The 57,671-nt window shown below is 42.0% G+C and carries 49 protein-coding genes (1 of these 49 cut by a window edge); 29 read left to right on the forward strand and 20 right to left on the reverse strand.

Annotated features, from left to right (window positions below; all coding sequences use genetic code 11):
- Nucleotides 1-26: 26 nt before the first annotated feature.
- The 8 genes from QVO88_RS03580 to dusB all read right to left on the reverse strand — a co-directional run bounded on the left by QVO88_RS03580 (nucleotide 27) and on the right by dusB (nucleotide 8,037).
- Complete coding sequence (locus QVO88_RS03580) at nucleotides 27-1,022, reverse strand: diacylglycerol kinase family protein (RefSeq protein ID WP_022287154.1); 996 nt, start codon at nucleotides 1,020-1,022, stop codon at nucleotides 27-29.
- 325 nt (nucleotides 1,023-1,347) lie between these two features.
- Nucleotides 1,348-3,903 (reverse strand): DNA polymerase I, encoded by a 2,556-nt coding sequence (gene polA / locus QVO88_RS03585; protein WP_022287155.1) that lies wholly within the window; start codon nucleotides 3,901-3,903, stop codon nucleotides 1,348-1,350.
- Nucleotides 3,900-4,361, reverse strand: coding sequence for a transposase (locus QVO88_RS03590; RefSeq protein ID WP_288177755.1), 462 nt, complete (start codon nucleotides 4,359-4,361; stop codon nucleotides 3,900-3,902). Before QVO88_RS03590 ends, polA begins: the two co-directional genes overlap by 4 nt.
- The gene (locus QVO88_RS03595) at nucleotides 4,340-5,029 is read right to left on the reverse strand and encodes a tRNA1(Val) (adenine(37)-N6)-methyltransferase (RefSeq protein ID WP_022287157.1); all 690 of its coding nucleotides are present in this window, start codon (nucleotides 5,027-5,029) and stop codon (nucleotides 4,340-4,342) included. The genes QVO88_RS03590 and QVO88_RS03595 overlap by 22 nt, the downstream gene beginning before the upstream one ends.
- Complete coding sequence (gene rimI, locus QVO88_RS03600; RefSeq protein ID WP_022287158.1) at nucleotides 5,019-5,471, reverse strand: ribosomal protein S18-alanine N-acetyltransferase; 453 nt, start codon at nucleotides 5,469-5,471, stop codon at nucleotides 5,019-5,021. The genes QVO88_RS03595 and rimI overlap by 11 nt, the downstream gene beginning before the upstream one ends.
- 10 nt (nucleotides 5,472-5,481) lie before the next feature.
- Complete coding sequence (locus QVO88_RS03605; RefSeq protein WP_022287159.1) at nucleotides 5,482-6,105, reverse strand: class I SAM-dependent methyltransferase; 624 nt, start codon at nucleotides 6,103-6,105, stop codon at nucleotides 5,482-5,484.
- 123 nt (nucleotides 6,106-6,228) lie between these two features.
- On the reverse strand, nucleotides 6,229-7,053 hold the full coding sequence (gene rsmI, locus QVO88_RS03610) for a 16S rRNA (cytidine(1402)-2'-O)-methyltransferase (protein ID WP_022287160.1): 825 nt from the start codon (nucleotides 7,051-7,053) through the stop codon (nucleotides 6,229-6,231).
- A gap of 3 nt (nucleotides 7,054-7,056) precedes the next feature.
- Nucleotides 7,057-8,037 carry a tRNA dihydrouridine synthase DusB gene (dusB, locus tag QVO88_RS03615; protein WP_022287161.1) on the reverse strand — a complete coding sequence of 327 codons (981 nt, stop codon included), beginning with the start codon at nucleotides 8,035-8,037 and terminating at the stop codon, nucleotides 7,057-7,059.
- Nucleotides 8,038-8,239: 202 nt separating this feature from the next.
- On the opposite strand from dusB, the gene QVO88_RS03620 reads away from it, so the two are divergent.
- The 9 genes from QVO88_RS03620 (at nucleotide 8,240) to QVO88_RS03655 (ending at nucleotide 17,329) form a co-directional block, all read left to right on the forward strand.
- A complete protein-coding gene (locus QVO88_RS03620) occupies nucleotides 8,240-9,625 on the forward strand; it encodes a glycine--tRNA ligase (RefSeq protein ID WP_022287162.1) in 1,386 nt (461 codons plus the stop codon).
- Nucleotides 9,626-9,768: 143 nt separating this feature from the next.
- Nucleotides 9,769-10,557: a TatD family hydrolase gene (locus QVO88_RS03625; protein WP_333634963.1), complete on the forward strand. Its 789-nt coding sequence runs from the start codon at nucleotides 9,769-9,771 to the stop codon at nucleotides 10,555-10,557.
- Nucleotides 10,558-10,566: 9 nt separating this feature from the next.
- Nucleotides 10,567-11,526 (forward strand): glycosyltransferase family 2 protein, encoded by a 960-nt coding sequence (locus tag QVO88_RS03630; RefSeq protein ID WP_022287164.1) that lies wholly within the window; start codon nucleotides 10,567-10,569, stop codon nucleotides 11,524-11,526.
- A 6-nt stretch (nucleotides 11,527-11,532) separates the two neighbouring features.
- Nucleotides 11,533-12,090: an SseB family protein gene (locus QVO88_RS03635; protein ID WP_022287165.1), complete on the forward strand. Its 558-nt coding sequence runs from the start codon at nucleotides 11,533-11,535 to the stop codon at nucleotides 12,088-12,090.
- 262 nt (nucleotides 12,091-12,352) lie between these two features.
- Nucleotides 12,353-13,075 (forward strand): hypothetical protein, encoded by a 723-nt coding sequence (locus tag QVO88_RS03640; RefSeq protein WP_022287166.1) that lies wholly within the window; start codon nucleotides 12,353-12,355, stop codon nucleotides 13,073-13,075.
- 77 nt (nucleotides 13,076-13,152) lie between these two features.
- A complete protein-coding gene (locus QVO88_RS12280) occupies nucleotides 13,153-13,629 on the forward strand; it encodes a DMT family transporter (RefSeq protein WP_022287167.1) in 477 nt (158 codons plus the stop codon).
- A gap of 39 nt (nucleotides 13,630-13,668) precedes the next feature.
- Nucleotides 13,669-14,079: a DMT family transporter gene (locus QVO88_RS12285; protein WP_369678561.1), complete on the forward strand. Its 411-nt coding sequence runs from the start codon at nucleotides 13,669-13,671 to the stop codon at nucleotides 14,077-14,079.
- 247 nt (nucleotides 14,080-14,326) lie between these two features.
- Complete coding sequence (locus tag QVO88_RS03650) at nucleotides 14,327-16,768, forward strand: YfhO family protein (protein ID WP_022287169.1); 2,442 nt, start codon at nucleotides 14,327-14,329, stop codon at nucleotides 16,766-16,768.
- Between the two features lie 21 nt (nucleotides 16,769-16,789).
- Nucleotides 16,790-17,329 (forward strand): NUDIX domain-containing protein, encoded by a 540-nt coding sequence (locus tag QVO88_RS03655; protein WP_022287170.1) that lies wholly within the window; start codon nucleotides 16,790-16,792, stop codon nucleotides 17,327-17,329.
- Between the two features lie 159 nt (nucleotides 17,330-17,488).
- Here the strand turns inward: QVO88_RS03655 and nifJ are convergent, their stop codons facing one another.
- The 3 genes from nifJ to QVO88_RS03670 form a co-directional block, all read right to left on the reverse strand.
- A complete protein-coding gene (gene nifJ / locus QVO88_RS03660; RefSeq protein WP_022287171.1) occupies nucleotides 17,489-21,058 on the reverse strand; it encodes a pyruvate:ferredoxin (flavodoxin) oxidoreductase in 3,570 nt (1,189 codons plus the stop codon).
- Between the two features lie 340 nt (nucleotides 21,059-21,398).
- The gene (locus tag QVO88_RS03665; protein WP_022287172.1) at nucleotides 21,399-22,313 is read right to left on the reverse strand and encodes a ParB/RepB/Spo0J family partition protein; all 915 of its coding nucleotides are present in this window, start codon (nucleotides 22,311-22,313) and stop codon (nucleotides 21,399-21,401) included.
- Nucleotides 22,314-22,370: 57 nt separating this feature from the next.
- Nucleotides 22,371-23,162, reverse strand: a complete 792-nt coding sequence (locus QVO88_RS03670) for a ParA family protein (RefSeq protein ID WP_022287173.1) — start codon at nucleotides 23,160-23,162, stop codon at nucleotides 22,371-22,373.
- A 286-nt stretch (nucleotides 23,163-23,448) separates the two neighbouring features.
- On the opposite strand from QVO88_RS03670, the gene QVO88_RS03675 reads away from it, so the two are divergent.
- Nucleotides 23,449-24,315 (forward strand): ParB/RepB/Spo0J family partition protein, encoded by an 867-nt coding sequence (locus tag QVO88_RS03675; protein ID WP_022287174.1) that lies wholly within the window; start codon nucleotides 23,449-23,451, stop codon nucleotides 24,313-24,315.
- Nucleotides 24,316-24,372: 57 nt separating this feature from the next.
- On the opposite strand, the gene QVO88_RS03680 is transcribed toward QVO88_RS03675, so the two are convergent.
- Together QVO88_RS03680 and QVO88_RS03685 are read right to left on the reverse strand one after the other, a co-directional pair.
- Nucleotides 24,373-25,722, reverse strand: coding sequence for a CAP domain-containing protein (locus tag QVO88_RS03680; protein ID WP_022287175.1), 1,350 nt, complete (start codon nucleotides 25,720-25,722; stop codon nucleotides 24,373-24,375).
- Nucleotides 25,723-25,803: 81 nt separating this feature from the next.
- Nucleotides 25,804-26,733: an NAD(P)-dependent oxidoreductase gene (locus QVO88_RS03685; protein WP_038672779.1), complete on the reverse strand. Its 930-nt coding sequence runs from the start codon at nucleotides 26,731-26,733 to the stop codon at nucleotides 25,804-25,806.
- A gap of 225 nt (nucleotides 26,734-26,958) precedes the next feature.
- Between QVO88_RS03685 and QVO88_RS03690 the strand changes: the two genes are divergently transcribed.
- Genes QVO88_RS03690 through rsmG form a run of 6 tightly spaced genes read left to right on the forward strand, consistent with a single transcriptional unit; the run spans nucleotide 26,959 to nucleotide 34,095 of the window.
- Complete coding sequence (locus tag QVO88_RS03690) at nucleotides 26,959-28,335, forward strand: O-acyl transferase (RefSeq protein ID WP_022287177.1); 1,377 nt, start codon at nucleotides 26,959-26,961, stop codon at nucleotides 28,333-28,335.
- A gap of 16 nt (nucleotides 28,336-28,351) precedes the next feature.
- Nucleotides 28,352-29,125 (forward strand): hypothetical protein, encoded by a 774-nt coding sequence (locus QVO88_RS03695; RefSeq protein ID WP_022287178.1) that lies wholly within the window; start codon nucleotides 28,352-28,354, stop codon nucleotides 29,123-29,125.
- Nucleotides 29,118-30,071, forward strand: coding sequence for a TIGR01212 family radical SAM protein (locus tag QVO88_RS03700; protein WP_022287179.1), 954 nt, complete (start codon nucleotides 29,118-29,120; stop codon nucleotides 30,069-30,071). Before QVO88_RS03695 ends, QVO88_RS03700 begins: the two co-directional genes overlap by 8 nt.
- 12 nt (nucleotides 30,072-30,083) lie before the next feature.
- Entirely contained in the window at nucleotides 30,084-31,454 is a 1,371-nt protein-coding gene (mnmE, locus tag QVO88_RS03705) for a tRNA uridine-5-carboxymethylaminomethyl(34) synthesis GTPase MnmE (protein WP_022287180.1), read from the forward strand.
- Nucleotides 31,455-31,490: 36 nt separating this feature from the next.
- Nucleotides 31,491-33,374 (forward strand): tRNA uridine-5-carboxymethylaminomethyl(34) synthesis enzyme MnmG, encoded by a 1,884-nt coding sequence (mnmG, locus tag QVO88_RS03710; protein ID WP_022287181.1) that lies wholly within the window; start codon nucleotides 31,491-31,493, stop codon nucleotides 33,372-33,374.
- Between the two features lies 1 nt (nucleotide 33,375).
- The gene (gene rsmG / locus QVO88_RS03715; protein WP_022287182.1) at nucleotides 33,376-34,095 is read left to right on the forward strand and encodes a 16S rRNA (guanine(527)-N(7))-methyltransferase RsmG; all 720 of its coding nucleotides are present in this window, start codon (nucleotides 33,376-33,378) and stop codon (nucleotides 34,093-34,095) included.
- 68 nt (nucleotides 34,096-34,163) lie between these two features.
- On the opposite strand, the gene jag is transcribed toward rsmG, so the two are convergent.
- The 5 genes from jag to rpmH form a co-directional block, all read right to left on the reverse strand.
- Entirely contained in the window at nucleotides 34,164-35,060 is an 897-nt protein-coding gene (gene jag, locus QVO88_RS03720; RefSeq protein WP_022287183.1) for an RNA-binding cell elongation regulator Jag/EloR, read from the reverse strand.
- A 43-nt stretch (nucleotides 35,061-35,103) separates the two neighbouring features.
- Nucleotides 35,104-36,441, reverse strand: a complete 1,338-nt coding sequence (locus QVO88_RS03725) for a YidC/Oxa1 family membrane protein insertase (protein WP_022287184.1) — start codon at nucleotides 36,439-36,441, stop codon at nucleotides 35,104-35,106.
- A 65-nt stretch (nucleotides 36,442-36,506) separates the two neighbouring features.
- Nucleotides 36,507-36,755, reverse strand: a complete 249-nt coding sequence (gene yidD, locus QVO88_RS03730; RefSeq protein ID WP_022287185.1) for a membrane protein insertion efficiency factor YidD — start codon at nucleotides 36,753-36,755, stop codon at nucleotides 36,507-36,509.
- Between the two features lies 1 nt (nucleotide 36,756).
- Nucleotides 36,757-37,137, reverse strand: coding sequence for a ribonuclease P protein component (gene rnpA / locus QVO88_RS03735; RefSeq protein ID WP_288177757.1), 381 nt, complete (start codon nucleotides 37,135-37,137; stop codon nucleotides 36,757-36,759).
- Nucleotides 37,138-37,358: 221 nt separating this feature from the next.
- Nucleotides 37,359-37,493 carry a 50S ribosomal protein L34 gene (rpmH, locus tag QVO88_RS03740; RefSeq protein WP_022287187.1) on the reverse strand — a complete coding sequence of 45 codons (135 nt, stop codon included), beginning with the start codon at nucleotides 37,491-37,493 and terminating at the stop codon, nucleotides 37,359-37,361.
- Between the two features lie 538 nt (nucleotides 37,494-38,031).
- On the opposite strand from rpmH, the gene dnaA reads away from it, so the two are divergent.
- From dnaA to gyrA, 8 genes are all read left to right on the forward strand, one after another.
- Entirely contained in the window at nucleotides 38,032-39,393 is a 1,362-nt protein-coding gene (gene dnaA / locus QVO88_RS03745) for a chromosomal replication initiator protein DnaA (protein ID WP_022287188.1), read from the forward strand.
- Between the two features lie 445 nt (nucleotides 39,394-39,838).
- On the forward strand, nucleotides 39,839-40,945 hold the full coding sequence (gene dnaN / locus QVO88_RS03750; protein WP_022287189.1) for a DNA polymerase III subunit beta: 1,107 nt from the start codon (nucleotides 39,839-39,841) through the stop codon (nucleotides 40,943-40,945).
- A 4-nt stretch (nucleotides 40,946-40,949) separates the two neighbouring features.
- Nucleotides 40,950-41,174, forward strand: coding sequence for an RNA-binding S4 domain-containing protein (locus QVO88_RS03755; protein WP_022287190.1), 225 nt, complete (start codon nucleotides 40,950-40,952; stop codon nucleotides 41,172-41,174).
- Between the two features lies 1 nt (nucleotide 41,175).
- Nucleotides 41,176-42,306 (forward strand): DNA replication/repair protein RecF, encoded by a 1,131-nt coding sequence (gene recF / locus QVO88_RS03760; RefSeq protein ID WP_022287191.1) that lies wholly within the window; start codon nucleotides 41,176-41,178, stop codon nucleotides 42,304-42,306.
- On the forward strand, nucleotides 42,306-42,566 hold the full coding sequence (remB, locus tag QVO88_RS03765; RefSeq protein ID WP_022287192.1) for an extracellular matrix regulator RemB: 261 nt from the start codon (nucleotides 42,306-42,308) through the stop codon (nucleotides 42,564-42,566). The genes recF and remB overlap by 1 nt, the downstream gene beginning before the upstream one ends.
- Before the next feature lie 103 nt (nucleotides 42,567-42,669).
- A complete protein-coding gene (gene gyrB, locus QVO88_RS03770) occupies nucleotides 42,670-44,598 on the forward strand; it encodes a DNA topoisomerase (ATP-hydrolyzing) subunit B (protein WP_265290371.1) in 1,929 nt (642 codons plus the stop codon).
- 15 nt (nucleotides 44,599-44,613) lie between these two features.
- Complete coding sequence (locus tag QVO88_RS03775) at nucleotides 44,614-45,303, forward strand: YcxB family protein (RefSeq protein ID WP_022287194.1); 690 nt, start codon at nucleotides 44,614-44,616, stop codon at nucleotides 45,301-45,303.
- A gap of 46 nt (nucleotides 45,304-45,349) precedes the next feature.
- Nucleotides 45,350-47,896, forward strand: a complete 2,547-nt coding sequence (gene gyrA, locus QVO88_RS03780; RefSeq protein WP_215650041.1) for a DNA gyrase subunit A — start codon at nucleotides 45,350-45,352, stop codon at nucleotides 47,894-47,896.
- 169 nt (nucleotides 47,897-48,065) lie between these two features.
- On the opposite strand, the gene serS is transcribed toward gyrA, so the two are convergent.
- Nucleotides 48,066-49,349 carry a serine--tRNA ligase gene (serS, locus tag QVO88_RS03785; protein WP_022287196.1) on the reverse strand — a complete coding sequence of 428 codons (1,284 nt, stop codon included), beginning with the start codon at nucleotides 49,347-49,349 and terminating at the stop codon, nucleotides 48,066-48,068.
- Between the two features lie 315 nt (nucleotides 49,350-49,664).
- Here serS and secD point away from each other — a divergent pair, with 315 nt between their 5' ends.
- Both secD and secF read left to right on the forward strand, forming a co-directional pair.
- Nucleotides 49,665-51,047, forward strand: a complete 1,383-nt coding sequence (gene secD / locus QVO88_RS03790) for a preprotein translocase subunit SecD (protein WP_022287197.1) — start codon at nucleotides 49,665-49,667, stop codon at nucleotides 51,045-51,047.
- Nucleotides 51,040-52,020 (forward strand): protein translocase subunit SecF, encoded by a 981-nt coding sequence (gene secF, locus QVO88_RS03795; RefSeq protein ID WP_022287198.1) that lies wholly within the window; start codon nucleotides 51,040-51,042, stop codon nucleotides 52,018-52,020. The genes secD and secF overlap by 8 nt, the downstream gene beginning before the upstream one ends.
- A 57-nt stretch (nucleotides 52,021-52,077) precedes the next feature.
- Here the strand turns inward: secF and QVO88_RS03800 are convergent, their stop codons facing one another.
- Nucleotides 52,078-52,773 carry a RadC family protein gene (locus QVO88_RS03800; RefSeq protein WP_022287199.1) on the reverse strand — a complete coding sequence of 232 codons (696 nt, stop codon included), beginning with the start codon at nucleotides 52,771-52,773 and terminating at the stop codon, nucleotides 52,078-52,080.
- 259 nt (nucleotides 52,774-53,032) lie between these two features.
- On the opposite strand from QVO88_RS03800, the gene QVO88_RS03805 reads away from it, so the two are divergent.
- The 3 genes from QVO88_RS03805 to QVO88_RS03815 all read left to right on the forward strand — a co-directional run.
- Entirely contained in the window at nucleotides 53,033-54,367 is a 1,335-nt protein-coding gene (locus QVO88_RS03805) for an MATE family efflux transporter (protein WP_022287200.1), read from the forward strand.
- A 326-nt stretch (nucleotides 54,368-54,693) separates the two neighbouring features.
- Complete coding sequence (locus tag QVO88_RS03810; protein ID WP_022287201.1) at nucleotides 54,694-57,102, forward strand: glycosyl hydrolase family 65 protein; 2,409 nt, start codon at nucleotides 54,694-54,696, stop codon at nucleotides 57,100-57,102.
- Nucleotides 57,103-57,298: 196 nt separating this feature from the next.
- Nucleotides 57,299-57,671, forward strand: the 5' portion of a protein-coding gene (locus QVO88_RS03815; RefSeq protein ID WP_022287202.1) for a hypothetical protein. It continues 152 nt past the right edge of the window; only the first 373 of its 525 coding nucleotides appear in the window; its start codon is at nucleotides 57,299-57,301; the stop codon falls past the right edge of the window.

The raw sequence follows: 57,671 nt of genomic DNA on the forward strand, positions 1-57,671 counted from the left end.
ATCAAAGTCCGCCCCTACAAAACAGCTTAATCTTCTATCTCATACTGATCTTCAATGACAACAGGGTGACCGTCCTCGGTCATTATCATATCTCCTGCACTGCACTGAACAGCCGTTTGCTCTGCGGTTATGTCATTGGGTTTGAGTTTGAATCTTATTGCCTGCTTGCAGTTTTCTATCTCAACATATGTATGCTTTCCGCCTGACTCTCCGTCCAGCGTCCAAGGCACTTCGTTCACGCTTGTGAATGTGACCTTTGAGGTCTTGAAAGTCACAAAATGCTTATCGTTGAGCTTATTAAGCACTGCTTCATTTATGGTGTTGCTCAGCTCGATAGCGTTCTTAGGTGTCTTTACCAAGACCACTTCAAATAGTCCGTCATCAAAGCACACCCCGGAAGCGATAAGCTTTTTCATTCCGCCCACTGAGATAGTGTTTGAGATAAGACCGAGTATAAAGCTTCCTTCTATTACCTCGCCGTCATGCTCCACTCTCATTTGCTGACCTGTTATCTTTGAAAGCCTTTTTATCCCCTCAGCCACATATGCGGCATGACCAAACTTGTTTTTCAGCGTTTGTGAGGTTTCATAAGAAACGTCAGTGAAAGCGCCAAAGCCTGCTACATACACAAAATACTGACCGTTGAACTTACCAACGTCATAATCAAAATACACGCCGTCAACTATCTCCCTTGCGGCGTCAAGCATTTTTTTCGGTATGCTCAAAGACTGAGCACAATCATTTGTTGAACCGGCAGGAATATATCCAAGCGGTATTTTCTTATCAAATGTCATCATTGCCTTGACAGCCTCAGACAATGTTCCGTCACCGCCTGATATGACTATCATATCATAATCCTGACCGCACTTGCAAAGCTTGTTATAGCCGTCAAGCTTAGCCTGCGTAGGGTAGGTGACTACCTCATAGCCGCCCTTTGTAAAAATATCCACAATGTCGCAAAGGTTATCTTTTATCTGTCCCTTGCCAGCATGGGGGTTGAACACAAAAAGCAATTTTTTCATTTTCCCAGCCCCTTTTCGTTTTTCAAATTCCTATTATTCTACTTTTTATCTATCTTTCTTACACACTTTTTACATAGAAAATTATACCACAAATTTCACAAAAGTCAAGTATTATTGTGACAGCCGTCAAAAAGTCGTCAACAATCACAAACAAATTGTCAGCCAAACCACGAAGGTGACAAAGATAATAAGGGCAAAACATATAAAATAAGCAATATGGATAAACGGGTGATCACTGTTCGCCCCTACATATAGAAATCAAGATCATCGCCGCAGGCGATACCTTAATTCCTCATTCCTCACTCCTCATTCCTCACTAAAAAAATCAGTCTTTCGCCTCATACCAGCTTCTGCCGCTGTTTACGTCCACTGTCATTGGCACAGCAAGCTTTACAGCGTTCTCCATTTCATCTTTGAGTATCTTTTCGGCTCTATCCTTGTCTTTTTCAGCCGCTTCTATAATAAGCTCGTCATGCACCTGCAAAATAAGTCTTGCGTCAAGATCTTCTTCTCTAAGCTTTTTGTATACTCTTACCATTGCTATCTTTATGATATCAGCCGCAGCACCTTGGATAGGTGCGTTCATTGCCGCCCTCTTTCCAAAAGCCTGCAAGACCTTGTTTGAAGCAGAAAGCTCAGGGATATATCTTCTTCTGCCGAAAAGGGTGGTGACATAGCCGTTTTTTATGCCGTAATCAACTGTCTTATCCATAAATTCAGATACTTTCGGGAAGTTGTCAAGATAATTCTTGATGTATCTTTTTGCTTCCGCTACCGTTACGCCGATATCCTTTGACAGAGAAAATGCACCTATGCCATAGATTATACCAAAGTTTACAGCCTTTGCCGCACTTCTCATTTCAGGGGTGACAAAATCCTCGGGGATATCAAAGACCTGTGCCGCCGTTGAGGTATGGATATCTCTGCCCTCTGAGAAAGCTTCCTGCATATTTTTGTCACCGCACACGGAAGCAAGCACTCTAAGCTCGATCTGGCTGTAGTCAGCGTCAAGAAGAGTATAGCCGTCCTCGGCAACAAAGAATTTACGCATATTCCTGCCTATCTCTTTTCTCACGGGGATATTTTGCATATTAGGCTCGGTGGAAGATATCCTTCCTGTTCTTGTTTCGGTCTGCTTGAAAACAGAATGGACTCTGCCGTCAGGGTGGATAAGCTTCAAAAGTCCGTCAACATAGGTGGAATTGAGCTTTGTGAGGGTGCGGTACTCAACGATAAGAGGCACGATAGGGTGCTTGTCCATAAGGCTTTCAAGAACGTCCGCATTAGTGGAATAGCCCGACTTTGTTTTCTTCTTTGCAGGCAGACCTAAGTCCTCGAAAAGCACCTCCCCAAGCTGTTTTGTGGAGGCTATATTGAACTCCTTGCCTGCATACATATATATCTGCGAGGTAAGCTCGTCTATCTTTATTTTCAAGTCCTCACCGAAAGCCTTTATGCCCTCTGCGTCAGCCTTTACACCGTAAAACTCCATTGAAGCAAGCACTTCGCAAAGTGGCATTTCGATATCGTCGAATAGCTTTGTCATTTCTGTCATTTCAAGCTGTTTTTTCAGATTTTCACTAAGAGCAGGCAGGCTTGAAAGGTCTGCATATTCCCCCATATCAGAGCGGTAAAGGCACTTATATGAAAGACAAAGATTTTCCGCTGTATACTCGCTTGACTGTGAATTGAGAAGATATCCTGCAAGGTCGCAGCAGAAAGTGAGGTTTTCAAGGTGAGTGCCATTTGAGAACGCAAACTTATGGGCAGTTTTGCCCTCAAAGGTTATTTTTTTGCAGGCTGTTCCCATGAAAGCTGTGATAATTGCATTGTCCTCGGTGGTGTAGATAACATCGTTACAGAGGATAGAAAGCTTATTGTCGGCAAAGATAAAATACACTGTTTTGTCCTTGCCGAGAACAGATATAACGCTCTCATCAAGTGGCTTGACCTCAAACTTAGGCAGGTCGGAAAGCTTTAGCTTGCTTTCCTGCACTGCGCTGTCAGCGCTTTCCACAGCTTTTCCGCTAAGACCCAATCTGTCTATAAGGCGCATCATTTCAAGGTCGGCAAGGAGAGCCTTTGTTTTCTCGGTATCAACCTCGCCCAGCTTATAAAACTCTGTAGCTTTATCAACAGGGGCTTCAAGACATATTTCGGCAAGGAAACGGCTGTCTATAGCGTCCTGATGACCATTTTCAAGCTTTGTGCGCACAGACGGGGTAAGCTTGATATCTGCGAGGTGTTCATAAAGGGTCTTGACATCGCCCTCCTGCTTGATAAGGGAAAGTGCGGTCTTTTCGCCAATGCCCTTTACGCCTGAGATATTGTCTGAGGTATCTCCCATAAGAGCCTTTACCTCGATCATTTGGCGAGGGGTAACGCCGTATTCTTCCATTATCCTGTCAGGGGTATATATCTTTGTTTCCTTTGTGGTGGCAAGGCGCACTGTCACACGGTCGGAAACGAGCTGAAAGCTGTCCCTGTCACCAGTGAGGATATAGCACTCGTTGCCTGAATCTGCGGCGGCTTTTGAGAGCGTACCGAGAATATCGTCTGCTTCATAGCCCTCGCACTGTACTATCTTTATACCAAGGTCGCCCAAAAGCTCTTTTATCACAGGCATTTGCTGAGCAAGCTCCTCAGGCATACCCTTTCGGTTGGCTTTGTATGCGGCATTCGCCTTGTGTCTGAAAGTAGGGGCTTTAAGGTCGAAAGCCACTGCCACGCAGTCAGGCTTTACCTCACCTATCTCCTTGAGGTAAATATTCATAAACCCCGTAAGGGCATTCGTGAACTGTCCCTTTGAATTTGACAGCAGCTTTATTCCGTAAAAAGCCCTGTTCATTATGCTGTTTCCGTCTATGGCTAGTAGTTTCATTCTAGTCCAAGCACCTCCGCTTTATTGTTCTCATTTCTTGGATTATACTCGTCAACGTCCCACTTGAAAGGGTTATTGTGTATGTATTTTGAAATTGCTATATATTCTTTTTGGTTTCTGATGATATGGTCATAATATGAACGCTGAAAAATATTAAAACCAATATCCTTATTTATAAATCTTTTCAACATTGACACATACTGTGGAACTATCTCGTTTGTAGGGGACGGCGCCCTCGACGTCCCGCTGACTCCCGCACCGATTTTCAGTATAAAATGGATATGATTTGGCATTATGACATATTGCAATATCTTTTTGTCATCATAGACACTGTTTGCTCTGTGGATATTATCTCTGATAATTTTACCAAAGCTTGAAAGATAGACCTTTCCGACAGCGTGTGCGCAACATAACGGGACGTCGGGGGCGCCGTCCCCTACATCTGTTGCCCACAACAACTCGTTTTTATCAAATACAACGGCTTTTCTATCTGCACAAAAGGCTTTCCGCCCTTTTTGCCCTCAACGAGAATAAGCCATGGGGGACACTCTGGGTTTTTGTGAACTGTCCGCAAACGCTTCGGCTCGATGCCGCTGGCTCTCATTGCCACCATTATATCGCATAGGCGCTCGGGGCGGTTGCATATGCAAAGCCTGCCACCGAATTTCAGATTTTTCTTTGCACATCTGCACACGTCATCAATAGTGCAGAGCATTTCATGGCGTGCAATAGAAACCGCTTCTCTGTCATTCTTCGCACCTGTGTTGTTTATCTTGTAAGGCGGATTGCAGGTGATAAGGTCAAGCTCTTTTTCGCTTCGCCAATCATTCAAGTCGCCCAAAACAGGCTGGATAGTGTCTATTTTCGACCTCTCAAGAGATACTTTAAGCTGTTCGTGAGCCTTTTCCTGTATCTCAACAGCATATATCTTCTGTGGCTTGTAAAATTTGTGCAGAAGAAGCGCTATTATGCCGCTTCCTGTGCAAAGGTCTGCGCAGATATCCTTGTGCCGTCCTGCTGAAAAATCCGCAAGCAGAAAAGCGTCAGTACCAAAGCGGTGTTCGTCAGATATACATATCTCAATGCCCTCGCCCAAGGACTCAAATGTAAAATCGTTATATGTCATTTATTTCTCCATTTTCAGTGGGTTGAAGTGCCATTAAAACAGCATTTTCCGTGGGGGCGGTGTAGAAATTTTTTCTCATGCCTACCCTCTCAAAGCCCTGCTTTTCGTAAAATTGTATAGCCCCAAGGTTTGATTCCCGCACTTCAAGATACCATTTTTCAGCCTTTGCGGCATTGTATGCGCTGTCAAAAAGGGCTTTTGCAATGCCCATTCTGCGGAACTTCTCCAAAACGCCTATATTGTTTATCTCAGCTTCTCCGCAAACGCACCACACGCTTATAAAGCCTGCGGCTTCGCCATTACAAAGGGCAAGAAACGATATATCGTCAGGGTTTGAAAGCTGTTTTTTGTAGGTTTCAAAACTCCAAGCTTCGGGCAGAATTTTCGCCGCAGTTTGTGAAAAAAGCTGTACGTTTTCCTCTGAAAGAGGCACAATGGTCACATCTGCCACCTTATTCGCCCTCTATTTTCGTGCCAATAAGGCAATACGCTTTGCAGTCGCTCAGAATTTTGACTTTTACATCATGGAAGCCACGCTCTCTAGCCATTGAACGCACCTGCTGAGGAGTGAACTTGTCAAAACCTGTGTCGCAGTACGGGAGCTTATCAAGGTAGCCCTTTGTATAGAATGTGCAGATAAAATTGCCGCCGTCTTTGAGAACTCGCCTTACCTCGTCAAGAACTTTTGCGGTGTCCTCCCAGAAATAAATGGTGTTCACAGTGTAAACAGTGTCAAAAAAATCGTCATTATAAGGAAGCTCCTCAGCTTTTCCCTGCTGTAAGATCACCTTGTTGGTATTCACTCCGTCACGGTTTTCTCGCTTGGCTTTTTCCACCATATCCGCAGAAATATCGACTCCATAGAACTTAGCGTTTATATTCTTGCTAAGCTTTTTGATAGTCACACCGTTTCCAAAGCCTATATCCAATATCCTTGCACCGTCAAGCTTGCAGACAAATTTTTTCACCGCTCTGTAGTGCTCTGCATTGAAAAAATTCATGAATTTTGCACAGGCTATACCGCCCAATCCCTCTGGGTCGGCACACTGTCCGCCGATGTATTCTTTTATGCTCATAAAATCACCTCAAAAAATCTAAATTAATATATAATATACAAATTGCGAAAGCCAACGGGCGAACAATGTTCGCCCCTACGAGAAATGATAATCGCCGCAGGCGATACCTTAATTCCTCATTCCTCATTTAAACAAGTGTCCGTAAAGCTCCCCCTTAGAAAATCCCGTCGCCTTTGCTATCTCACGGCAAGCGTCAGCTCCACGCATACCCTTTTCCACAAGGGATCTTACTTGTTCCAAAGCTTCCTCTATATTCTCCGCAGGGCAAAGCTCGTCCTCTTTTGCACCCTCGATAACAAGCACAAATTCGCCCTTTGGCTTGTTGGCTTCATAATACTCCACAGCCTGCGCAAGAGTGGTGCGGAAAACTTCTTCGTGTATCTTTGTAAGCTCCCTGCAAAGAGATATTCTTCTGTCACCGAAATATTCCAGCATATCCTTCAAAGTGTAGATGAGCTTGTGGGGCGCTTCATAGAAAATAAGAGTGTTCGTGCAGTTTTTTACCGAGGCAAGATGATTTAATCTTTGCTTCTTGGTGGTTGACAAAAAGCCCTCGAACTGAAATCTTGCAGTGTCAAGTCCGCTTATGGCAAGTGCTGATACCACCGCTGACGGACCTGGTACTACCTCCACTTTCACACCGTTTTCAGCGCACAGCTTTACAAGCAGCTCCCCAGGGTCTGAAATGCAGGGCATACCGGCGTCTGTGACGATAGCGGCGTTCTCGCCTGCCATTATCCTGTTCAAAATGCTCTCGCCCACCTGTTTTGCATTGTGTTCGTGATAACTCACAAGTGGCGTTTTTATGTCAAAATAATTGAGAAGCTTTGCGGTAACTCTTGTGTCCTCGGCACAGATAAAATCAGCCTTTTCTAGGGTCTCAACTGCACGGTATGTCATATCTCCAAGGTTGCCTATAGGCGTTCCTACTACGGATAAAATTCCCATTGTTTATTCTCCTAACTCGTTTGCAAGTATGTGGTCTATCATCTCATAAAGGTCAGAAATGGTATTAAGCCCACCGCACTGCGCTCTTAGCCTTGCAGAGCCTTTCAGCCCTTTAACATACCATGCGCAGTTTTTTCTGGCTTCTTTCATGCCCTGACGTTCGCCCTTGTATTTGCATATAAGCTCGCAGTGCTTTTTCATCACTGCCATTTTTTCTTCTATGCTCACCTCAGGAAGCTTTTCCCCTGTTTCAAGATAATGCTTCACGTCACGGAAAACCCATGGTCTGCCATAGCTTCCTCTGCCTATCATCACAAGGTCACAGCCAGTCTGCTCATACATTGCCTTTGCGCTTTCTCCGTCAACAACGTCACCGTTTCCGATAACAGGTATCTTCACAGCCCCTTTTACCTGCTTTATTATATCCCAATCGGCTTTGCCTGAATAAAACTGCGTTCTCGTCCTGCCGTGACAGGTGACGGCGCTTGCCCCTGCCTGCTCCATGAGCTTTGCAAACTCCACTGCATTTATGCTGTTTTCGTCCCAGCCTGCACGAAATTTCACTGTAACGGGGCAGTTTGCGTTTTTTACCACCTCTCTGCATATCTCTGCCGCTGTGTCAGGAAGCTTCATAAGTGCAGAGCCACTGCCGTTGCCGACTATCTTAGGCACAGGACAGCCCATGTTTATATCAATGATATCAGGGGAATAATCGTTGAGCTTATAAGCCGCTTTTCCCATATAATAAGGGTCTTCCCCGAAAAGCTGCAAAGCATAGGGGCGTTCCTCTTTCTCAATCTCGCAAAGACGTGCAGTCTTTTTGTCACCAAAGCACAGACCCTTCGATGATATCATTTCGCTCACAAGATATGACGCACCATACTCTTTGCACATAAGGCGATATGATTTATCTGCCACCGACGCCATGGGTGCTAATGCGGCGGTCTTTTCTATTTCAACGTTTCCGATAAAAAAACTGTTCATCAAGTCAAATTCTCCTAATATGTTCCAATACATGAATAGTCATAGCGATACTATTTTATTATAGCACAATGCGTGATTTTTTGCAACGATAAAAAGCCATATAACTACACAAAGTAATAAATCGCTGAAACGCCTTGACATTTGCGGAATTTTGCTATAAAATATAATGGTAGTATTATATTTTGTATAAGGAGAATGTTTCATGAATAATTCTGAAAAAACCATGGATAAGATCGTGGCTCTCTGTAAAAACAGAGGCTTTGTATACCCTGGAAGCGAGATCTACGGCGGTCTTGCAAACACTTGGGACTACGGTCCGCTTGGCGTTGAGCTGAAAACTAACATCAAGAACGCTTGGAGAAAGAAGTTCATTCAGGAGAACAAGTACAACGTTGGTCTTGACTCCGCTATCCTTATGAATCCGCAGACTTGGGTGGCTTCAGGTCACATTGGCGGTTTCTCTGACCCTCTTATGGACTGCAAGGACTGTAAGACACGTCACAGAGCGGACAACCTTATCGAAGATTTTGACGGCACTAACGTTGCAGGCTGGACAAACGAGCAGATGATGGACTACATCAAGGAAAAGCAGATCCCATGCCCAGATTGCGGAAGCCACAACTTCACTGATATCCGTCAGTTCAACCTTATGTTCAAGACATTTCAGGGTGTAACTGAGGACTCAAAGTCTGAGCTTTATCTGCGTCCTGAAACTGCACAGGGTATCTTTGTAAACTTTGCAAATATCCAGAGAACAACAAGAAAGAAAGTACCTTTCGGTGTTGCACAGGTAGGTAAGTCATTCAGAAACGAGATCACTCCGGGTAACTTTATTTTCCGTGTTCGTGAGTTTGAGCAGATGGAGCTTGAGTTCTTCTGCAAGCCGGGCACAGACCTTGAGTGGTTCAACTACTGGAGAGGCTTCTGCAAGGATTGGCTCCTTAGCCTTAACATCAAGGAAGAAAACCTTCGTCTGAGAGATCATTCACCTGAGGAGCTTTGCTTCTATTCAAAGGCTACAACTGACTTTGAGTATCTCTTCCCATTTGGCTGGGGCGAGCTTTGGGGCGTTGCCGACAGAACTGATTATGACCTTAATCAGCACATCAAAACAAGCGGCAAGAGCCTTGATTACTTTGACCCTGAAACAAACGAGAGATACGTTCCATACGTTATCGAGCCTTCCCTTGGCGTTGAGAGATTGTTCCTGACAGTTGTTTGCGAAGCATATGACGAAGAGAACATCGGCACAGAGGAGAAGCCTGACGTTAGAACTGTTATGCGTTTCCACCCTGCACTTGCTCCTTTCAAGGCTTGTGTTCTTCCGCTTTCCAAGAAGCTCAGCGAGCAGGCAGGCGAGCTTTATGCAGAGCTTTCAAAGCACTTCCTTGTTGACTATGACGAGGCAGGTTCTATCGGTAAGAGATATCGCCGTCAGGACGAGATCGGTACACCATTCTGCATCACATATGACTTTGATTCTGTTGAGGACGGCTGTGTAACAGTAAGAGACAGAGATACAATGGAGCAGGAGCGTGTCAAGATCGACGAGCTGGTAGCTTATATCGAAAAGAAGATAGCTTTCTAGTAAAATAAAGATCTTTGCGGGCGAACGGTTTGTTCGCCCGTTTTTTATGCCCGTTTTTACAATAAAAAGCTTTACAAAATTGGCGAGTTGTGATATAATATGTTTGTATATTTTTACGAAAGGACGTCCTTGCCATAAAAAATATATTTGACTCACATTGTCACTATGACGATCACGCTTTCGATGAGGACAGATACGAAGTCCTTGACAGGCTTCTTTGCGACCCTGACTCTCCTGTAGACAAGGTCTGCCATGCCGCAACGGACGAAAGATCGTCTTTGTTCGGAATCGAAACTGCGAAAAAATATGAGAATTTCTATACCTCTGTGGGCTTTCACCCTGAGTGTATGGATACTCTTCCTGAAAATTATATGCAGGTGCTTGACGAGCTTTATTTGAAAGCCTGCTCTACTCACAAGCTTGTTGCGATTGGTGAGATAGGGCTTGACTATCATTATGAGGGATATGACAAAGAAAGACAGATAAAGCTTTTTGACAAGCAGGTGGAATATGCTGTGAAGAAAAGTCTGCCTGTTATAGTTCACTGCCGTGAAGCCACTCAGGACTGCCTTGACGTGCTGAACAAATATGCGCCGTCAGGTGTAGTTCACTGCTTTTCAGGCTCGGCGGAGACCGCAGAGATAGTGCTTGGGCTTGGTATGTATATCGGGTTTACAGGTGCGCTTGCTTTTAAAAATGCTAAAAAAGCCAAACGTGCTCTTGAAGTTGTCCCAATGGACAGGCTTCTTCTTGAAACGGACTGTCCTTATATGGCGCCCCCTCCTTACAGAGGACAGAGGTGCGAAAGCCCTATGATAGAAGAAGTGGCAAAGGTCGTGGCTGAGATAAAAAAACTCGATCCGCAGGAAGTGCTTGACATTACAAATAGAAACGCTTGCCGCCTGTTCGGGATCGAATATGAGAAAGGATAAGAGAACAAAATGAAAGAAACTATGTATGTAGTGATACCATGCTACAACGAAGAACAAATGTTGCCTATCACAGCGAAAGCGCTTATAAAAAAGCTCGATGAGCTGAAGGCAGAAGGTCGTATCGCACAGAACAGCAAGGTCATGTTCGTTGACGACGGCTCAAAGGACAAAACGTGGGAGATAATACAGAAGCTCCACGAAGCAAGCCCTGTTTTCACAGGTCTTAAACTCTCAAGAAACAAAGGTCATCAGAACGCACTGCTGGCTGGTCTTATGACGGCGAGAAACTATGCTGATATCGTTGTTTCCATGGACGCTGACTTGCAGGACGATATAAACGCTATTGACGGCTTCCTTGATAAGAGGGCAGAGGGCTGTGATATTGTTTACGGCGTTCGTTCATCGAGAGAAAAGGATACCGCTTTCAAGCGAGGAACTGCTCAGGCATATTACAAGCTTTTGGAGCATATGGGCGTTGAGATAACATATAATCACGCTGATTACAGACTTATGAGCAAAAGGGCTATAGACGCTCTGGCAGAGTTTAAGGAAGTAAATCTGTTTCTGAGAGGTCTTGTGCCTATGGTTGGCTTCAAGAGCGACATCGTTAAGTATGTAAGAAACGAGCGTGTGGCGGGCGAATCTAAATATCCGCTGAAAAAAATGCTTTCTTTTGCAGTTGAGGGAATAACCTCTCTTTCTGTAAAGCCTATAAGATTTATCACCACTATCGGTATAATAGTATTTTTAGTATCACTTATAATGCTTATATATTTCCTTATAACATGGGCAGTGGGGCACACCGTTCAGGGCTGGGCTTCAACTATCACGTCTATATGGGCGATAGGCGGACTTCAGCTTTTGGCTATAGGCATTATCGGAGAATATATAGGCAAGATCTATTTGGAAACAAAGGCTAGACCTAAATTTATAATCGAAACAAATCTTGAAGAAACAGACAAGGAGTAATTAAAAATGGCAGAACTCAAGGCTAACAATCAGAAACCAAATTTCGACAACAACCCTAAGCTTATAGAAGCTATCGCAGAAATGAGAAAGAATTTCTGTGCCGAAACTCAAAACAAGGTAATAAACACAGCACTTGCCTGCACATTTCTCGTGCCTGCAATGGTAGAAAAGACAACAGAGCTTGTTGCCGACGCTGAAAACCATGTTAATTTTGAGGACAAGAGCAAGGCTAAGTTCATTCTTCTCAACAACAACAAAACAAACGGCACATTTTTCCCTGTTTTCACTTCCCCGGAGGAAGCTAAGAAGCTCCAGTATGACAAGCCATTCCAGAGCTTTGCAATGAGATTTCAGGATATAGCTGCTCTCACTGAGCAGACGCCAAAGGTACAGGGATTTGTTGTAAACCCATTTGGCGAGAACCTTCCTTTCACTCAGGAAATGCTTGAGTCTATCAAGCAGACTCTCATAAGAGTAGCAAAGGAGCGCAAGGCGGCTAAAGAAGCTGCTGAAAATGGCGAAGCTCCTGACATTGCTGTTACAAACAACGAAACAGCAGAGTAAGATACTTAAGCATATCGGAGGATGGACTGTGTTCGTCCTCTTTTTTTACCTGTCTATAAAAATCTAATTACAGAAGTCCGTGTCTTATTTTTACGAAAACTATGCTTAATATGGTTGACAAAAATCATGCCGTGTGTTATAATTGTAGTAATATGGTGGGAAATAAAGCGTGTTATTTGTGCAGTGTTCACTATCACGCACCACGCAAAAGACTAAAAGATTCTGCTTTTAGAAATTTTTTTCGTGATCTGAGGGAGTATATATGGCTAACGAAACTGAGCTTGAAAAAATTGACCGTGCTGCCGAATACTTTGAAAGATATTTTGAGTTTGAGGACGCTGTAACGGTCAGCAAGGAAAACAAGGAATATCTCAAAACCTATATCCATGACAACGATTATGTTGTCAAAAACTTCAATATAAAAAATAAGATCGTTAAGTCTTTAGGCATAAGCATCGGCATTGGATTGGCGGCTTTCCTGCTGCTGTGGCTGCTCCTTGGCACAAAGCTTATTATAGTGGGCATTATTGCAGGTGCACTTATTTTTATCGGTGCAGGCATTTTCGGTATCGCACTGAATAAATATAGACTTACGGCTGCTGAACAGAAGCAGGTTGAAGTGAACGAGGGCATAAACGAACAGATAATAATGCTTGATGACAGAATAAAGCAGGTAGAACGTCAGAGAGATGATTACTACAAGGCTCTTGAAAAGAGAGTGCCTTTCATGTCACTTGACTATATGAAGAACGTTCAGCAGATAAAACAGTTTCTTGTGGACGGCAAGGCTGACACCTGCGAGGAAGCTGTGGATATGTTCGAGGAGTCGATGCTTTTACAGCAGATGACGGATATCATGACAAAGAGCGAAACTATCGAGCCTGTCAAGGACGATAAGGAACGTTTCGGCGACCCTTTGAAGATAATAAAGGAAAACAAGAAGAAACGCAAAAAGGAAAAGAAAGCAAAAAAAGACAAAAAGTAACTTTCGACCGCAGCAGCATTTTACGCCGCTGCGGTCTTTCTGTGAAGATCCACAATTTGCTATAGATAGGATAATGTATGAACGAGAAAAAAGATATTCTGACAAAAACATGGGTAGTGGCTGTTCTTGCGTCCATATGCTGTATGCTGTGGGGAAGTGCATTTTCCTGTGTGAAAATAGGCTACAGCCTTATGAACATAACCACCAATGACAGCGGTTCGCAGCTTGTGTTTGGGGGCATAAGATTTTTTGTGGCAGGGCTAATGGCTCTTGCCATGGGAAGCGGAGCGGAGAGAAAAATTCTCCTGCCAACAAAGACTTCCATACCAAAGATCATGATAATAAGCCTTTTTCAGACAATTTTGCAGTATTTTTTCTACTACATAGGTCTAGCCCACACAACGGGAGTAAAGGCAGCGATAATAGTTGGGGCGAACGTTTTTATTGCGATACTTGTGTCATCGCTTTTATACAAGCTTGAAAAGCTCACCGCTGTGAAGATAGCAGGCTGTATACTGGGATTTTCGGGTATCATTGTTATAAATCTCGGGTGACTTTCGGGGGTAAGCTTCAATTTTCTCGGGGACGGATTTATTTTTCTTTGCACCTGTGCATACGCTTTTTCATCGGTGTATATGAAGCGCTATTCCGAAACAGAAGACCCTGTTATGCTTAGCGGCTGGCAGTTCGTTTTCGGTGGAGCAGTTCTCACTGTCATAGGCTTTTTAATGGGCGGCAGGCTTGGTCACATGAGCGCAAAGGCTTTTTTGATGCTTTTGTATCTTGCCTTTGTATCAGCAGCGGCATATTCTCTGTGGGCGGTGCTTTTGAAGCACAACCCTGTTTCAAAGGTGGCGATTTTCGGCTTTATGAACCCTGTGTGCGGAGTGCTGCTTTCAACTATCCTGCTTGATGAAAAAGGCATTTTTGGCGTTCAGGGGATAGCTGCACTTATCCTTGTATGCTCGGGTATCTTCATTGTTCAGAGAAAAGGGAACAAATAATATTGTAACTATGCTCATATGCTTTTGCATATTCACGTTGTTTGTATGTAGGGGCGAACAGTGTTCGCCCGTTGATTTGACATTTTTGCAACGGACTGGCTCATGTGCTTATTGCATATGAGCTTTTTTATTCAAAATCGTTCTAAAGACTGTTTAAAATGTTGATTTTTATATGTAGCTGTGTTATAATGAATTGTGTATGGTTTTTTACCAATATATTATCAGTAAAGAAAAAGAGGACAAGACAATGTTTAAGAAAAACGGACTTCTAAAAAGCCCTGACAGCAAGCCAAAAGAAAAGTATCTGCTGCTGTTTGCGGTGGCTTTTATCGGCATGATGATCTCGTTCATACCGTCTATGATAGTGAACAAGGGCATCTTTCTCTACTATGGCGACTTCAACTCACAGCAGATGATGTTCTATCAGCACTGTCATGACGCTGTTCGCAGCGGAAACATGGGCTGGGATTGGGGAACGGACTTAGGCTCGAGCTTTATAGGCTCATATGCTTTCTATCTCCTTGGCTCGCCATTTTTCTGGCTCACTACACTTTTCCCGTCAGGTGCAGTGCCTTATCTGATACCATGGCTCCTTGCGCTGAAAACGGCTATCGCCGCAATAACAGCCTACGCTTACATCAGATTTTTTGTTGACAACACAAGCGCCTGCTTTATAGGCGGTCTGCTTTACGCTTTCTCAGGCTTCCAGACCTACAACGTTTTCTTCAACCACTTCCACGACGCAACTGCTTTCTTCCCTCTCATGCTTTTAGGATTTGAACTGTTGGTTCAAAAGAACAAGAAGGGTCCGTTTGCGGTAGCGGTAGCTATATGTGCGACCATAAGCTATTTCTTCTTTGCCTGTGAGGTCGTATTCGTTATTATCTACTTCTTCCTGAGATGCCTTGACAAGGATTTTGAAATTGACATGAAGAAGTTCGGTCTGCTTATTCTTGAGGCTGTTATCGGTGTGATGATATCCGCTGTTATCTTCCTGCCGTCAGCGCTGAGCGTAATGGGTAACTACCGTGTAAACGAAAGACTTTATGGACTTGACCTTGTTATATACGGTGAAAATGTAAGAATACCAAGAATTATCCAATCGTTCTTTATGCTTTCCGATATGCCTGCAAGAATAAATATCCTTAACTCGGACAAGGCAAGATGGGCTTCAATGGCAGGCTATCTGCCTATGTTCTCAATGGCAGGCGTTATAGCGTTTATGAGAACGAGAAAGAAAGGAAAAGACAGTTGGCTTACAAAGGCTATTATCGTGTTCGGCATAATGGCTTGCGTGCCTATATTGAACTCCTCTTTCGTCCTTTTCAATGCGTCATATTATGCAAGATGGTATTATATGCCTATACTGCTTATGTGCCTTATGACAGCAAAGGTCATCGCAGAAAACAAAGACGATCTGAAAAAGGGATTTGTGCCTGTTTGTGTAGTATGTGCGATATTTATTGGCATAGGTCTGCTTCCGACAAACGAAAACGGCGTTGTATCCTATGGCAAAGTCCCTGAATATATTGAACTTTACTACATTCAGGCTATCGTTACCATAGTAATGATAATAATGCTTGGCACGCTTATATATGTGGTCGCAGAGAAGAAGCTCGACTACATGAAGATCGCTTCTGCAATGACGGCGGTTGCGGTGGTCATCTGCATGACTTCTTCTATCGTATATGGTGTAAGCCAGGGTACTGACAACACCGACTACATCAACAGAGCAATAAACGGTGGCGACAACATCAACATGGATAAGCTGGAATCTGGATCAGAGAACTACAATGCTGACAACAATTTCTACAGAATAGATACCTCAGAAAATGTTGACAACTGGTGTATGTTCTGGAAGCTTTCATCAATGAGATGCTTCCACAGCGTTGTTTCAACATCTATCATGGATTTCTACAGCTCTATCGGACAAACGAGAGATGTTGCATCAAGAATGGAAACTAAGGTCTATCCGCTAAGAAGCCTGTTTTCCGTAAAATACTATTTCAATGAACTTACTGAAAGTGAGAGAAAAGGTATCACAGAGGTATCGAAGCCTGAAACTCTTGCAAATCTCTACGGCTTTGAATATGTTGATACTCAGAACGGTTTCAACATTTACGAAAACAAATATTATGTACCAATGGGCTTCACATATGATTACTACTGCCTTGACAGCGACATTCAGAAGGCTTCAGAGGTAGACAAGACATCAATGCTCATGAAAGCCCTTGTGCTTACCCCTGAGCAGGCTGCAAAATACAATAATATCCTCAGCTACTACAGCTTTAAGGGTACCGACTACTCAACAGATCAGTATTATCAGAACTGCCTTGACAGACGTGCAAACAGTTGTTCATCATTCAGTTATGATTCTTATGGTTTCAACGCCAAGATCGACCTTGACAAGGATAACCTTGTGTTCTTCTCAGTTCCATATGATGACGGCTGGAGCGCAAAGGTGAATGGTCAGGACGTGGAGATAGAAAAGGTGGATTACGGCTTTATGGCTGTTCTTTGTCCTGCGGGTTCAAACGACATCCAGTTCACCTACGAAACAAAGGGTCTTTTCTGGGGCAAGGTAATAACAGCCGTTGGCTTCGGCTCGCTTATCGTTTACCTTGGCGCAGTGAGATTTACAGGCAGAAAGAAAAAAGAAGAAGCTCAGCCTGTTGAAAAGAACGCATAAACCTGAAAGGGAGGATATAAAATGTATCAGAACGAAAAAACTATCAGTGAAAAAGAGATATACAAGGGCAGGGTCGTTCACCTGACTTGTGATGAAGTGGAGCTTGAAAACGGCTACAAGACGCTTAGAGAGGTCATTCATCACCCCGGCGGAGTTTGCATCGTTGCTCTTGACGAGGACGAGAATGTTTATTTTGTGAAGCAGTTCCGCTATCCTTTTAAGACCGCACTTATGGAGATACCTGCAGGAAAGCTTGAATACGGTGAAGATCATTTGGAGTGCGGAAGGCGTGAGCTTAAAGAGGAGATAGGTGCAACGGCAGAAAAAATGACTTATCTTGGCTGTATTTATCCTACAGTGGCTTATGATACCGAGATAATCCATATGTATATGGCAGAGGGACTTGATTTCGGTGAGCAGCACCTTGACGAGGGCGAGTTCCTTGACGTAACAAAAATGCCTCTTGAAGAAGCTTACAAAATGGTCATGGAAAACAAACTCCCTGACGCAAAGACAACTGCGGCTATACTGAAAACTTATCTTATCAAAAAGGATATGTAGTCCATAATATTTTAACCATGCGATAAAAAAACGGTCGAACGCTGTTCGCCACTGCATATAAAAAGGGTACTGTCAACGTGGCAGTACCCTTTTTTTTGTGGTAAAAAAAGAGCGCCCACGCACCGAAGTGCATGAGCGTCTTTTTTATAGTAACTTAGATTACTTTTCCTCAGTATTGTAAAGCTTAGCGTATCTGAGCAGATAATCATATCTGTCCTTAGCGTTCTGAACAGCCTTACCAAAGAGCTTCTCAGCTCTCTCAGGATTCTGTCTAGCAAGTGCGTTGTAACGTACCTCGCCCATGATGAAGTCCTTATAGTCAGCTGTTGGAGCCTTAGAATCAAGGATAAATGGATTCTTGCCCTCTGCCTTAAGACGTGGGTCGAATCTGTACAGATGCCAGTAACCAGCCTGAACAGCCTTCTTCTCCTCTGTCTGAGCAATTGACATACCACCCTTGATACCATGGTTGATACATGGAGCATAACCGATGATGATTGAAGGACCGTGATAAGACTCAGCCTCGTGGATAGCCTTGATGCACTGATTGTAATCAGCACCCATTGCAACGTGAGCTACATATACATAGCCGTAAGACATTGCGATACCTGCGAGATCCTTCTTCTTAACTTCCTTACCAGCTGCTGCAAACTGAGCGATAGCACCTGTTGGAGTTGACTTAGATGACTGTCCGCCTGTATTTGAGTAAACCTCAGTATCGAATACGAAGATGTTTACGTCCTGACCCTGAGCAATAACGTGGTCAACGCCTGAGAATCCGATATCGTAAGCCCAGCCGTCGCCACCGAAGATCCACATTGACTTCTTTCTCAGATAGTCAGCGTCCTTAAGGATCTCCTCAGTAGCCTTATTCTTTGTCTTCTTGAGAGCTGCGATAAGGTTATCTGTAGCTGGTGAGTTCTTCTCGCCGTCGTCTACTGTTTCAAGATACTCTTCGCAAGCCTTCTTGAGAGCTGCTACCTTAGTTGTCTTAGACAGTTCAAGAACCTTAGCGATAGTTCTGTTTCTGATAGTTGACTGTGCAAGGTACATACCGTAACCATACTCAGCGTTATCCTCGAACAGTGAGTTAGCCCAAGCTGGACCCTTGCCGTCCTTGTTTACTGTGTATGGAGTTGAAGGAGCAGAACCACCCCAAATTGATGAGCAGCCTGTTGCGTTAGCAATGTACATTCTGTCACCAAAGAGCTGTGTGATGAGCTTAGCATAAGGTGTTTCACCGCAGCCTGCGCAAGCGCCTGAGAATTCAAGCAGTGGCTGCTTGAACTGTGAGCCCTTAACTGTTGTTGCCTTGAACTTCTCGAATACTTCTGGCTTTTCAGCAAGTGTAAGACCATAGTTGAATACTTCCTGCTCAGCGAGCTGAGTTTCAAGTGGCATCATGCTGAGAGCCTTGTTGCCCTTCTTACCAGGACAAACATTTACGCAAGAACCGCAGCCTGTGCAGTCCAGAGCAGACATTGTCATTACGAAGTTGTAACCAGGCATACCTGTCATAGCTACTGCCTTCTCCTGAGCAAGCTTAGGAGCCTTCTTCAGCTCAGCGTCTGTCATTACAACAGGTCTGATAACTGCGTGTGGACATACATATGAACAGAAGTTACACTGGATACAGTTGTCGCCATTCCATGCAGGAACGTCAACAGCGATACCTCTCTTCTCAAATGCAGCAGAGCCCTGTGGGAATGTGCCGTCTGCCATACCTGTGAATGTTGAAACAGGGAGCTTGTCGCCTTCCTGAGCATTGCAAGGGATCTGAATGTTGTTTACGAAGTCCTGAAGTGTCTTATCTGCGCACTTAGCGGCAGGCATACCCATTGGAGTATCCTTGCACTTCTTCCAAGATGCAGGAACCTTAACTTCGTGAACCTGCTGACATCCAGCGTCGATAGCGTCATGGTTCATCTTAACGATAGCGTCGCCCTTCTTAGAATAAGAAGCTGTAGCAGCGTCCTTCATGTACTTGATAGCGTCGTCGATAGGAATGATGTTAGCAAGCTTGAAGAATGCAGACTGAAGAACAGTGTTTATTCTGTTGCCCAGACCGATCTCCTTACCGATCTTAACGCCGTTGATCGTATAGAACTTGATGTTGTTCTCAGCGATATATCTCTTTACCTGACCTGGGAGGTGCTTATCCAGCTCTTCATGCTCCCACTGGCAGTTCAGAAGGAATGTTCCGCCTGGCTTGATATCCTGTACCATGTTGTACTTAGTGATATAAGACTCGTTATGGCAAGCAACAAAGTCAGCTTGATTGATAAGGTATGTTGACTTGATAGGTGTCTTACCGAATCTCAGGTGAGAAACTGTTACACCGCCTGACTTCTTAGAGTCATATGCAAAGTATGCCTGAGCATACAGATCTGTATGGTCACCAATGATCTTGATAGAGTTCTTGTTTGCACCAACAGTACCGTCAGCGCCAAGACCCCAGAACTTACAAGCAGTTGTGCCTGCTGGAGCAGAGTCAAGCTTGCCCTCAGTTTCGAGAGAGAGGTTTGTAACGTCATCTTCGATACCAATTGTAAATCTTGGCTTATATGTATCCTTCCAGCTTGCATTCCAGTAAACAGCCTTGATCTGTGCAGGAGTTGTATCCTTAGAACCAAGACCATATCTGCCTGAAGCGATAGCTACATCATGGAACTGTGTACCCTTAAGAGCAGCAACAACGTCAAGATAAAGAGGCTCGCCCTCAGAACCTGGCTCCTTAGTTCTGTCAAGAACTGAGATCTGCTCACAAGTTGAAGGGATAGCTTCAACGAGCTTGTCAGCACGGAAAGGTCTGTAAAGTCTAACCTTAACAAGACCGAGCTTTGTGCCTTCCTTCTCGTTGAGGTAATCAATTGTTTCTTCGATAGTGTCACAAACAGAACCCATAGCTACGATAACGTGTGTAGCGTCTGGTGCGCCGTAGTAGTTGAACAGCTTGTAGTTTGTGCCGATCTTTTCGTTTACCTTGTTCATGTAATCCTCTACGATGCCAGGGATAGCGTCATAGTATGGGTTACAAGCTTCTCTTGCCTGGAAGAAGATATCAGGGTTCTGAGCTGTACCTCTAAGTACAGGATGCTCAGGGTTAAGAGCTCTCTTTCTGAACTCCTCCACCTTCTCGAAGTCAACCATATCTCTTACGTCTTCCATATCCCATGTCTCGATCTTCTGGATCTCGTGAGATGTTCTGAATCCGTCAAAGAAGTGGATGAATGGTACTCTGCCCTCGATAGTTGAAAGGTGAGCAACAGTACCCAGGTCCATTACCTCCTGTACATTTGAAGAACAAAGCATAGCAAAACCTGTCTGACGGCAAGCATAGATGTCAGAATGGTCGCCGAAAATATTAAGTGCGTGTGAAGCTACACATCTTGCAGATACATGGATAACGCAAGGGAGAAGCTCACCTGCGATCTTATACAGGTTAGGGATCATAAGAAGAAGTCCCTGTGATGCTGTATATGTTGTTGTGAGCGCACCGGCTGCAAGTGAGCCGTGTACTGTACCTGAAGCACCTGCCTCAGACTGCATTTCTGCAAGCTTTACAGGAGTGCCAAACAGGTTTTCCTTACCCTTGGCAGCCCACTGGTCTGTTACTTCTGCCATAACAGATGATGGTGTGATTGGATAGATAGCAGCAACTTCTGTAAATGGGTATGACGCCCAAGCAGCAGCGTTGTTTCCGTCCATGGTTTTCATTTTTCTTGCCATTTTAGAATCATTCCTTTCTCGATATTTCAAGCAAAAGCTCAAAACTCAAATTTCCTTTTTAGCGTACTTTTTCAAGCACGTCTGTTTAAGGACAGCAGATATTTTCTTCAAAAGTAAGCTATAACAAACTTTCTCAGGATACATCTGTTTTAACTCTTATAGTATACCACTTATTTTTCAATTTGTAAAGACCTTTTACCACATTTTTTCTTGATTTATACGCTGTAAACCCCCTATTTTCGGTTAGTTATGACTTCCTCATATTTCAGACGTGCTGTATTACGGAGATAAAAAAAATGCCTGCCGAAACAGACATTTTTTATATATATAAATTATAAAACTAGCAGTTCATAAGAAGTTCGGCGAGGGCATTGAGTATCTTATCCACGTCAACATCAGAGCTGAATTTTACATCAAGCTTTGAGCCGCCTTTTTTATCCTCGCTTAAACTTACACGAAGCTTATCGGTAGCTTGATTTACTCTTATCTCAAACTCAGTATACATAGGATTTGTGATAGTACGCTTTATTTTCTTTTCAGCTTTTTTATTTGTTTCCAAAGCGGCGATAGCTTTTTCAAGCTCTCTTACCGTCCAGCCCTTTTCTATACACTCTGTGGCAAGCTTCTCCTGAGTATCCTTATCCGCAACGCCTGCAAGCACCTTTGCGTGACCCTCGGTGAGCTTTTTGTCACGGAGCATTTTCTGCACATTTTCGCTAAGGGAAAGAAGTCTGATAGAGTTTGCCACAGCGGAACGTGAACGTCCAACAGCTTCTGCTACCTGCTGCTGAGTAAGACCATAGGTTTCCATAAGAGTCTGATAAGCTGCGGCCTCTTCAAGAGGTGTAAGGTCTTTACGCTGGATATTTTCAATAAGGGATATCTCAGCGGCTTCAAGATCGGTAAGCTCCTTTATATAAACAGGTATCTCATCAAGTCCAGCCAGACGTGCCGCACGCCACCTGCGCTCGCCTGCAACTATCTTATATCCCCCATTGTCAAGAGGTCTTACAAGTATAGGCTGCAAAACACCATGCTGTCTGATATTTTCCGCAAGCTCATTAAGAGCGTCCTCATCGAACTCAGAACGCGGCTGATTTTTGTCAGGCTCAATAAGAGATATTCTTACTGTGAAAATGCCATTATCGCCATCATCATTTTTTACCGATTCACTATCAGATCGTGTGACCTCATCTATAGAATTATCAAAGAACAGGCTATCCAAGCCTCTGTCCATTTTGCTTTTTTTAGCCATTGTATTTTCCTTTCACATTATAACATACAATGTTCCATGTGGAACATTATTTTTTCTTTATTTTTCTTTATTCTTTGCCGCTTTTTTCTTTTCTCTTTTAGCTATTTCTTTTGCAAGATTTTCATATGCCTTTGAGCCTTTTGCCTTCTTATCATAATAAATAGCCGGCTCACCAAAGCTTGGGGCTTCCGACAAGGCAACGTTTCTCGGTATGGTAGTTTCAAAGACTTCCTTTGCAAAGTGCTTTTTGACCTCGCTTATTATCTGACCTGTTATCTTGTATCTTTCAACGCACATTGTAAACAAAATGCCCTCAATATCAAGGTCAGGATTGAAAGAAACTTTTACTCTGTTGATAGTATTGTGAAGCTCAACAAGACCCTCCAAAGAAAGAAACTCGCATTGGAGAGGGATAAGTACAGAATCAGCCGCCGCAAGTGCATTTATTGTGAGCATATCGAGAGTTGGGGGACAATCTATAAATATGTAGTCATAAAATTCTTTTGCAGGTATGAGAGCGTTGCGAAGCTTCATTGCCCTGTCCTTTTCGTTCACAAGTGACACAGAAGCACCTGAAAGATCCTGAGTTGTCGGCACAACTGAAACTCCACGGCAGGAAGTTGGCACGACAGCTTCAAATATCGAACATTCTTCAAATATTACATCAAACACTGTATTTCTGATACTTTTTTTCTTTATACCAAAGCTTGTGGTAGTATTGCCCTGTGGGTCAAAGTCAACGATCAGGACTTTTTTGCCCTTTAGTCCAAAAACCGCTGCAAGATTTACAACAGTAGTAGATTTTCCAACGCCGCCTTTCTGATTTGAAACGGCAATTATTTTCCCCATATTCTTGACCTCTTTTCTTAGTAGAATTATATCATATTTATTATACTACAATTTTTCACTTTTGAAAAGACCCTTTTACAAATTTTTTTGAAAATGTTCCACATGGAACAAATCAGATTTTTACTTTATCCGACAAAGCCCATGACAATTTAGAAAATAATACAAAGAATAAAGTATCAATATCAAAATCAAGGTCATAAAGAGCAGAAAAGTTTTCTGAATAAAATATAGAATTGAGGATCGTGAAGTGTTATGATTATTATAAAACGAAACGGAGGTATAAAATATGAGCATTTTCCCAAAAACATTAACAAAAGCTTTCAGCGAAGAAACTGACGAATCACAAAGGGCTTCACCCTATCAGACGTTAGGCAAAATAATCGACATTTCCATAGGAGAGATAAGGCCGAACCCTGTTCAGCCAAGGCGATATTTCTCACCTGCCGAACTAACAAGCCTTGCAAAAAGCATTTCTCAGGACGGTATCATACAACCTCTCACAGTGCGGCGTGTAAAAGGCACTTTTGAGCTTGTGTCAGGTGAGCGACGTTTGCGTGCGGCAAAGCTTGCAGGACTAAGGTCAGTGCCGTGTATACTTATCAATGCCACAGAGGAACGTTCGCAGGTCATTGCACTTATAGAGAATATCCAACGTTGTGACCTGAACTTTTTTGAAGAAGCCGAAGCGATCTCTCAGCTCATCACAAAATATGGCATGACTCAGGAATCTGCGGCTATTCGTCTGGGACTTGCTCAATCCACAGTTGCAAACAAACTTCGTATTCTGAAACTTAACACTGAGGAACGCAAAATAATTCTCGATAACAATATGTCAGAACGTCACGCAAGGGCTTTGCTAAAGATCACAGATAGTGACCGCAGGCTCGCTGTGTTGAACAAAGCGGCTGAAAGTGGGTGGACAGTTGACACATTGGAAAAATATATTGCCAAGCTTCTGAAAGATGATGAAAAGCGTGCAAGCTATCACAAAAGAGCGGCTATGTTAAAAGATGTTAGATTGTTTTTCAACAGTGTCAATAAGGCGATAGATGTTATGAGAATGGCAGGAGTGAACGCTGACGCAAAACGTATTGACCACGAGGATTATATCGAATATATTATAAAGATACCATCGGAGAAGCAGGCAGAATAAAATGTTCCACATGGAACAAAAAAATTGGACAGGCTCAAAAGTCTGTCCAAATTTTTTTTATATATCGCTGTAAAAAAGCTGTTCCCAATAGGTGTATTCCCCGTTTTCTGACTTTGTGGCTTTTGCACACGCCATGTAATGCACATCAGGGTTGAGGATATTTTCTCTATGAGGCGGCGAGTCCATCCATGCGTCAAAGGCTTCTTTTACTGTGGTCATGCTGTTCATACCATATGCGATATTTTCAGCCGCCGCACGCCATTCAGGAAGGTCAGTTTCTTCTATAGCTGTGATGTATGAATTGCCGTCAGGTCTGTCATGAGAATAATTTTCCAGAAGTTCGTTCGCTCGCACATCTGCCGCAGAGTCGAGAAGTTCAAGTCCCTCAAGCTCTCTTAAACCATACTGTTTTCTGACTTCATTTACATAGCCAAGCATTTCAGATGTTTCAGCAGAAAGATTTCTATTTGACATATTCGTGCTTGAATCAGGTTCAGTAGGCTCGGCAGGCTGAGGAGCAGAGGGCTGTTCTTCCTGCACAGGCTCGGTAACAGTTTCAGTTTGCGTTTCTGTTTTCTTTTCAGTTTTCTTTGAAGTCGTTGTGGTAGTAGTAGCCGTTGTCGTTGTTGTAGTAACAGTTGTAGTCACAGCTTTTATATCTGCACTGTGAGGTGGCCGCATGGTCTTTCCGTTTATGATAACCTTATCCCCTGACACGCTTATGTAGTTATTGCCTACCACTATGGATTCCATAAGCTCATTATCAGTGTTCGTTATCTCCATGCCCTTATCCATGGCTTCAAGCACATACTTTGAGCCGTTCACATCTTTTACAGTAGCTTTCTTTACTGTCTTGCCGTCTTTTACAATCTCAAACTTATTCTCTGCGATACACCTTATAGTCACCTTGTCAGTTACGTTAAAGTTGCTGAAGCTTTCGTCAATATATGTCACCTTTGTGTTTGCATAGTAGACCTCGTTGGCTGATATTATTATCCTTGTGCCTTTATAACTGAACGAGTTGACCTTTTTTCCGTTTTTAGTGACAGTGACAGTATTTCCGTCACAGGTCAGTACAAGCTTATCACCGTTATCATCGGTTATCTCAAAAGAGTTCACTATCTCATTTGAACTGTTTATAAGAGTATATCCCCCCTGCACATTTGCAAAAAGGGTATAGCCGCCATCGAAAACTATCTTTGTACAAGTCGCTGCTGTTTGTATAGTAGTCACTGAACCCGTGATAGTTTCGGCAGACTTTTTATTTGTGGTCACAGTTGTGGTGACTCCTGTGCTGACGCTTGAAAGCTTTTTGGGCTTTTCTTCCCCTGTGTTTCCGCAAGAGGAAAGACAACAGCCTGCCGCACAGACAACACATAATATTTTAACTAACCTATTGCTTTCCATGATATCTTAGTTCTCCTGTTTTATCAAATGTTCCACATGGAACAATACAAAAAAGGCAGCCCTAGGACTGCCTTTGTGAGTTTATTTTGTGTTTGAAAGTGTCCATCTGAAAGGTGCTATTCTCTTTGCCCTTGTGTTGTCTATGTTCCAGTTGTTGAATGTGATAGATGGGTCAAAATAGCGATAATCAGTTTTCATCTTACCTTTGTTGATGCTTAGTCCCATTCCAGGTGATTTCTGGATAACTGCACCTATGCGGTGATGTTCCTTTTCATAATCAATTATCTCTTTTGCCGTTATCAGCCTTGAATCAGCAAGATTGTAGATTCCCTCATATCTTCCTGACGGTACATTGATAATACCATTTATAAAGTCGATAAGATTGAATACACAACAGAATGAAAAACCGTATTCTCCATCATTGAATATGTATGCAACATTTTCCTTTGCGTCAAATACTCTGTCTCTCAGATTTTGTGTATACTCAGCGTCATAAATAGGAGCTACTCTGGCAATAACAGGTATAGTTTCAGACTTTTTAAATTCCTTCTGCATTATCTTCTCAGATGTCATCTTAAGATCTGCATAGTTTGAATTTCCCTTTTCAGGAGCAGTTTCCCTTATTGGTTCTCTGCCTTTCTGTACACCATATATTGCTGTTGTGCTGAGCAGGATAAAACTCCTTACCTCAGCCTTGTTTGCAGCCGCATATATGAACTTATCACATATCTTGCTCTTTTTCATCTCAGCGTCTGTTACATATGGATCTATATCGTTATCTACAGAATTTGCCAGATGCACGACAACGTCGATCTTGTTACTATCGATTACATTTGTAATAGCGTCCTTATCTGTAATATCACACTGGATAAAAGTATAGTTTGGATCAGTTCCAATAAACTCATTTTTGCGTGTATCTATACCGAATACACGATGCTTTTTGTGCAGTAAGCTGGATGTAAGGTACAAGCCTATCATTCCGCTTGCTCCTGTAACTAAAATTGAAGCCAACTCTGCCACTCCTTCCCCAAGTAGAATTGCACATTTATTTACTATAATTATACCACAGTTTTTATTAATTGCAAATACTTTTTGAAGAAAACTGAAAAATTTAGATTTTCTTTATAATTTTGCTTGCTATATTTAGTGAATTGTGATAAAATTATAGGTATAAATCATAAGCAAAAGAAATATAAAAATATCTTAACATATAGAAATATTAAGGAGCAATTTATTTTGGTTTATTCCGATCTTATATTTATACTGGGAATGTTCCCGATAATGACCATTATTTCGCTTTTCGACAGAAGTGCAGAATATAAAAACCTCATTCTGATAGTTTGTTCCCTGCTGTTTTTCAGTTGGGGCAGACCTTTTGTGTTCTGTCTTATTTTCCTGTCAGTTATCCTCGATTGGATATTTGGTCTTATTATTTCAAAAAACCGTGAAAATAAAGCACTTTGCAGGATATTTTTAGTGCTGGATATTATAATGAATGTATCTCTTATGCTAATATTCGGTCAGAATATCCTTTATAATAAGGTAAAAAAGCTCAGTTTTGACGCCGCCATACTTCCACTTGGTATGGGTTATTATATGCTCAGAGGAATTTCTTATGTCTATGACGTTTTCAAGGGCAACTGCAAAGCAGAAAAAAACATTTTCTGCCTTTTGACTTATATGGTGTCACTGCATTTCATGCTTGTGGGACCTCTTGTGAGATACGGTGATATTGAGCCACAGATAAGGCATCGTGAGATCACAGGAGCAAAGCTCAACCAGGGACTTAATAAGATAGTTTTCGGTTTTGGCAAGGTGGTGCTTCTTGCAGGTGTTTTTGAACAGATAAAGCTTGCAGGACTTAACGGCAAAGAGATAACTACCCTTGGCTGTTGGCTTGGTATGCTGTCATTCTTGGCTCAGTATTATTTTCTTTTCACAGGACTTTCGGATATGGCAATGGGACTTGGTCTTACAAACGGCTTTGTTTATCCTGACAACTACACAAACATTGAAGCTGACGGACTTTTCACTGGTATGATAAAAAGCTTCAATACAACTGTTGTTGACTTTTTCAGTGAGGTTTTCTGCTGCAAAAAAAACATGAACAAGGTCTTTACTTTTGTGTGCTATATACTTTGCGGTCTGGCACTTTCTATATGGTATCAGGCAAAGGTGAATTTCATTATCGTCGGACTTTGTGCGGCAGTGCTTTGTATCCTTGAAAAGCTGTTTCTTGAAAGACCGCTTTCAAAGCTGCCTGACCTTGTGAAGTATATTTATCTTTTGCTGACAGCTCTCGTTATTTTTGGCGGACTTTATTTTGACAGCTTCTACGGCTACAAAAAATGGCTCTTTGCACTTGCAGGAGTAAATGTGAAATACACCTTGAGCGTGTCTGTAAAAAGTGCAGTGCTGAAAAATATCACCCTTATAGTAATATCGTTCTTTATTGTCTGCCCACCTGCAAAAAGGGCTTTCTGCAAGATTTTTAAAAAGCTTTCACAGAAGTCTCAGGCGGCTTATGGCAGAGTTATGATAACAAAGACCATAATGACAGTGCTTGTTTTTGCAGTGAGCGTTATAACACTTGCGGCGGAATATGCGGCATAAAAAGAGGAAAATACTAATGGATAAGAAAACTACACGATTCAATATCGTTCACGGTGATGATGAATATGAGATACCGGAGGAATGCGAGGCTGCGGAGGAAGCGGCTGAAGAGCTTGCCAAAACGAATTTGGAGGAGCATTACAGCTTTATAAATCTTCTTTCCATAGCGGTCATAATGCTATTTGCCTGCATATTCTTTATTTCAGTTTCAGGAAGCGACATTGTGGAGGACAACAATCTGTCTTTAACATTCAAGACTTTCTTTTCAGGGGATTACACTCAGGCATTGGAGGACTCTTATAATAATAGTATACCTTTTCCTGACGCCATGAAAGCTGTTGAGGAGCGTATCTCTCTTATTTATGGTATCGGCAATAAGGTCACTGACCCTATAAAGGAAACCCCTGACAATACTGATTCTAACCACAACAGCTTCGATCATCCGACTAATAATGACAGTGATGATCCTGACGAAAATGTTATCACCACCACTGCAAAACCGCAGGACGGTGAAGTAACTACCACAAAGAAAAAAGAGGACAAGAAAAAAACAACAACTACCACTGCTATTGACAGACCAGAGGAAACTAAAAGCACCACAACGACTTCAACGGCTTCCACTACCACAAATAATGACAAGCCTTACTATACTGTCACCGAAACTGAGCCTATAGTACAGCCTGGTCCTACTACTACCACGACCACAACAAAGGCACCTGAGACCACAACTCAGCCGACAGAAACTGCAGAACCTACCACCGAGCAAACTGAGGGACCGTCAGATGAATAGCAGATTTGATAACCCTTTTCCCTATTCTGATGACAATAAAAGATATCATACCTACAATTATTATCTAAGGCACAAGTTCGGCACTAAGGTTTTCAAGATACCGCTTAATATTGACCTTGGCTGTCCGAACAGAGACGGCACAAAAGGTGTGGGGGGCTGTGTGTTCTGCTCGGCAAAAATGAGCGGAGATTTTGCAGGCGACCCTCATGAGGATATCCTTACTCAGTACAGAGAGATAAGGGAGAAAATGAGCAAGAAGTGGAGCAAGGGTCTGTGCATACCGTATTTTCAGGCAGGCTCAAACACCTATGCTGACGTTGAAACGCTGAGAAAAATGTTTTATACAGCCCTGTCATTTGAAAATACGGCAGGGCTTTCTATCGCAACGAGGGCGGATTGCATCAACGAAGAAAAAGCCGACCTGCTCGGTGAGCTTGCGGAAAAGACTTTTCTTACTGTAGAGCTTGGCTTGCAGACTATCCATGATGAAACGGCTTTGAAAATGAACCGCTGTCATACTTTTGCGGATTTTCTCAAAGGCTATGAAATGCTGAGAAAACGCAATGTGAATGTGTGCGTGCATATCATCGACGGACTTCCCGGTGAGGATAGGGATATGATGCTTGAAACGGCTAAAACTCTCGGTCAGCTTGATATACAAAGCATTAAGATACATCTTCTGCACGTTTTAAAAGGCACTGCACTTGCTGAGATGTACAAGCGTGGAGAATTTCGGGCTTTGGATATGGACGAGTATGTCAATATCGTCTGCGACCAGTTGGAGCTTCTGCCTGCGGAGATAGTAATACAGCGTGTGACAGGTGACGGTGCAAAGGACGACCTTGTTGCACCTTTGTGGAGTTTGAAAAAATTCTGCGTTATGAACGAGATAGACAAGGAAATGGGAAGAAGAAATTCATGGCAGGGAAAGGCTCTGTCGGAGTAAAAAGAGGTAAAAATGAAAGATATATGTGCTGTTTCAACACCCCTTGCTGAGGGGGGAATATCTGTAATAAGAATAAGCGGTGATAATGCCGTAAGCATAGGTGCAAAAGTTTTTAAACCGCTGTCATGCAAAAGTGTTGAAAACATGGCAGGCTATACCTGTGCATACGGAAAAATAGTTGACAAAAACGGCAGAGAAGTCGATGACGGTGTCCTTACGGTTTTCCGTGCGCCTAAGTCATACACCGGTGAAAACGTCTGCGAGATATCATGCCATGGCGGAATATATGTTACAAAAAAAGTTCTCAGACTTTGCATTGAACAAGGTGCAGAGCTTGCTCAGAGGGGTGAGTTCACAAAAAGGGCTTTTCTCAACGGAAAGCTTTCACTTACTCAGGCTGAGGGCGTAATGGAAACTATCTCCGCTCAGGGAGAATATGCACTTAATTCTGCAAATCTTACAAAAGAGGGCAGGCTTTTCAGGCTTATTTCTGATATGTCAAGAAAGTTTGTCACAATACTAGGTGAACTTGCGGCATGGGTGGATTATCCAGAGGAGGACTTGCCTGAGATATCTGAGGATAATCTCAGAGAGAGCCTTAAAAACGCTTTGGCAGGGCTTGATAAAATAATAGCAGATCATGACAGCGGTATGATACTGAAAAACGGTGTTGACACTGTTATCGCAGGCAAGCCGAATGTTGGAAAATCGACCCTCATGAATATGCTGTTGGGATATGACCGCTCCATAGTCACAAATGTGGCAGGCACTACACGAGATGTTATCGAAGAAAGTGCAAAGCTTGGCGAGCTTATTTTGAAGCTTTCCGACACTGCGGGAATACATGAAACTGATGATGAGGTTGAAAAAATAGGCGTTGATATTGCAAAGAAAAAGCTTAAAAACGCTATGCTTGTGATAGAAGTTTTCGACATTTCAAGAGAGCTTGACGAGGAGGATAAAGAACTGCTTGAATATGTGAAAAAGCTTGGAAAGGAAGTTATCATAGTTCTCAACAAATCTGACCTTGAAAATGTTGTTGAAAGGTCGCAGCTTGAAAAATATTCAGACTATGTGATAGAGATATCTGCGAAACTTGACGAGGGCAGAGAAGAGCTGCAAAAAGCCACAGAGAAGCTTTTGGGCATTGGCGGATATGACGCTGACAGCACGATTTTTGCAAACGAGCGTCAAACAGCCTGTGCAGAACGTGCAAGAAAATATCTTGCCATGGCTCTTGAAAGCCTTGATATGGGAGAAACTTTGGACGCTGTTACTGTGATGATAGACAATGGCGCAAATGCACTTTTGGAGCTGACAGGAGAAAAAGCTACAGAAGCGGTGGTAGACGAGGTATTTTCAAAATTCTGCGTAGGAAAGTAATTTATATGGTCTTATTTTCAGACAGGTGGTTTTATTATGCAAAAGGAATATTTTGATATTATTGTGGTAGGTGCAGGTCACGCAGGCTGTGAAGCGGCTTTGGCGGCGGCACGCCTTGGACTAAAGACGGCACTTTTTACCATAACACTTGACGGTGTTGCCAATATGCCATGCAACCCCTCTATAGGCGGAACTGCAAAGGGACATCTTGTTCGTGAGATAGACGCTTTGGGCGGAGAAATGGGCAAGGCGGCGGATAAAACTTTTCTGCAAAGCAGGATACTCAACCGTGGAAAAGGTCCTGCCGTTCATAGTCTGAGGGCGCAGATAGACCGTGTTGAATATCATAAGCTTATGAAAAAAACTATCGAAGATACTGACGGGCTTTATCTGAAGCAGGCTGAGATAACTGATATTTTATTTGAGGAGGACGGCAAAACTGTCCGTGGTGTGCGTACAAAGCTTGGCACTGAGTATGACTGCAAGGCTGTTGTCATCTCAACGGGAACTTACCTTGGCGGCACTGTCCATGTGGGTGCGGTATCATATTCAAGCGGTCCTGACGCAACTTTGCCTGCACTTAGTCTGACAGAATGTCTTAAAAAGGCAGGCATGACCATAAGACGTTTCAAAACAGGCACTCCTGCCCGTGTACACAAGCGTTCCATAGATTTTGACAAGCTTGAAGTTCAGTGCGGTGACGATGATATAACGCCATTTTCTTTTGATAATCATGAAAAGCTTGAAAATAAAGTCAAATGCTATGTGGCTTATACAAATGAAGAAACACACAAGGTAATAAGAGATAACATACATCTTTCACCTATATATTCGGGTAGGATACACGCTATTGGTCCTAGATACTGTCCGTCTATCGAGGACAAAATAATGAGATTTTCGGATAAGCCAAGGCATCAGCTTTTTATTGAGCCAATGGGTCTTGACACTGACGAATATTATCTGCAAGGTATGTCGTCATCACTGCCTGAGTTCGTTCAGCTCCAATTTTTGCACACTATAAAAGGACTTGAACACGTTGAGATAATGCGAAATGCCTATGCCATAGAATATGATTGCTGCGACCCTACAGAGCTTTCTGCTACGCTGGAGTTCAAGGCTTTTGACGGTCTTTACGGCGCAGGTCAGTTCAACGGCACTTCGGGATATGAAGAAGCCGCCGCACAAGGTCTTATCGCAGGCATAAATGCCGCACTGAAAATTCTCGGCAGAAAACAGCTTATTCTTGACAGAGCGTCATCATACATAGGCACTCTTATTGACGACCTTGTTACAAAGGGTTGTTCAGACCCTTACAGAATGCTCACATCAAGAAGCGAATACAGACTTTTGCTAAGACAAGATAACGCTGACATAAGGCTCACGCCTATAGGACATGAGATAGGGCTTATCTCAGACGAAAGATATCAGCATTTGCTTGACAAAAATGAACAGATAGCCGCTGAGATAAAGCGTGTTTCAAAGATAAATATTGCGCCAGATCCTGAGATAAATGCCTATCTTGAATCTGTAGGCACTGACCCTCTTAACAACGGCATAAAACTTGCTCAGCTTATCCGCAGACCACAGGTATCATATGACGGTCTTGCACCTTTCGATAAGGAACGACCTGAGCTTTCAGCAGAGGTAAAAGAGCAGGTAGAATTGCAGATAAAATATGACGGCTATATAAAGATACAGCTTGAACAGGTGGAGGCTATGCGAAAGCTAGAGAAAAAGGCTTTGCCTGTTGATATTGACTATAATGATATAAAAAGTCTTAGACTTGAAGCAATTGAAAAGCTCAATAAGATAAAGCCTGTATCAGTTGGTCAGGCAAGCCGAATCAGCGGAGTAAACCCTGCTGACGTGGGTGTGCTTTTGGTATGGCTCTCATCAAAGAATGACCATAGGGAGGAATAGTATGTCAAAGCTTATTTCTAAGGACGATTTTATAAAGCTTTTTGATAATTATGATATAACAATATCTGACAGCGATTATTCACGCTTTGAAGCTTATGCAGATCTGCTTTGTGAATGGAACGAGAAAATAAATCTTACTGCTATCACTGACCCTGAGGGAATTTCAATAAAGCATTTTTTTGACAGCGTTTATCCTTTCACACTTTTCGAGGTAAAAGAAAATGCAACGGTAATAGATGTCGGCACAGGAGCAGGATTTCCGTCCTGTCCACTGAAAATCGTCCGTGACGATATAAAGCTTACACTTTTGGATAGCCTTAATAAGAGGATAAATTTTCTTGCACAGCTTTCAGACAGTCTTGACCTTGGTGCGACCTGCATACACGGCAGAGCAGAGGAGCTTGGCAGAAGCATAGAGTGCCGTGAACAATTTGACATTGCCACAGCAAGAGCAGTGGCAAACCTCAGCGACCTATGCGAGTATTGCCTGCCTTTTGTAAAAGTCGGCGGATATTTCGTTGCATTGAAAGGCTCAGGAGGAAATGACGAGCTGAAAGAGGCTAAAAATGCTATTAAGATACTGGGAGGAAAGGTCGAAGAGGTCTTTGACTATGAACTTCCAACAGGCGACGGCAGAACGCTTATCCTTATAAGAAAAGTATCTGAAACGCCTGAAAAATATCCACGCAACAAGGGTCAAATGAAAAAGAAAAAATTATAATACGAATATATGCACAAAAAAACACGCTGAATTTTTGTTCAGCGTGTTTTCTTATTGTCATTTTTAATTTAGAACTCTATCTTTGAGTAAAGACCTGAATCCTTCATTGTGTCCTCTGGCTTTGGCTTCTTGTAGTCCTTTTCAAAGCTTGTTGTGATGTCAAAACCCTTTGAGCGGCGATTGTTATTGTTTCTTCTTCTGCCGCCGTTCTTCTTGTAGCCGCCTCTGTTGTCATACTTTCTAGGTGTTGTAGAGCTGATTATTACCTTTCTCCATGGCTCTTCACCCTTTGACTGAGATGTTACACCCTCGATCTCTGATACAGCAGCGTGAATGATTCTTCTCTCATATGGATTCATTGGCTCAAGAGCTGATGAATGACCGCTTCTCTTTACGTTGTTTGCTATCTTTTTTGCAAGCTCTTCGAGCTGGGTCTTTCTTCTTGCCCTGAAACCATTGCAATCTGTGGATATTCTGAAATATTCTCTGTCTATCCTGTTGCATACAAGTGATGCAAGATACTGAAGTGAATCGAGGATATCGCCCTTCTTGCCGATAAGCTTCTCGAACTCTTCGCTCTTTATCTCAAAAAGTGCGCCGTTTTCAAGCTTTGTTACCTCGATCTCTGTGTCTTCTATACCCATTGCCTTTATAACATTGAGTATATATTCCTTTGCACAGTCAGCCTTTTTCTGCAAAGTGTCGCTCCACTCTGCCTCTGCCTTGACTTCTTCTTGAACTTCTGCCTTTTCTTCAACAGCCTCTGTTTTTTCAGTTACAGTTTCTACCTTTGTTTCAGGCTCATATTCAGCTTCTACCTTTGCCTCACCCTTGATCTTTCCGAAAAAGCCCTTTTTAGGCTCTTCAAGAACTGTGAAAGTGATCTTTTCTACTTCTGTTCCAAATTCAACTGCCGCCTTGTTCTTTGCTTCGTCTACAGTTGCGGCTGTAAAGATCTGTTTCATTTTTTTCTGCTCCTCTCGCTAAAAAAGTTTAGTCAACAACAGGTCAATCCTGTGAATCGTCATATTCGTCGCCATATTTCTCAGCCATTCTCTTTCTGGCTTCGTTAAGACGTCTTCTCTGCTCGTCTTTAAGCTCCGTCTTTGTTTTCTTCTTAGGCTCATCGTAATCCTCATCGTCAGAAAGTGACTTTCTGATCTCAGCAGGATCCTTACCAGCCTGTATCATCTGAGCCTCAGCCATTTTCTCCATAAGAGTAGGCTTGCCCTTCTTTTTCTGCTTTGCTATATCCTTCTGAACAAGCTCTGCAACGTGTTCAGGTGTATAGATCTTATTGAGTACGATAGTCTGTCCAAGTGCAAACAGTGAAGAATAGCACCAGTAAAGACCAAGACCTGCCGGATAGCTGAAACCGATCCACAGTGAGAAGATAGGCATACCATAAAGCATTATCTTCATTCCCATTCCGCCCATATTAGCGGCGTCAGGATTGTTCTTCTTTGCAAAATGCTGTGAAACGAATGTCACTATAAGCTGCAAAAGTGCTGATACAATAGGGATAATGCATGAAAGATCCTTCATTGTTGGTATCTTTCCAAGGAAAAGTCCGAAAATGCTGTAGTTGAAATCTTCAGCCGCAGCCTTTACGCTTGTTGGAAGCACATCTGCATACTGTCCGCCCTCTTTTTCAGTGAAAACGAAAGTCATAAGCTCAGGTCTTGACTGAATGAGGTTTGTGGAGAAGTAATTCTCGTTAAGAATAAAAGTATCTATATCATTATGAGCCTTGATAGCATCCATAACGTTAGATATCTTGTTGTCATTAGAAAGTGCCTTTGCAGACTTTGGATACTTGTCCTTATCTGTAAAAAGCTTTTCAAGCTTATCATAAGCTTCGTCCTCAGTAGCACCGTCTTTCTCAAACTTTTCAATAAGCTTTTCTATTGTAGTATCCTTGCTTTTTACCTCAGCACTGACAACATAAAGATTTGATATCATGTTGTTTGAGTCTGTAAGCTCCTCTTTATCTGCGTTTGAAACGTAGGTAAGAGGTCCGTAAATAACAGGGATAAGAGCAAACAGAATTACCATTGTGATGACCATTGGCAAACAGCTTGCCATAGGGTTTACGCCAGCCTTGGCGTAAAGGTTCATCTGCTCTTCCTGCATCTTCTGCTGGTTTTTAGCGTATTTCTTCTTTATCTTTTCAAGCTCAGGCTGAAGCATGGTCATTCTTGCCATGCTCTTCTGCTGCTTGACGTTAAGCGGAAATACTATAAGTCTTGTAAGGATAGTGAAAAGCAGCAGTGCTATTCCGTAGTTCTTGCATACAAAATAGCAGCCCTTCATTATCCAGCCCAAAGGGGTCGCAATAATACCCATTTAATATCCTCCAGATCAATTATTTGTCATATTGATAACCTATATATCTGATTAAGCTCTCAGGCTTATTTTTTTCTGATTTTAAAATACTCAGTGGTAAGCTTGTCAGGAACATAGTCAACCCCTCCCAGACTCCACGGGTTGCACCTAAGCAGTCTCCATACAGTGAGCAGCGTGCCTTTAAAAAAGCCGTGTTTTCTGTAAGCCTCCAGCGCATATGCCGAACAGCTTGGATAATACTTGCACCTTGGTCCGAAAAGAGGACTTATAAATCGCTGATAAAACCTTATCAGCAGCTGAGCCAGTTTACTCATTTTACTTTCTCTTTGCCCTGCCTGACCTGTTATTATTTGGAACAGGCTTATTCATCTCTTTTATGAGTCTTTTTTTTATAAATCTTTCAATATCCTGAGTTTTCTTTTCCCCTATATCGTTTCTTCCCACAAAAACTATATCATAGCCCAGCGGAAATTCCGCCTCGTTAAGTCTGTAGGCGGCTCTAACTATTCTCTTTATCCTGTTTCTCGTTACTGCGCAGCCCTGCTTTTTGCCTGCCGTTATGCCAAGCCTGTTATACGGGCTGCCGTTGGGATAAAAATATGCTGCTACAAAACTGTCTGCACAAAATCTTCCCTTTTTATAGCACCTTAAAAATGCCTTGTTATCCTTTAAAACCGTTGTGAACAGCATCTTCATTTCCCCATTGTGTACTGTTTTTACTCTTTTCGCCTTTTCACGGCAATTTTGCCAAAAAAAGATAAAGACCCAATACCATGCAAATCAATGAATGGTATATAGGTCATCTGAGGCAGCGTCCAACGACGCTTAAATACAACTGCCTAGGGACATCGATTCAGGCGTAACTAACCGCCTGAATAATGCCTGTCAGACTTATCATCAGAAACTGCCTGTATCTCTTAGTAGCTGAGTCTAGCTCTGCCCTTTGCTCTTCTTCTTGCGAGTACCTTTCTGCCGTTAGCAGTAGACATTCTCTTCATGAAGCCGTGAACTTTCTTTCTCTGAAGCTTTTTAGGCTGATATGTTCTTTTCATCGAATTCTCCTCCTTCCGCTTTCAACACTCCGTCATTTTATACAAAAAAACGTCCTCGGAGATGTTTAAACTTATAGGGTCACAGCAAATTACAATATCGCTATGAAAAAAGCCCTTGTAATTTAATATTATAGCTCATTCACACACCATTTGTCAAGCCTGTTCATAATATTTTTATATTTTTTTTGATATTATTTTTCTTTGCTTTGGAGGGCTTACTGTCCGAAAAACCTGCCGCTTACGTCCTCCTTTTTAATGAGCATACAATATATTGTGTGCCAAATATAAATTTTATCTGTATTAAGTGTTTTTTCTTATCTTTGAAAAACATACTTTTTCTCCTTATTTCTTTCCTTATATATAATATATAGGACTTGAAATTTTAAGTCAAGTGTGCTATAATAGTATAGAATTGATTAATTATGCCTGTTTATATTTTTTTTAAAACTCTGACCTGCCGTCTGTTTGACAGGGGTCACGGCGGACAGCGGAAACACCGCACAGGCAGAGCTATTTTCTAGGAGGTTATGGAGAAACAATGGATTCCTTTAATGACGTATTTCAGGAGGTCCTGAAATATTGCCGAAACTGCAAAAGTATCAGCGAGCCGGGATATAACAAATGGATAAAGATACTTGAACCGATGAAGCTTGAAAACAATGTGGCTTATTTGCTCACTGATTCTGATTTTTCAAGAGATATCACTATGAACGCCTATGAGAATCTTTTAAAAGAAGCTTTTCTCAACACTTTGGGCTTTGAGGTAGATATAAAAATACTTGTTAAAGACAAAGAAGAAGTTAATGAAACTGAGGAAAAGGATATAGAAGTCAAGGTGGCTGACTTTTCTGATGAAGAAAACAACAATCTTACCTTTGATAACTTTATCAAAGGTAAATCGAATGATCTTGCCTATGCTTTCAGTACGGCTGTCGCACATAAGTATGACGAAGATCAGAAAACGCCGTCTAACACAAATACTATATTCAACCCTCTCATCATATATGGTGATTCGGGACTTGGAAAAACTCACCTTATGAAAGCTATCGAGCATGAGGTAAAGAAAAATCACCCTGAGCTGAAAATTATTTACACCACAGGTGAATCCTTTATAAACCAGCTCGTTAAAGCTATCGAGTCAAAGGAAACTAATAAATTTCATGATAAATACAGGAATGCTGACTATCTTATGGTAGACGATATACAGACCATTGCAGGCAAGGAGCGTATGCAGGAGGAATTTTTCCATACCTTCAACGATCTTTACAATGCTGGCAAGCAGATAGTTCTCACATCGGATATTGCACCGTCAAAGATATCGAAGCTTCAAAACAGGATACTTACCAGATTTTCACTTGGCGTTCAGGTAGACGTTACACCGCCTGATTTTGAAACAAGAATGGCTATCGTAAAGAAAAAGGCTGATATGCTGGACTTACAGCTTTCTGACAATGTTGTAAGGATAATAGCAGAGAAGATAAAGACGAACATACGTCAGCTTGAGGGAACTGTAAACAAAATAAAGGCTCTTACCATTTATACAAATGAAAGCCCGTCCATATCTATGGCTCAGAGGATAATCAAGGAAATAATCATTGAAAATCACCCTGCTGAGATAACGGTTGACAGGATACTTCAGGAGGTAGCGGCGGCATTTGACGTTACTGCTGACGACATAAAATCAACAAACAGACGTGCAAACGTATCCCTTGCAAGAAAAATAGCGATCTATCTCTTCAAGGACGTAAAGGGCATGACCTTTATACAGATAGGAAATGAGCTTAACAAAAATCATTCAACTATGACCATACACTATCAGGACGTTGTTAAAAATCTTAAAGAGAACAAACAGCTAAAAGATACCGTTGACGACATAATCAAAAACCTCAAGGACAATTAAACGGACTATTTCAACATTTTCAACATAGTTTTCAACAATTTTGTTGAATATCCGGACTTGGATATATAAAGCTTTGCGGAATGTTTTTCAAAACTTTGCACAATGAAGTTTAAACAATGGTGTTATAAAATCAAACACCGATTTTCAGGTTTCAACATTTTTTGCGATAATAATAAACATTCAACAAACATTTTTTCAACTTTTCAAACACAAAAAAAGTTTTTGAAAACACAGTTGAAGTGATGTTAAAATAAACTTGAAAAGCAAAACAAGTCTGCAAAAGGCTTTGAATGACTTTTCAACCATTTCAACACACTCTACTACTAATACTAATTTAATATTGATTTATTTATATATTATCAGAACAAAAAATATAAATTTGAGAAATTCATATGTTGAAAAAACAAAAGTCAGATAAATGTAATTTTTTAGAAAGGAAATTGCTATGAAAATTCTGTGTAATAATGCTTCACTTTGCGGAGCAGTAACAAATGTTTCAAAAGCAGTGTCAGAACGTGCTGCACTTAAATCTCTTGAGGGAATAAAATTCAAGCTTGAAAACTCAATGCTGGAGCTTACCGGCTATGACCTTGAGATAGGTATAAAAACTGTTATACCAGTAAAGAGCGACGATTCGGGAGAATTTATACTTAATGCAAGACTTTTTGCTGAAATGATAAGGAAAATGCCTTCTGAAGAGATCCTGATAGAGGTTTCTGAAAATTTTCAGGTAACGATCTCAGGAGGAGTTACCACATTCAATATCCCTGCAACATCAGCAGAGGAATATCCTGCACTTCCTAAGAAAGAGGAAGAAAACAAGATAACTATCTCTCAGCCTGTTCTTAAGGATATGATAAATCAGACAAAGTTTGCCGTGGCTGTTACAGACCTTAAGCCTGTTCTTAAGGGCGAGCTTTTTGAGATCGAAAACGGTACTCTTACTCTTGTTGCCCTTGACGGATACAGACTTGCTGTGAGATATGAGCCTATAAAGTATGACGGAAGTCTTAAATTCGTCGTGCCTGCAAAAACTCTCTCTGAGATAGCAGCACTTCTGGGAGATAACGACGAAGAAACAGCCTCCGTTTATCTCTCAAAAAATCATGTTGTATTTGAATTAAACGGCTATCTTGTTTATTCAAGACTTATCGAGGGCGAGTTCCACCCTTATAAGTCAGCTATACCAACTACTTGCACAACTGAGGTCATTGTTGACAGGAAAGAGCTTATTGCCGCTCTTGAAAGAAGTTTGATACTTATAAGTGACAGAACACCGTCACCTGCAAGATGCTATTTTGAAAATAATTCTATAAAAATAAACTGCTCAACAAGCGTTGGAAAGATAACAGACGAGATAAAAGCTGATATAGCAGGTCCTGTTATCGAGATAGGCTTCAAGTGCAAATATCTTCTTGATCCTCTGAAGGTCATAAAGGAAGATAAGGTCAAATTGCAGATGAGCGGAAGTCTGCTGCCTATGAAGATAGTTCCGTGTGAGGGCGACGCTTATACTTACCTCGTTCTCCCTGTAAGACTAGCAAAGGAATAAGAATATGAAATATCAGCAGATAGATGTAAATATAAAATCAGAGTTTATAAAGCTCGATTCTCTGCTTAAATATGCAGGTGTTGTGGAAACAGGCGGCATTGGCAAGGAGATAATCCTCGAGGAGAGAATCAAAGTAAATGGTGAAGTCTGCACAATGAGGGGAAAGAAGATCCGCCCCGGGGATAAGGTGCAGATAGACGAGATAGCTACAGAGATAGTGGTAAAATAAAATGGTGATAACCAAAATTTCCGCAGACGGATTTAAAAATCTCAAAAAAGTCGAGATATATCCTCATGAAAAAATGAATATTTTCTGCGGAAAGAATGCTCAGGGCAAAACAAATCTTATAGAAGCTATATGGCTTTGCAGCGGAGTGAGGTCTTTTCGCAACACAAAAGACAGAGAAATGATAGATATAAACGGACAGTTCATGAATATCGACATTTCATTTAAAAACAGCTTTCGCAGTCAGGATATACATTTTGCAATGGCTAGACCTAATGTGAGAGAAAAAAACGTCACCTTGAATGGCGTAAAGCTGAAAACTCCCTCAAAGCTTTTCGGAAGCCTTGATTGTGTTATCTTTACTCCTGAGGATCTGGAGCTTTCAAAAGGCTCTCCCGAAAACAGACGGCAGTTTCTTGACCTTTCAGTGTCACAGATAAAAAATTCCTACAGCTCTGTTATCTCAAAATATGATGATCTTATAGAGCAGAGAAATATATTGTTAAAAAATATCTGTTACGGCAGATCAAAAAGAGAAGAGCTTGAAGTGTGGGATATCCAGCTTGCTCAGCTTGGGGCTTATATTTCGCTTTTAAGATACAATTATACCAAAAAGCTCGATATGTTCGCAAAAAAGCTTTATGAGGATATATCAGAGGGCAGAGAAAGGTTGGAGCTTGAATATTATTCCACTGTGTATTCAAATCTGGAGGGCAGAAAAGATTATGCAGGAGAAATGGCTGAAGAGTATCTAAGCTGCCTGCAAAATAATCTTGATGACGATATAAGAGCAGGATTTACACAGAAAGGCGTTCACAGAGACGATCTTGCGGGAAAAATAAACGGACTGGCAGTTAGACAATTCGCTTCTCAGGGACAGCACCGCTCTCTTGCTCTTATTTTGAAGCTTTCGCAGGCTTATATACTTGCCGAGGAAATAGATGACAGCCCGTGTATACTTCTCGATGATGTTTTGAGTGAGCTTGACCTATCAAGGCAGAAGTTCGTTATTTCGAAAATACACGATATGCAGGTCTTTATAACCTGCTGTGACAGGAATATCCCCTTTGACGAGAAAAGCCATGGAAAGATATTCAATATAGAAAACGGAATGATAGTTCAGGAGAATAAGTGATGTTTCTGCATTTAGGAAATAACTATTTAGTCAATACTAAAGATATCATAGGGATCTTCGATATAGAGAACACCTCTGTTTCTGCCAACACAAAGGAATTTCTTAATTTTGCGGCAAAAAACAGACGTGTTGTGAACTGCACATATGAAATGCCTAAAAGCTTTGTGGTGTGCCTTGATAAAGACTTTACGGAAACTGTGTATATAAGTCAGATGAGCTGTGCCACACTTTTGAAAAGAAGCAAAAGAATGCCTGAATGATGAATCAAAGATATAAGATTATAAGATAAAAAACAAGTGATGAGGGGGTTATTTTTTGGAAAATAACAACGAGATCGAGATCCAGAACACCGAGGAAATATCCATGGTGGATAAGCAAAATGATTATAATGAAAATCAGATACAGGTGCTGGAGGGTCTTGAAGCGGTAAGAAAAAGACCTGGTATGTATATCGGATCAACAGGTCCTAAGGGACTTCACCACCTTGTCTACGAGATAGTTGACAACGCTATCGATGAGGCATTGGCAGGATATTGCACTGAGATAGAAGTAGAGATACTTCCCGGGGACATTATCAGAGTTACCGATAACGGACGTGGTATCCCTACAGGTATACACCCAAAGGAGAAAATATCTGCTGCAACGGTAGTTTATACCATTCTCCACGCAGGCGGAAAGTTCGGCGGCGGCGGATATAAGGTAGCAGGCGGACTCCACGGCGTTGGTGCGTCTGTAGTAAACGCCCTCTCGGAATATCTTGAGCTTACAGTTTATGACGGAAAACATATTCATTTTCAGAGGTTTGACAGAGGTAATTATTCAGAGCCGCTGAAAATAATCGGCGATACTGATAAAACAGGTACTTCCGTTCTCTTTAAGCCTGACCCTGAGATATTTCAGGAAACAACAGTGTTTGACTATGAAACACTGCTTAAAAGACTTAGAGAACAGGCATTCCTTAACGCTGGTATAAAGATAATATTCACTGATAAGAGAAATGAATCAGAGCCTGTGGGCGAAACTCTCCATTATGAGGGCGGTATAAGACAGTTTGTGGAGCATATCCACAAAACAAGAGGCGTTACTCCGCTTTCTGAGGAAGTTATCTATGTCAACGGCATGGAGGGCGATACCTTTGCTGAGATAGCTTTGCAGTATAACGATACTTATAATGACCTTATACTTTCATTTGCTAATAATATCCATACTCCTGACGGCGGTACTCATGAAACAGGCTTTAAAAATGCTCTTACAAAGGTAATAAATAACTACGGTAAGAAGTTCGGCTATCTTAAAGACGACGATAAACTTCTTGGCGACGACGTAAGAGAAGGTCTGACGGCTATAGTATCCGTTAAGCTCACAAACTGTGAGTTTGAGGGACAGACAAAGGGCAGACTTGGCAATCCTGAGGTAAGACCTTTCGTTGACAAGATAGTTACCGAAAAGCTTATGAACTACTTTGAGGAAAACCCTACTGTGGCAAAGGCTATTTTTGATAAGTCCGTTCAGGCACAAAAGGCAAGAGAAGCCGCAAAGAAAGCAAGAGAGCTTACAAGAAGAAAATCTGCTCTTGAATCCTCTTCATTGCCTGGCAAGCTTGCAGATTGCTCAGAGAGAGATGCTTCACTCACCGAGATCTATATCGTCGAGGGAGATTCTGCGGGTGGCTCTGCAAAGGAAGGCAGAGATAGAAAATATCAGGCTATACTTCCTTTGTGGGGAAAAATGCTCAACGTAGAAAAAGCTAGGATAGATAAGGTATACGGCAATGAAAAGCTTATGCCTGTTGTTACAGCATTAGGAACTTCGATTGGCGAGGACTTTGATATATCAAAGCTCCGTTACGGCAAAGTTATCATCATGGCCGATGCCGATGTGGACGGTTCTCATATCAGAACACTTCTGCTTACATTCTTCTTTAGATTTATGCGTCCTCTTATCGAGGATGGTCATATCTATCTTGCTCAGCCACCGCTTTTCAAGGTTGCAAGGGGCAAACAGGTCAGATATGCTTTTTCAGACGCAGAGAGAGATCAGTATATTTCTGAGCTTTCAGGAGAGAACAACCTGAAGGTAAACGTTCAGAGATATAAAGGTCTTGGTGAGATGGACCCTGAACAGCTTTGGGAAACAACCATGGATCCTGAAAGAAGAACTATGATAAAGGTGACAATGGAGGACGCTGTTAAGGCGGACGAGATATTCACTATTCTTATGGGCGATAAGGTCGCACCGAGAAAAGAATTTATAGAGAAAAATGCAGAGTATGTAAAGAATCTTGACGTTTAAAGAAAGGATACTGCTTTGGATAACAACGAAAATAAAAATCAGGAAACAGAGCTTGAAGAGGTAAAGACAGAGGAAGCTGTTGAAACGGCTGAGAAAGCTGTTGATAATGCTGATGAGGTGGAAGAAGCAAAGATAGAAAAAGAGCCTGTTTTGAGCTTTGAGTATGATGTGAAAAACGAGGAAGAGGAAAGAGCTTTTTTAGCCTTTCAGAAGAAATTCGTTTATGCGCATAACTGGAAGATAACAGCGGCTTTTGGCGTTGTTGCGGTGCTTTTTATAGTGTCCATAGTGAGAAACCCTTCGGGATATCTTAACTGGGTGCTGGCGTTCATATGCCTTGCAATAATCGTTCTCACATGGTATAACACCAGAAGAATAAGAAAATATCTTATGCAGGCACTTAAACCTCTTGAGGACGACAAGTATGTTTTCACCCTCTATGACGACAGCTTCAAAATAGAAACGCTGCCGACAGAGGAGGAAAAGCAGGAGGAGGACTTTACTCCTGTTCCACCGAGGATAGTTGGTTTTGAGGATATCTCACTGAACGTTTTGGAAAATGACGAGATGTTTATTATAATACTCAAAAAAGAAACTATTTATGTGCTTGCAAAAAGAGTTATGAACGAGCAGCAGCAGGAAACACTGAGAAAAACTTTTTCAGAGCTGCTTGATAGCGATTATGAAATGATAGATAATAAATAAGAACAGGATATGTTCTTTTCAAAGTAAACCGAAAGGTTAAAAAGGAGTGGATAAAGTGAGCGATTATAACGTTATTGACACTGATGTTGAAGCGATAATGAAAGAATCTTTCATTCAATATTCAATGGCGGTAATTGTATCCAGAGCCTTACCTGATGTAAGGGACGGACTTAAACCTGTTCACAGAAGAATTTTATATACCATGTATGAAAATGGTCTTACACCTGATCAAGCTTACAGAAAATGTGCAGATACGGTCGGATCTGTGCTCGGTAAATATCACCCACACGGTGACGCATCAGTTTATGACGCACTTGTAAGACTTGCTCAGAAGTTTTCAATGAGATATCCTCTTGTTGACGGTCACGGAAACTTTGGTTCCGTTGACGGCGACCCTCCGGCTGCCTACCGTTATACTGAGGCTAAAATGGCTAAGATGTCAGTAAATATGCTGACAGATATAAACAAAACAACTGTTGATTTTCAGTCAAACTATGATGACAGACTGAAAGAGCCTGTTGTGCTGCCGTCAAGATTTCCAAATCTTCTTTGTAACGGCTCAGTAGGTATCGCTGTGGGCATGGCAACGAATATACCTCCTCATAACCTCCATGAAGTTATCGAGGGAATGAAAACTGTCATGAAAAACCCTGACTGCACACTTGATGAGCTTATGCAGAGCATAAAGGGTCCTGACTTTCCTACAGGCGGTATCATCATGGGCAGGTCCGGTATCAGAGCGGCTTACGGTACAGGCCGAGGAAAGATAACACTGCGTTCAAAGACCTCTATCGAGGAGATAAAGGGCAGAAACTGCATTATTGTCACCGAGATACCTTACATGGTAAACAAGGCAAGACTTGTTGAGTCTATCGCTGACCTTGTTAAGGAAAAGCGTATTGACGGAATACATTATATAAACGATGAATCCGGCAAGGACGGAATGAGGATCGTTATCGAGCTTAAAAAGGACGCTAATCCGCAGGTGGTGCTCAACAAGCTGTTCAGCTATACACAGCTTCAGGATACTGTGGGCGTTATAATGCTCGCACTTGTGAACGGTATTCCTAAGGTGCTGACTCTCAAGGAAATGCTTGAACAGTATATAGACTTTCAGGTCGATGTTATCACAAGAAGAACTAAGTTTGACCTTAACAAGGCTAAGGAAAGAGAGCATATCTTAAAGGGTCTTGTTATCGCACTTGACAATATCGATGAAGTTATCGAGATAATGAAAACTTCAAAGAATATCCCTGAGGCTAAGCAAAGACTTAATCAGCGTTTTGGTCTTACAGATATTCAGGCTGACCATATTGCAAATATGACCCTCGGACGTCTGACCGGTATGGAAAGACAGAAGATAATCGACGAGTTGGCTGAGATTGAAGTCAAGATAGCTGACCTTGAAGATATTCTTGCAAATCATCAGAGAATACTTGATATAATCATTGAAGAGGTCGAGGCTATTCAGGACAAGTTCGGCGACGAGAGAAGAACTCAGATAGAAAATGTCAGCGGTGAAGTTGATATCGAAGACCTTATCCCTGTTGAGGAAAGCGTTGTTACCTATACAAATGCAGGATATATAAAGAGAATGCCTGTTTCAGAGTATAAGGCTCAGAAGCGTGGCGGACGTGGCGTAACGGGTATGAAACAGCGTGAGGACGATTATATCGACGAGCTTCAGACCTGTTCTTCACATGACAATATACTCTTTATCTCCAATAAGGGCATAATGTATAAGCTCAAATGCTATGAGTTGCCTGAGGGTTCAAAGGCTTCAAGAGGCACAAATATAGTAAATCTTCTTGAACTGGGCGAGGGCGAGAAGATAGCCGCAATGATAAAAACTGCCGACTTTGACGAGGGCAAGTATATCGTCATGGTAACAAAGAACGGCAAGATAAAGAGAACTCCGCTGACTTCCTACAGAAATGTAAGAAAGAACGGTCTTATTGCAATTGGTCTTGATGAGGGCGATGAAATAGCAGGAGTAAGAATGACCTTTGGCGACAATGAGGTTATCGTTGCAACGCATAATGGTTATGCTATCAGGATAAGAGAAACTGACATAAGAGAGATGTCAAGAGTTGCTCACGGCGTAAAGGCTATAAAACTCAGGGGTAGCGACTATGTTGTATCAATGGCAAGAGTAAGAGAGGGTGCAAGCGTTCTCACTGTTGCAGAAAACGGTCTTGGCAGACGTGTTCCGCTGGAGTCTTATAAGGTACAGAACAGAGGCGGCTACGGTCTTATGAACTATAAGAGCGGCGGAGTATGCGGAATAAAGGTCGTTGATGATGAAGATGATATCATCATGATATCCACAGACGGCATTGTTATCAGAATAAGAGCCTGCGATATCAGCATGATGAGCAGATACTCCCGTGGCGTAAGACTTATGAGAGTCGGCGAGGACGGCAGAGTGGTTTCATTCACAAGAACTGAGCATGACGATGATGTTGAAACGGCTGAGGTGGAAAAGGCTACTGCCGAGGAGATAGCAGAGGCTCAGGCTGAGGAAAATGCTGAGGTCATTGAAGATAATACCGAAAGCGTTGAGAATGAGGATTCTGAAAACACGGAAGAATAATATAAAAATCAAGTAAAGACAAAATAAACGGGCGAACACTGTTCGCACCTGCATTGACTAAAAAATTAACGGACGGCTAAAAACCGTCCGTTTTTTGTATCTATATGATTTTTCAGACAACAAAAAAAGGTGAGCGGCACATGACCGTTCACCTTTTTGCATATCAAAATTACTTTGTTATCTTGTCCTTGCCACCCATGTACATTCTCAGTGGCTCAGGGATATTAACTGTTCCGTCAGCATTGAGATTGTTCTCGAGGAATGCGATAAGCATTCTTGGAGGTGCAACAACTGTGTTGTTAAGAGTGTGAGCAAAATACTTTGTGCCGTCCTCTGCTTTTATTCTTATGCCAAGACGTCTTGCCTGTGCATCGCCAAGATTTGAGCATGAACCAACTTCAAAATACTTCTTCTGTCTTGGGCTCCATGCCTCAACGTCACAGCTCTTTACCTTAAGGTCTGCAAGGTCGCCTGAGCAGCACTCAAGTGTTCTTACAGGAATATCGAGTGAACGGAAGAAATCAACAGAATTCTGCCACAGCTTGTCATACCATGCCATGCTATCTTCAGGCTTGCAGACAACTATCATTTCCTGCTTTTCAAACTGGTGTATTCTGTAAACGCCTCTCTCCTCGATGCCGTGTGCGCCAACTTCTTTTCTGAAGCATGGTGAATAGCTTGTGAGAGTTTTTGGAAGCTCACCCTCTGGAATGATAGTGTCGATAAATCTACCTATCATTGAATGCTCAGAAGTACCGATGAGATAAAGATCTTCTCCCTCTATCTTGTACATCATGCCTTCCATTTCAGAAAAGCTCATAACGCCTGTAACAACGTCTGAACGTATCATGTAAGGAGGAATGAAATATGTGAAACCTCTGTCTATCATGAAATCTCTGGCATATGAAAGAATTGCAGAATGAAGTCTTGCAATGTCGCCCATAAGATAATAGAAGCCGTTTCCTGATGTTCTTCTTGCACTGTCAAGATCAATGCCGTTAAAGCTTTCCATAATGTCAACGTGATATGGGATCTCATAATCAGGAACAACAGGCTCTCCGAATTTTTCAATCTCTACGTTCTCGCTGTCGTCCTTGCCTATAGGAACGCTTGGGTCGATTATGTTAGGGATAACGAGCATTCTCTCACGGATCTTGCCCTCAAGCTCTTTTTCCTTTTCAGCCATAGTGTCAAGCTCAGCACCGATAGCGGAAACCTCAGCCTTTACTTTCTCAGCTTCGTCCTTCTGACCCTTAGCCATAAGACCGCCTATCTGCTTGCTCATTACCTTTCTTTTATTTCTCAGCTCGTCAGCTTTTGTCTTAGCTGCTCTGTATTCCTCGTCAAACTGAGCTACCTCGTCAACAAGAACGAGCTTTTCGTCCTGAAACTTCTTTTTGATGTTTTCCTTGACAAGCTCAGGATTTGTACGGATAAGCTTAATATCTATCATTTTACATACTCCTTTTAGCTGACGCAAAAAAAATTCCTTACGTCGCAATATTTATCCTTTTAATAATATCACTAAAAGGAGATTTTGTCAAGACAAAGCCCCTTTAAAACAGGCTTTTGAAACAGGTTTTGAGAGAAATTATTTCATAGATAAAATACTATCATGATATAAGTAACAGTGCGAATTTCATAAAAACTATTGACATTTTGTATCAAACGTTTTATAATTATAAGGTGAATGTGTTCGTTATGGGCGTATTGTGCCCTGACGGCAGAAAAGCCTCTGGGCTTAATAAATTTATCAGGAGGATTAAAGGTGCGAAAAGTTAAAAAAACCGTGTTTTTTATCGTGCTTTTGTGTATAATTGCATTTGGATATCTTACTTATGCAGGAATACATACTCAGTACGGAGATATAAAAACAAGCTATATCAAGGGCGTTGAAGATATCCGCTGGGGTATCGATATTCAGGGTGGCGTAAATGCTACGTTTGAACCTGCCGATAATTACGACGCCACAAAGGAAGAAATGGACGCTGCAAAGGCTGTTATCGAGCAAAGACTTGTAAGCCTTAATATCACAGACAGCGAGGTCTATGTAGACTATAAGAAAAATAAGGTAATGGTTTCATTCCCATGGCAGGCTAACGAAGAAAGCTTTGACCCTGAGGCTGCCGTTTCTGAGCTTGGCGAAACTGCAAAGCTTGTATTCAGAAAGGGTAAAGAAGAAAAAGGCGAGCAGGTGCTTACAGGAAATGACGTTAAAAAGGCTGAGGTAAGACAAACTCAGGACGAAACTACAGGAAATATCAAGTATGTAGTAAGCCTGACACTCAATAACAGCGGTAAAAAAGCTTTTGCTGACGCTACAACTGAGCTTGCCGGAAAAGGCTTTATCTCTATCTGGATGGACGATAAGTGCATTTCTGCCCCAAGCGTAAATTCAGCTATCACTGACGGTGAGTGCGTTATCGAGGGCAAATTCACATATGATTCTGCAAAAGCTCTTTCAGATAAGATAAATGCAGGTTCTATCCCATTCGACCTTAAAACAACAAGCACAAACATCATTTCACCTACACTTGGTGAGGGTGCAAAGAACGCAATGGTGCTTGCAGGAATTATCGCATTTATCGTTATTGCTGCATATATCATCGTAATCTATAAGCTGCCGGGCTTTGTTGCGTCTATCGCACTTATAGGTCAGGTAATAGGTTCTATCGCCTGTATCACAGGCTTCTTTGGAAATATCGACAGCTTTACGCTGACTATCCCTGGTATCGCAGGTATTATCCTTTCTATCGGTATGGGCGTTGACGCTAACGTTATCACAGCCGAGAGAATAAAGGAAGAGCTTAACAACGGCAAGACCCTTAACGGAGCTATCGAGCTTGGCTATAAGAGAGCATGGAGCGCAGTATTCGACGGAAACATCACAGTAGTATTCGTTGCAATAATCCTTATGGGTGCCTTCGGACCTACAGACAGCGTTTTCGGAACACTTCTCAGTCCTGTATTCTCAGTATTCGGCGCAAGCACAGCAGGTACTATCTATTCACTTGGATATACTCTCCTTGTAGGTATTCTCCTGAACTTTGTATTCGGTATCTTCTGTTCAAGACTTATGCTTTCGTCCCTCTCAAAGTTCAAGTGCTTTAAGAAACGCAAGCTTTACGGAGGTGCTGAAATAAATGAGTAAAGAAAAAAAGACCCTGAATGTTGTGGGTCACAGCAAGTTATTTTATTCCATATCATGCGCACTTATCGCAATTTTTATCATTCTTACATTCGTTATAGGTCTTAACGTGGCTATCGAGTTCAAAGGCGGTACAGTTTTGACTTATACATATGAGGGCGATATAAAGACTTCTGACGTTTCAAATACCGTTTCTGACAGTATCGGAGATAAATGTACAGTAACTCTTGGCGAAAACACAGGAAACGCAGGAAAGACAGTAGAGATAAAATTCTCATCAACAAAGGGTATAAGCGATGATAAGCAGAACACCCTGAAAACAGCCCTTGAAAAGGACTTTCCTGATAATAACATAGAAGTTTATGAGTCAAACGACGTTGCAGCTTCAAGCGGTATGAACTTCTTCTTCAAGTGCCTTGCTGCTTGCGCACTGGCAATGGTCATCACTATCATTTATATCGGATTCAGATTTAAAAAGATAGGCGGTATCTCAGCAGGTGTGTTCTCAGTAGTTGCCCTTGCACACGATATGTGCATGGTATACGGTTGCTTTGTAATATGCAGATTTGACATCAACGCAAACTTTATGGCAGTTCTGCTGACTATCCTTGGATATTCTATCAACGCAACTATCATCATTTACGACAGAATCAGAGAGAATGAAAATCTTCTTGGCAACAAAATGGAGCTTGAGGATCTTGTAAACCTCTCCATTACACAGACAATGGGACGTTCTATCCATACAACTGTTACAACAGTTCTTGCTATGGCTACAGTTTGTATCGTCTGCATAATCTGCGGAGTAACATCTATCCTGAGCTTTGCTTTCCCACTTATCATCGGTATGATATCAGGTGTTTATTCTTCTAACTGTATCGCACCTACACTGTGGGTACATTGGAAAAAACATCAGGCAAAGAAGTCACATTCAGGTTCAAAAACAGGCAGCGCAAAGAAAAAGGCTTCAAGAAGATAAAATTTTATGGACGGTATGATAAACATATCGTCCATTTTTTTTTGTGATATTCTATTTTTAACACTCCATATCATGGATGAGTCCGCAGTTTCGCATGGAGATAGTTCCGTTATTGCCTGTTATATAATGGTCAAGAACTGTCACACCTAAACATCTCATATATCTCATGACCTCACGGGTGAGAGTAACGTCCTCCTGAGAGGGGGTGTTGGGTGAGTCAGGGTGATTGTGGGCAAGGATAACAATATCAGTGCCGCTGTTGAGAACGGCTTTTGTAAGCTCACGAAAATCAACAGGGGTAAATCTCGCACCGCCTGCGGATATGTCTGTTACGCTCTTTATGTGAAAGCCAGAGTCGATACAAATTACCTTGAACTTCTCCTGCTTTTCGTTTCTGAAACAGTTGTTTACAAAACTCAGCGCCGCAGATATGTTTCTAATGTCTATCCTGCTGTCTGTGACAGTGGAGCAGTAGTTTATAAGCTCTCTGAAAAATAAAAGTGAGTTTGCAGAGCTTTCGCCCATGTCCTTTACCGAAGAAAGCTCCTCCACAGAAGCGTTAAGAACGCTGTTTAAGCTTCCAAACTTTTTTATAAGCTCGTGCGCAATATCATTGGTGTTCTTTCTCGGCACAATGTAAAATAAAAGCATTTCAAGTATCTCATGCTCGGAAAAGCCTTTGAAATTTCCCGATTCTTTGAAACGCTTCCTCATTCTCTCTCTGTGACCGCCGTGGTCTGCTTGACTGCTCATTTTATCACCTCTTATACAAGTATAAAATATCCGCACTTTTTTGTCAATAAAAAACATTGTGACTTTATTCTTTACAGATAATTTCAGCAAGAGGGTAAGCTAATAATATTTAGAAAATTTTATTAATAAATCGCAAATAGCGTAAAATGCTAAAAAAACCTTCAGAAATATCAAAAGTGTCTGTGCGAAATGACGTTGAAAAAGGTTGTTTTTTTATGATATAATGAAATGGTAACTATTATATTATGGAGATGTTTTTATGACAGACCTGACGGTGGGAAAACCGTGGACAGTGCTGTGGAAATTTTCCCTGCCTATGTTCGTGAGCGTAATATTTCAGCAGATGTATTCCATTTTCGACAGTATCATAGCAGGAAAATTCGCAGGCGAAGACGCTCTTGCGGCAGTTGGTGCGTCTTATCCTATAACAATGATATTTATGGCGTTTGCAGTGGGAAGCAATGTTGGCTGTTGTGTGGTAATATCTCAATTTTTTGGTGGAAAAGAGTTCTCAAAGGTAAAAACTGCGTCAACTACTACTATAATTTCATGTACGATACTTGCAACAGTGCTTACAGTTTTTGGACTTGCGTTCTCTACTCCTCTTATGAGAATGATAAACACGCCCGATAACATCTTCCGTGACGGTGAGCTTTATCTGAAGATCTATATCGCAGGTCTTATCTTCCTGTTTCTTTATAACGTGGGTACAGGTATTTATAACGCAATGGGCGACTCGAAAACACCATTGTATCTCCTTATCGGCTCATCAGTTGGAAACGTTGTTCTCGACTATGTGTTCGTGAAGTTCTTTAAATGGGGTGTGGCAGGCGTTGCATGGGCTACTTTTATCGCTCAGGGAGTGGCTTGCGTGTTCTCACTGCTTATTTTGGTGAAGAAAACCGCAGAAATTAAAACAGAGGATAAACCACCGCTGTTTTCAGGAAAAATACTTAAAAAGATAACCCTTTATTCTATACCTAGTATTTTACAGCAGAGTTTTATCTCAGTGGGAAATATCTTTGTGCAGTATCTTGTAAACAGCTTCGGCTCGTCTTGTATCGCAGGATATTCTTCTGCAATAAAGCTAAATACCTTTGCTATAACAAGTTTTACAACGCTTTCAAACGGGCTTTCAAGCTTTGTTGCACAGAATTATGGTGCAGGCAGGAACGATAGGATAAAAAGCGGATATAAAGCAGGACTTGTTATCTCGGCTATCGTGGCAGTGCCTTTTATACTCTGCTTTTTCTGTATGCCAAAAACTATGATAAATCTGTTTCTTGACGACGGCGGAACAAAAGCCGTTGAGATAGGCACAACATTTTTGAGAATAATATCGCCTTTCTATGTGTTTGTGGGCATAAAAATAATGTCAGACGGAGCACTCCGTGGTAAAGGTGCAATGCAGTATTTTATGATATCAACTTTTACGGACTTGATACTCAGAGTAGTGCTTGCGTTCGTGTTGGCAAGACCATATGGCTCAACGGGAATATGGCTGTCATGGCCGATAGGTTGGCTTGTGTCAACAGTGCTGTCAGTGGTGTTTGCGAGAGTGAAAGTGATGAAAAACGGTCAAAGTGAGGAGTGAGGAATTGGCAAAGCCAACCTAACAAATTACAAGTATAAAGTAAAATAAAGCACCGAGCGAAGCGAGCAAAAGGTCCTAGTGCGTTTTGGACAATGACAAAAAGCATGACGATTTTCAATCGTTTAAGTTTCAAAAGTCAACGATCCCGAAAAAGTTTTTTGAAAATACGCCCAATTTTTTGGCTTTACCCCCTTGTAAAGCTATCGGAAGTATGCTAAAATAATATAAGCGTTATGAATAATGACGGGATCTATGAGGGAAACGTTTACGCCATTTTGGTGAAACGTTTACAACTTTAAAATATTGAAAAGGAGCGTATAAAAAATATGCAGTATGGTTATTTTGACCTTGAACACAAGGAATACGTCATCACAAGACCTGACACACCTGCACCTTGGGCTAACTATCTCGGCTCACCAGAGTACGGTGCTATCGTATCCAACAACGGCGGCGGATACAGCTTTGTAAAGAGCGGTGCTAACGGAAGAATAATCCGTTACCGTTTCAACTCAAATATCGGTCTCCCTGGCAGATATATCTATATCAGAGATAACGACGCCAAGGATTATTGGTCATGCACATGGCAGCCTGTAGGCAAGCCTCTTGATCAGTATAAGACAGAGTGCCACCATGGTACAGCTTATACAACTATCAAGTCTGACTATGCAGATATCCACTCCGAGCTTACATATTATGTTCCTCTGAACAAAACATATGAGGTATGGAGAACTAAGATCACAAATAACTCTGACAGATACAGAAACCTTTCAACATTCGGCTTTGTAGAGTTCACAAACGAGAACAACTACGAGCAGGATCAGGTAAACCTCCAGTATACACTGTTCATCACAAGAACAAGCTTTGAGGGCAACAAGATCGTTCAGCATATCAATGAGAACAGCGGTAAGGACGAGAACGGCTCTAACTGGAGAGAAAGATTTTTCGGCGTAGTTGGCGCTCCTGTTTCCGCTTATAACGGTAATCTGGACAGCTTTATCGGCTCTTACAGAACATACGGCAATCCTGTTGCAGTTGAAAGAGGCTTCTGCGATAACAAGCTCAACTATAACTCAAACGCTTGCGGCGCTCTTCAGTCTGACATTATCCTTGCTCCTGGCGAGACAAAGGAGATAATCTATGTTGTTGGTCAGAAGAATCCAAAGGTAGCAGACGAGATACTCGCTGCATATAACGAGCCTGGCAAGGTAGACGCTGAGGTAAAGGAGCTTATCGCTTATTGGCATGGTCAGCTCAATAACTTCCAGATCGAAACTCCTTCTGACGAGTTCAATAACATGGTAAACGTATGGAACGCTTATCAGTGCTTCATCACATTTATCTGGTCAAGAGCTGCATCATTCATCTATTGCGGTCTGAGAAACGGCTATGGCTATAGAGATACAGTTCAGGATATCCAGGGTATTATCCATATCAATCCTGAGCTTGCTGCTGAAAAGATCAGATTTATGATCTCTGCACAGGTAGATAACGGCGGCGGACTTCCACTTGTTAAGTTCGACCACAAGGCAGGCCATGAAACTTGCCCGGACGAGAACGATGAGAACTCTATCTACGCTAAGGAAACAGGCCACCCATGCTATAGAGCAGACGACGCTCTCTGGCTCTTCCCAACAGTTAATAAGTATATCGGTGAGAGCGGAAACAAGGCGTTCCTCGATGAGGTCATCGTATACGCAAACGGCGGCGAAGATACAGTTTACGAGCATCTTAAGAGAGCTATCAACTTCTCAATGGAAAGACTTGGCGCTCATACAATGCCAGCAGGTCTTTATGCTGACTGGAACGACTGCCTCAGACTTGGTAAGAAGGGCGAGTCAACATTCGTTGCATTCCAGCTCTACTATGCAATGAGCATCATCAAGGGCTATGCTCTTGACAGAGGCGATAATGAGTACGCTGCTTATATCGACAAGGTACAGCCTGAACTCGGCAAGAGCCTTGAAGCTTGCTGGGACGAGGATAGATTTATCAGAGGCTACAGAGAGAACGGCGAGATCGTTGGCGCTAAGAAGGATCCAGAGGCTTCAATGTGGCTCAACCCACAGTCTTGGTCAGTTATCTCAGGCTTCGCATCTGAGAAGCAGGCTGAAACTGCTATGGAAAAGGTACACGAGATACTCAATACTCCATTTGGCGTAAAGATCATGGAGCCACCTTATGTAGATCATTACTTTGACGGTGCACTTATGCACATCTTTAACCCTGATACAAAGGAGAACGGTGGTATCTTCTCACAGACACAGGGCTGGGCTATCCTTGCAGAGTCACTTCTCGGTCATGGTGACAGAGCATTCGAGTACTTCCTCGAGTCCTCACCTGCTAACATGAACGATAAGGCAGAAGTAAGAATACTTGAGCCATACGTTCACGGTCAGTTTACAGAGTCAACACGTTCACCATATGCAGGACGTTCACACGTTCATTGGCTGACAGGTACAGGCTCAACAGTAATGGTAGGCTGCGTAGAGGGTATCTGCGGTATGAGACCAAACGCAGAGGGACTTGTAATAAGCCCATCTATCCCACACACATGGGACGGCTTCAAGATCGAAAAGAACTTCCGTGGCAAGCACCTTTCTATCGACATTCAGAACCCAGACCACGTTCAGAGCGGCGTAAAGTCTATGACAGTCAACGGCGAAGCAGTTGAAGGCAACTTCGTATGCGAGTGCAAGATGACAGAGCAGACAAACATCGTTGTTGTTCTTGGATAATTGCTTTAATGCTTAAAACAATATAAAACTATCGGCAGCAGACGCTATCATGTGCCTGCTGCCGATTTTTTTGACGATTTTTAATAATATTTAGATTTATTTAGTAAATTGTACAAAACATAAACAAGTAATATGTTAAAATTGTCAATTGTGGTAATTATCCAATTCGAGTATAATTATTACAGGAGGCGATATTATGAACAAAACGAAATATAAAATATTATTTATTTTCACCTTGTCAGGAATAGCTGTAATGACAGCCTGCGGAAATACCACAGAAAGCAGTGCCGCCCCAACGCCTGCAAACAGCTCTGTTGTGCTCGGTGAAAGCACTGAACAAAGTGAAGCTTCGGTGGACAATGATAGTATCACAGAACTTGATTTCAGCAATATAAATGGCTTTGGTGTGTCCGCCGAGTATGGCGATCCATATGCAAAGGGGAAAAACTGGGATATAACAGATGAAACGGCTATAACAGAATTTCGCCAGCTCCTCAACGAAAGTTTAAGCTATGCGGTCGATGAAAATACAGCAAAAAATGGAATGCTTTCAAAGGGTACTGCTCAGT

Origin of the sequence: Ruminococcus sp. CAG:57 (genome assembly GCF_000435935.1) — a bacterium.
Taxonomy (GTDB): Bacteria; Bacillota; Clostridia; order Oscillospirales; family Ruminococcaceae; genus Hominimerdicola; species Hominimerdicola aceti.

What these genes read in the sequence shown, in the direction of transcription:
- serS (WP_022287196.1), bottom strand. Translation starts at nt 49,349, where the DNA reads ATGATAGATATTAAGCTTATCCGTACAAATCCTGAGCTTGTCAAGGAA.
- secF (WP_022287198.1), top strand. Translation starts at nt 51,040, where the DNA reads ATGAGTAAAGAAAAAAAGACCCTGAATGTTGTGGGTCACAGCAAGTTA.
- rsmG (WP_022287182.1), top strand. Translation starts at nt 33,376, where the DNA reads ATGTCAAAGCTTATTTCTAAGGACGATTTTATAAAGCTTTTTGATAAT.
- QVO88_RS03725 (WP_022287184.1), bottom strand. Translation starts at nt 36,441, where the DNA reads ATGGGTATTATTGCGACCCCTTTGGGCTGGATAATGAAGGGCTGCTAT.
- QVO88_RS12280 (WP_022287167.1), top strand. Translation starts at nt 13,153, where the DNA reads ATGAACGAGAAAAAAGATATTCTGACAAAAACATGGGTAGTGGCTGTT.
- QVO88_RS03665 (WP_022287172.1), bottom strand. Translation starts at nt 22,313, where the DNA reads ATGGCTAAAAAAAGCAAAATGGACAGAGGCTTGGATAGCCTGTTCTTT.
- QVO88_RS03670 (WP_022287173.1), bottom strand. Translation starts at nt 23,162, where the DNA reads ATGGGGAAAATAATTGCCGTTTCAAATCAGAAAGGCGGCGTTGGAAAA.
- QVO88_RS03695 (WP_022287178.1), top strand. Translation starts at nt 28,352, where the DNA reads ATGGATAAGAAAACTACACGATTCAATATCGTTCACGGTGATGATGAA.
- dnaN (WP_022287189.1), top strand. Translation starts at nt 39,839, where the DNA reads ATGAAAATTCTGTGTAATAATGCTTCACTTTGCGGAGCAGTAACAAAT.
- nifJ (WP_022287171.1), bottom strand. Translation starts at nt 21,058, where the DNA reads ATGGCAAGAAAAATGAAAACCATGGACGGAAACAACGCTGCTGCTTGG.
- QVO88_RS03680 (WP_022287175.1), bottom strand. Translation starts at nt 25,722, where the DNA reads ATGGAAAGCAATAGGTTAGTTAAAATATTATGTGTTGTCTGTGCGGCA.
- dusB (WP_022287161.1), bottom strand. Translation starts at nt 8,037, where the DNA reads ATGAACAGTTTTTTTATCGGAAACGTTGAAATAGAAAAGACCGCCGCA.
- rnpA (WP_288177757.1), bottom strand. Translation starts at nt 37,137, where the DNA reads ATGAAGATGCTGTTCACAACGGTTTTAAAGGATAACAAGGCATTTTTA.
- QVO88_RS03800 (WP_022287199.1), bottom strand. Translation starts at nt 52,773, where the DNA reads ATGAGCAGTCAAGCAGACCACGGCGGTCACAGAGAGAGAATGAGGAAG.
- polA (WP_022287155.1), bottom strand. Translation starts at nt 3,903, where the DNA reads ATGAAACTACTAGCCATAGACGGAAACAGCATAATGAACAGGGCTTTT.
- QVO88_RS03655 (WP_022287170.1), top strand. Translation starts at nt 16,790, where the DNA reads ATGTATCAGAACGAAAAAACTATCAGTGAAAAAGAGATATACAAGGGC.
- mnmE (WP_022287180.1), top strand. Translation starts at nt 30,084, where the DNA reads ATGAAAGATATATGTGCTGTTTCAACACCCCTTGCTGAGGGGGGAATA.
- QVO88_RS03810 (WP_022287201.1), top strand. Translation starts at nt 54,694, where the DNA reads ATGCAGTATGGTTATTTTGACCTTGAACACAAGGAATACGTCATCACA.
- QVO88_RS03640 (WP_022287166.1), top strand. Translation starts at nt 12,353, where the DNA reads ATGGCTAACGAAACTGAGCTTGAAAAAATTGACCGTGCTGCCGAATAC.
- QVO88_RS03605 (WP_022287159.1), bottom strand. Translation starts at nt 6,105, where the DNA reads ATGAGCATAAAAGAATACATCGGCGGACAGTGTGCCGACCCAGAGGGA.
- QVO88_RS03580 (WP_022287154.1), bottom strand. Translation starts at nt 1,022, where the DNA reads ATGAAAAAATTGCTTTTTGTGTTCAACCCCCATGCTGGCAAGGGACAG.
- QVO88_RS03595 (WP_022287157.1), bottom strand. Translation starts at nt 5,029, where the DNA reads ATGACATATAACGATTTTACATTTGAGTCCTTGGGCGAGGGCATTGAG.
- QVO88_RS03630 (WP_022287164.1), top strand. Translation starts at nt 10,567, where the DNA reads ATGAAAGAAACTATGTATGTAGTGATACCATGCTACAACGAAGAACAA.
- dnaA (WP_022287188.1), top strand. Translation starts at nt 38,032, where the DNA reads ATGGATTCCTTTAATGACGTATTTCAGGAGGTCCTGAAATATTGCCGA.
- rpmH (WP_022287187.1), bottom strand. Translation starts at nt 37,493, where the DNA reads ATGAAAAGAACATATCAGCCTAAAAAGCTTCAGAGAAAGAAAGTTCAC.
- mnmG (WP_022287181.1), top strand. Translation starts at nt 31,491, where the DNA reads ATGCAAAAGGAATATTTTGATATTATTGTGGTAGGTGCAGGTCACGCA.
- QVO88_RS03620 (WP_022287162.1), top strand. Translation starts at nt 8,240, where the DNA reads ATGAATAATTCTGAAAAAACCATGGATAAGATCGTGGCTCTCTGTAAA.
- QVO88_RS03700 (WP_022287179.1), top strand. Translation starts at nt 29,118, where the DNA reads ATGAATAGCAGATTTGATAACCCTTTTCCCTATTCTGATGACAATAAA.
- yidD (WP_022287185.1), bottom strand. Translation starts at nt 36,755, where the DNA reads ATGAGTAAACTGGCTCAGCTGCTGATAAGGTTTTATCAGCGATTTATA.
- rsmI (WP_022287160.1), bottom strand. Translation starts at nt 7,053, where the DNA reads ATGGGAATTTTATCCGTAGTAGGAACGCCTATAGGCAACCTTGGAGAT.
- remB (WP_022287192.1), top strand. Translation starts at nt 42,306, where the DNA reads ATGTTTCTGCATTTAGGAAATAACTATTTAGTCAATACTAAAGATATC.
- jag (WP_022287183.1), bottom strand. Translation starts at nt 35,060, where the DNA reads ATGAAACAGATCTTTACAGCCGCAACTGTAGACGAAGCAAAGAACAAG.
- QVO88_RS03675 (WP_022287174.1), top strand. Translation starts at nt 23,449, where the DNA reads ATGAGCATTTTCCCAAAAACATTAACAAAAGCTTTCAGCGAAGAAACT.
- QVO88_RS03755 (WP_022287190.1), top strand. Translation starts at nt 40,950, where the DNA reads ATGAAATATCAGCAGATAGATGTAAATATAAAATCAGAGTTTATAAAG.
- QVO88_RS03635 (WP_022287165.1), top strand. Translation starts at nt 11,533, where the DNA reads ATGGCAGAACTCAAGGCTAACAATCAGAAACCAAATTTCGACAACAAC.
- recF (WP_022287191.1), top strand. Translation starts at nt 41,176, where the DNA reads ATGGTGATAACCAAAATTTCCGCAGACGGATTTAAAAATCTCAAAAAA.
- QVO88_RS03805 (WP_022287200.1), top strand. Translation starts at nt 53,033, where the DNA reads ATGACAGACCTGACGGTGGGAAAACCGTGGACAGTGCTGTGGAAATTT.
- QVO88_RS03650 (WP_022287169.1), top strand. Translation starts at nt 14,327, where the DNA reads ATGTTTAAGAAAAACGGACTTCTAAAAAGCCCTGACAGCAAGCCAAAA.
- gyrB (WP_265290371.1), top strand. Translation starts at nt 42,670, where the DNA reads ATGGTGGATAAGCAAAATGATTATAATGAAAATCAGATACAGGTGCTG.